Origin of the sequence: Gilliamella sp. B2889, assembly GCF_026536885.1 — a bacterium.
Classification (GTDB): Bacteria; Pseudomonadota; Gammaproteobacteria; order Enterobacterales; family Orbaceae; genus Gilliamella; species Gilliamella apicola_E.
The window spans coordinates 403,699-449,507 of the sequence record NZ_JAFNNF010000003.1 but is presented as its reverse complement, the minus strand read 5'-3'; the positions used below and the strand labels follow the sequence as shown (position 1 = coordinate 449,507).

General features: G+C 35.3%; 41 protein-coding genes, 1 tRNA gene and 1 pseudogene. 22 read left to right on the top strand and 21 right to left on the bottom strand.

Annotated elements, in window-relative coordinates:
* Positions 1-801: 801 nt before the first annotated feature.
* Together mltB and J3U09_RS07030 are read right to left on the bottom strand one after the other, a co-directional pair.
* Positions 802-1,875, bottom strand: coding sequence for a lytic murein transglycosylase B (gene mltB, locus J3U09_RS07035; protein WP_267357635.1), 1,074 nt, complete (start codon positions 1,873-1,875; stop codon positions 802-804).
* 54 nt (positions 1,876-1,929) lie between these two features.
* Positions 1,930-2,931: a 2-hydroxyacid dehydrogenase gene (locus tag J3U09_RS07030; protein ID WP_065562123.1), complete on the bottom strand. Its 1,002-nt coding sequence runs from the start codon at positions 2,929-2,931 to the stop codon at positions 1,930-1,932.
* Positions 2,932-3,167: 236 nt separating this feature from the next.
* On the opposite strand from J3U09_RS07030, the gene J3U09_RS07025 reads away from it, so the two are divergent.
* From J3U09_RS07025 to J3U09_RS06960, 14 genes are all read left to right on the top strand, one after another.
* A complete protein-coding gene (locus tag J3U09_RS07025; protein ID WP_267357633.1) occupies positions 3,168-4,433 on the top strand; it encodes an AmpG family muropeptide MFS transporter in 1,266 nt (421 codons plus the stop codon).
* Positions 4,434-4,441: 8 nt separating this feature from the next.
* The gene (locus tag J3U09_RS07020; RefSeq protein ID WP_267357630.1) at positions 4,442-5,095 is read left to right on the top strand and encodes an NAD(P)H-dependent oxidoreductase; all 654 of its coding nucleotides are present in this window, start codon (positions 4,442-4,444) and stop codon (positions 5,093-5,095) included.
* A gap of 520 nt (positions 5,096-5,615) precedes the next feature.
* Positions 5,616-6,569 carry a thioredoxin-disulfide reductase gene (gene trxB / locus J3U09_RS07015; RefSeq protein WP_267357629.1) on the top strand — a complete coding sequence of 318 codons (954 nt, stop codon included), beginning with the start codon at positions 5,616-5,618 and terminating at the stop codon, positions 6,567-6,569.
* Positions 6,566-8,299, top strand: a complete 1,734-nt coding sequence (gene cydD, locus J3U09_RS07010) for a heme ABC transporter permease/ATP-binding protein CydD (protein WP_267357628.1) — start codon at positions 6,566-6,568, stop codon at positions 8,297-8,299. The genes trxB and cydD overlap by 4 nt, the downstream gene beginning before the upstream one ends.
* Entirely contained in the window at positions 8,293-9,918 is a 1,626-nt protein-coding gene (gene cydC, locus J3U09_RS07005; RefSeq protein ID WP_267357626.1) for a heme ABC transporter ATP-binding protein/permease CydC, read from the top strand. Before cydD ends, cydC begins: the two co-directional genes overlap by 7 nt.
* Positions 9,919-10,075: 157 nt before the next feature.
* A complete protein-coding gene (rsfS, locus tag J3U09_RS07000) occupies positions 10,076-10,393 on the top strand; it encodes a ribosome silencing factor (RefSeq protein WP_065734345.1) in 318 nt (105 codons plus the stop codon).
* 4 nt (positions 10,394-10,397) lie between these two features.
* Positions 10,398-10,868: a 23S rRNA (pseudouridine(1915)-N(3))-methyltransferase RlmH gene (gene rlmH / locus J3U09_RS06995; protein WP_220225000.1), complete on the top strand. Its 471-nt coding sequence runs from the start codon at positions 10,398-10,400 to the stop codon at positions 10,866-10,868.
* Positions 10,869-10,881: 13 nt separating this feature from the next.
* Positions 10,882-11,340: an rRNA maturation RNase YbeY gene (gene ybeY, locus J3U09_RS06990; protein WP_065562131.1), complete on the top strand. Its 459-nt coding sequence runs from the start codon at positions 10,882-10,884 to the stop codon at positions 11,338-11,340.
* Positions 11,341-11,417: 77 nt separating this feature from the next.
* Positions 11,418-12,284 (top strand): CNNM family magnesium/cobalt transport protein CorC, encoded by an 867-nt coding sequence (gene corC, locus J3U09_RS06985; protein WP_065734343.1) that lies wholly within the window; start codon positions 11,418-11,420, stop codon positions 12,282-12,284.
* Between the two features lie 10 nt (positions 12,285-12,294).
* Positions 12,295-13,818, top strand: coding sequence for an apolipoprotein N-acyltransferase (gene lnt / locus J3U09_RS06980; protein ID WP_220225001.1), 1,524 nt, complete (start codon positions 12,295-12,297; stop codon positions 13,816-13,818).
* A 226-nt stretch (positions 13,819-14,044) separates the two neighbouring features.
* On the top strand, positions 14,045-14,953 hold the full coding sequence (locus tag J3U09_RS06975; protein WP_065562134.1) for a glutamate/aspartate ABC transporter substrate-binding protein: 909 nt from the start codon (positions 14,045-14,047) through the stop codon (positions 14,951-14,953).
* An 81-nt stretch (positions 14,954-15,034) separates the two neighbouring features.
* Complete coding sequence (locus J3U09_RS06970; protein WP_065734340.1) at positions 15,035-15,769, top strand: amino acid ABC transporter permease; 735 nt, start codon at positions 15,035-15,037, stop codon at positions 15,767-15,769.
* Between the two features lies 1 nt (position 15,770).
* The gene (locus J3U09_RS06965; protein ID WP_065562136.1) at positions 15,771-16,472 is read left to right on the top strand and encodes an ABC transporter permease subunit; all 702 of its coding nucleotides are present in this window, start codon (positions 15,771-15,773) and stop codon (positions 16,470-16,472) included.
* A complete protein-coding gene (locus tag J3U09_RS06960) occupies positions 16,469-17,194 on the top strand; it encodes an amino acid ABC transporter ATP-binding protein (RefSeq protein ID WP_065562137.1) in 726 nt (241 codons plus the stop codon). The genes J3U09_RS06965 and J3U09_RS06960 overlap by 4 nt, the downstream gene beginning before the upstream one ends.
* A gap of 50 nt (positions 17,195-17,244) precedes the next feature.
* Here J3U09_RS06960 and recD read toward each other — a convergent pair whose 3' ends face one another.
* Positions 17,245-19,095, bottom strand: a complete 1,851-nt coding sequence (gene recD, locus J3U09_RS06955) for an exodeoxyribonuclease V subunit alpha (protein ID WP_267357625.1) — start codon at positions 19,093-19,095, stop codon at positions 17,245-17,247.
* Positions 19,096-19,119: 24 nt separating this feature from the next.
* Positions 19,120-20,697 (bottom strand): DUF4139 domain-containing protein, encoded by a 1,578-nt coding sequence (locus J3U09_RS06950; RefSeq protein WP_065734338.1) that lies wholly within the window; start codon positions 20,695-20,697, stop codon positions 19,120-19,122.
* 228 nt (positions 20,698-20,925) lie between these two features.
* Between J3U09_RS06950 and nadR the strand changes: the two genes are divergently transcribed.
* A complete protein-coding gene (gene nadR, locus J3U09_RS06945; protein WP_065562140.1) occupies positions 20,926-22,170 on the top strand; it encodes a multifunctional transcriptional regulator/nicotinamide-nucleotide adenylyltransferase/ribosylnicotinamide kinase NadR in 1,245 nt (414 codons plus the stop codon).
* Positions 22,163-22,867, top strand: coding sequence for a nicotinamide riboside transporter PnuC (pnuC, locus tag J3U09_RS06940; RefSeq protein WP_065562141.1), 705 nt, complete (start codon positions 22,163-22,165; stop codon positions 22,865-22,867). Before nadR ends, pnuC begins: the two co-directional genes overlap by 8 nt.
* A 54-nt stretch (positions 22,868-22,921) precedes the next feature.
* Here pnuC and J3U09_RS06935 read toward each other — a convergent pair whose 3' ends face one another.
* Genes J3U09_RS06935 through J3U09_RS06910 form a run of 6 tightly spaced genes read right to left on the bottom strand, consistent with a single transcriptional unit; the run spans position 22,922 to position 26,409 of the window.
* Entirely contained in the window at positions 22,922-23,548 is a 627-nt protein-coding gene (locus tag J3U09_RS06935) for a protein-L-isoaspartate(D-aspartate) O-methyltransferase (RefSeq protein WP_065562142.1), read from the bottom strand.
* Positions 23,548-24,564, bottom strand: a complete 1,017-nt coding sequence (gene truD, locus J3U09_RS06930; protein WP_267357623.1) for a tRNA pseudouridine(13) synthase TruD — start codon at positions 24,562-24,564, stop codon at positions 23,548-23,550. Before truD ends, J3U09_RS06935 begins: the two co-directional genes overlap by 1 nt.
* A 16-nt stretch (positions 24,565-24,580) precedes the next feature.
* Complete coding sequence (ispF, locus tag J3U09_RS06925; RefSeq protein WP_324170056.1) at positions 24,581-25,066, bottom strand: 2-C-methyl-D-erythritol 2,4-cyclodiphosphate synthase; 486 nt, start codon at positions 25,064-25,066, stop codon at positions 24,581-24,583.
* Positions 25,067-25,078: 12 nt separating this feature from the next.
* Positions 25,079-25,780 carry a 2-C-methyl-D-erythritol 4-phosphate cytidylyltransferase gene (gene ispD, locus J3U09_RS06920; protein ID WP_416380050.1) on the bottom strand — a complete coding sequence of 234 codons (702 nt, stop codon included), beginning with the start codon at positions 25,778-25,780 and terminating at the stop codon, positions 25,079-25,081.
* A complete protein-coding gene (gene ftsB, locus J3U09_RS06915) occupies positions 25,777-26,070 on the bottom strand; it encodes a cell division protein FtsB (protein WP_065562145.1) in 294 nt (97 codons plus the stop codon). The genes ispD and ftsB overlap by 4 nt, the downstream gene beginning before the upstream one ends.
* 21 nt (positions 26,071-26,091) lie before the next feature.
* On the bottom strand, positions 26,092-26,409 hold the full coding sequence (locus J3U09_RS06910; protein ID WP_065562146.1) for a TusE/DsrC/DsvC family sulfur relay protein: 318 nt from the start codon (positions 26,407-26,409) through the stop codon (positions 26,092-26,094).
* Between the two features lie 193 nt (positions 26,410-26,602).
* Here J3U09_RS06910 and J3U09_RS06905 point away from each other — a divergent pair.
* Positions 26,603-26,690 (top strand) — tRNA-Ser (locus J3U09_RS06905).
* Between the two features lie 544 nt (positions 26,691-27,234).
* Entirely contained in the window at positions 27,235-27,591 is a 357-nt protein-coding gene (locus J3U09_RS06900; RefSeq protein ID WP_267357621.1) for a tetratricopeptide repeat protein, read from the top strand.
* 94 nt (positions 27,592-27,685) lie between these two features.
* On the opposite strand, the gene J3U09_RS06895 is transcribed toward J3U09_RS06900, so the two are convergent.
* The 6 genes from J3U09_RS06895 to J3U09_RS06870 all read right to left on the bottom strand — a co-directional run bounded on the left by J3U09_RS06895 (position 27,686) and on the right by J3U09_RS06870 (position 36,503).
* Positions 27,686-27,838 (bottom strand): hypothetical protein, encoded by a 153-nt coding sequence (locus J3U09_RS06895; RefSeq protein WP_267357619.1) that lies wholly within the window; start codon positions 27,836-27,838, stop codon positions 27,686-27,688.
* Positions 27,839-27,948: 110 nt separating this feature from the next.
* Positions 27,949-29,172, bottom strand: a complete 1,224-nt coding sequence (locus J3U09_RS06890; protein ID WP_267357617.1) for an MFS transporter — start codon at positions 29,170-29,172, stop codon at positions 27,949-27,951.
* 28 nt (positions 29,173-29,200) lie between these two features.
* Positions 29,201-30,418 (bottom strand): MFS transporter, encoded by a 1,218-nt coding sequence (locus tag J3U09_RS06885; RefSeq protein ID WP_267357616.1) that lies wholly within the window; start codon positions 30,416-30,418, stop codon positions 29,201-29,203.
* Between the two features lie 144 nt (positions 30,419-30,562).
* Positions 30,563-32,320, bottom strand: a complete 1,758-nt coding sequence (locus J3U09_RS06880) for an ABC transporter ATP-binding protein (RefSeq protein WP_267357615.1) — start codon at positions 32,318-32,320, stop codon at positions 30,563-30,565.
* Positions 32,320-34,071: an ABC transporter ATP-binding protein gene (locus tag J3U09_RS06875; RefSeq protein ID WP_267357613.1), complete on the bottom strand. Its 1,752-nt coding sequence runs from the start codon at positions 34,069-34,071 to the stop codon at positions 32,320-32,322. Before J3U09_RS06875 ends, J3U09_RS06880 begins: the two co-directional genes overlap by 1 nt.
* A gap of 431 nt (positions 34,072-34,502) precedes the next feature.
* On the bottom strand, positions 34,503-36,503 hold the full coding sequence (locus J3U09_RS06870) for a TonB-dependent receptor (RefSeq protein WP_267357611.1): 2,001 nt from the start codon (positions 36,501-36,503) through the stop codon (positions 34,503-34,505).
* Between the two features lie 548 nt (positions 36,504-37,051).
* On the opposite strand from J3U09_RS06870, the pseudogene J3U09_RS06865 reads away from it, so the two are divergent.
* Positions 37,052-37,255, top strand: a pseudogene (locus tag J3U09_RS06865) (transposase); the annotation flags it as partial.
* 303 nt (positions 37,256-37,558) lie between these two features.
* Here J3U09_RS06865 and J3U09_RS06860 read toward each other — a convergent pair.
* Complete coding sequence (locus J3U09_RS06860; protein ID WP_267357609.1) at positions 37,559-38,116, bottom strand: TetR/AcrR family transcriptional regulator; 558 nt, start codon at positions 38,114-38,116, stop codon at positions 37,559-37,561.
* A gap of 114 nt (positions 38,117-38,230) precedes the next feature.
* Between J3U09_RS06860 and J3U09_RS06855 the strand changes: the two genes are divergently transcribed.
* Positions 38,231-38,770, top strand: coding sequence for an HPP family protein (locus J3U09_RS06855; RefSeq protein ID WP_065562153.1), 540 nt, complete (start codon positions 38,231-38,233; stop codon positions 38,768-38,770).
* 270 nt (positions 38,771-39,040) lie between these two features.
* Here the strand turns inward: J3U09_RS06855 and J3U09_RS06850 are convergent, their stop codons facing one another.
* From J3U09_RS06850 to J3U09_RS06835, 4 genes are all read right to left on the bottom strand, one after another.
* Complete coding sequence (locus J3U09_RS06850) at positions 39,041-40,642, bottom strand: bifunctional aspartate transaminase/aspartate 4-decarboxylase (protein WP_065562154.1); 1,602 nt, start codon at positions 40,640-40,642, stop codon at positions 39,041-39,043.
* A gap of 29 nt (positions 40,643-40,671) precedes the next feature.
* Positions 40,672-42,372, bottom strand: coding sequence for an aspartate-alanine antiporter (gene aspT, locus J3U09_RS06845; RefSeq protein ID WP_065562155.1), 1,701 nt, complete (start codon positions 42,370-42,372; stop codon positions 40,672-40,674).
* 298 nt (positions 42,373-42,670) lie between these two features.
* Positions 42,671-43,069, bottom strand: a complete 399-nt coding sequence (locus J3U09_RS06840; RefSeq protein ID WP_065562156.1) for a hypothetical protein — start codon at positions 43,067-43,069, stop codon at positions 42,671-42,673.
* 26 nt (positions 43,070-43,095) lie between these two features.
* A complete protein-coding gene (locus tag J3U09_RS06835) occupies positions 43,096-44,163 on the bottom strand; it encodes a methyltransferase (protein WP_370632622.1) in 1,068 nt (355 codons plus the stop codon).
* 136 nt (positions 44,164-44,299) lie between these two features.
* On the opposite strand from J3U09_RS06835, the gene J3U09_RS06830 reads away from it, so the two are divergent.
* Entirely contained in the window at positions 44,300-45,019 is a 720-nt protein-coding gene (locus tag J3U09_RS06830; protein WP_220225017.1) for a beta-ketoacyl synthase chain length factor, read from the top strand.
* Positions 45,001-45,789, top strand: coding sequence for a lysophospholipid acyltransferase family protein (locus J3U09_RS06825; RefSeq protein ID WP_267357607.1), 789 nt, complete (start codon positions 45,001-45,003; stop codon positions 45,787-45,789). Before J3U09_RS06830 ends, J3U09_RS06825 begins: the two co-directional genes overlap by 19 nt.
* The last annotated feature ends 20 nt before the right edge of the window (positions 45,790-45,809 follow it).

Here is a 45,809-nt window from a genome sequence, read left to right as displayed (position 1 = left end):
AAGTATTCGTTGATGGTGTATATTGCGTTCCATCTGATAAGGATATCCCTAGTAAATCGTCAGTGTTAACTACGCGTGTACGACCTCCATCGAAGGTTAAATACGGCGCACTGCCATGAATAATATTAGTTGTTTTAGAGGTTAATGCATGACTTGAAAAAGGGATCAAAAAAAACACCCCTAAAAAGATCGGCTGCGATAAATTAGATCGATAAAAGGATCGATAAAAGGATCCTAAAAAGGATCGCGCGAAAATTTTGGAAATTTCGCTGACTCTGGCGAAAAAATGAACTTTTGTGAAAAAAGAAGATTGAGTGCTTAACTTTAGCGAATTTAAATTAGAGGTTGGCCAAGTTGCCTGTTGCCTGTTGCCTGTTGAAAATTATAGAACATCTGCGACAATCCTGTCAAGTATATTTATGATTTATTTACTATTTTTCTAATTATTGTTTTAGCTATCCCGCTAAAATTATGTAAAAAGTATAGTGACTGAAAAAACCAGGTGCAATACTTTTTTTACTTTAGATCGTTAACTTTCGTAAAGATGATCATAAAAAAGCATGATTAAAAAATAACTACTCATTGTTTTAATTAAAAATATAGCATTTACAAAACTTTAATAATTATAATTATTGATCCTGAAAAATTTTATCTTAGCATTTAGAATTAATGATGTTGATCATTAAATAGTTCTGAAGTGGAATTTAGAAGATCAAAAACCCCGTTCCTCAACTTTTTAGATAGTTTATTAGGATTAATAAAAAAGGTCGCAACTGCGACCTTTTGCTTTTAAGGTTAATTTTATCTAGCTTGTTTAACGGCTAATCCCAATTGCCATACTGCCATTGCATAATGTGTGCTATGGTTGTAGCGGGTGATGACGTAGAAGTTAGGTAGTCCATACCAAAATTGGTAATTATCACCCATGTCTAAACGTAATAAGCTGACTTCTTTATGACCGTCGATTGAGCTTTTTGGTTTTAATCCTGCTTTAGCTAGATGTTCAATCGTATATTTGGTGCTAAAGCCTGTATCGAGTTCGATCGCTTGACCATCAGCAACCACTGCGACTTTTTTGTTTCGTTGCCAGCCGTGAGCTTTGAAATAGTTTGCTACACTGCCGATTGCATCAACCGGATCCCATAAGTCGGTATGACCGTCATGGTTGAAGTCGATAGCATGATTTCTAAAGGCTGATGGCATAAATTGTCCGTAGCCCATTGCTCCTGCAAATGATCCATTTAAATCAAACGGATCAACACCTTCATCACGACACATAATTAAGAAGTCTTCAAGTTCCTTAGCAAAGTATTGTGATCGTCTTGGGTAATAAAATGCTAGGGTTGATAATGCGTCGATAATTTTGGTTTTGCCCATTACTCTTCCCCACCCGGTTTCAACGCCTATAATTCCGACGATAATTTCAGGTGGTACACCGTACTCTTTGTAAGCACGTTGTAGATCTTTGTCATATTTATTCCAAAATTCGACACCTTTAGGTAAGTTACCTGGGGTGATGAATTTATTTTTATAACGAATCCATGCGCCATTAGGTACGTTTGACGTTCCTGATTTTGGCGCTTGTTTGTCCATTAAACCAATAACCCAATCAAGTTTGTTGGTTTGTTCTAAAACATTGCGAAGTTGTTGGCGATTAAAGCCATGTTTATTTACCATCATTGTGATAAATTTTTCTTTATCGACCGATAAAGGGGCACTATTGGCTTTTGGTTCTTTGTGTTGTTTTTCTAGATAAACGCCACCCTTTACATTCGAATGTCCTCGATGCTGCTGCATTGGCGATTTCGATGATCCCCCACTCGAACAAGCAGTGAGCCATAAAACCATCATGACACAAATAACGATACGTTGCATAAATCATCCATATTCATTTAGTTAAAAAACGGCGACATATTAAATTATTTATTGTTATTTAACAATATTTTGACACTCTTTTCCTGCTGCTATTTGCGCTATATTATTTAAGGTTGTGTCAGAGATATTTAATAGTGCTTCTTGGGTTAAAAACGCTTGATGACCAGTAAAAATCACGTTATGGCAGGCTGATAATCGACGGAATACGTCATCTAATATGACATCATTAGATTTATCTTCGAAAAATAGGTCTCGTTCGTTTTCGTAAACATCCATACCTAGTGCACCGATTTTGGTCTGTTTTAACGCTTCGATTGCAGCGGTTGCATCCAATAAACCACCTCGGCTTGTGTTGATAATCATCACACCATTTTTCATTTTGTTGAATGACTCTTTATTTAGTAGATGATAATTTTCAGGAGACATTGGGCAATGTAAGGTGATAACATCTGATTTGGCATAGAGTTCGTCTAATTGAACATATTGTGCACCTAATTCAACAGCGATATCATTTGGATAAGGATCATAAGCAAGGATATTCATGCCGAATCCTTTTAAGATGCGGATCACTGCTTGGCCAATTTTACCCGTTCCAATCACACCTGCTGTACGATTATGCATGTTAAAACCTGTTAAGCCGTCTAACGAGAAGTTAGCGTCGCGAGTACGTTGGTAAGCTTTGTGGGTTCTGCGGTTTAGTGTCATCATCAATGCAACCGCATGTTCAGCCACCGCTTCAGGAGAATAAGCTGGCACACGAACAACGGTGATCCCTAATTTTTTTGCTTCATCAAGATCAACATTATCAAAACCCGCACAGCGTAATGCTAAGATTTTAATACCATAATGGGCTAATTTTTGTAGAACTAATTTATCAACTTCGTCGTTAACAAATACACAAACAGCATCATAACCTTGCGCGGTGACAACCGTTTTATGGCTTAATTTATGCTCATAATATTCGATATCAAAACCAAAGTGTTTGTTGGCGATTTCGAGATGTTCTTTGTCGTAATGCTTACTGCTAAAAACAGCGACTTTGACTGTTTCTTTCATACTGCAATCCCCCTTATAGGCGTTTAATTAATGCATCTTTTAAGTTTTAGTGATGATTGAAACGCATTGTTTACTTGATATTTTTTTGGCGAATGTTGATTAAATGCTTACTTTTGAATGTTGAGTTAAAAATTAACCTGTATAGTAAAACGCTTTATGTTAGCTTTAGCAATTATTTTTTTTATTAATATGCTATGATAGCACTTTGCTATATAACTGACCGATAATGTTAACTAATGAATAAAAAACAAGTTTCTCTTCTTAGGACTATCTTTTCCACTAAAATGCTTATCTGTATTTTTACTGGTTTGGCTTCCGGTCTTCCTTTTTATTTGTTAATTCAACTTTTACCTGCTTGGTTAACCAGTGAAGGGCTGAATATAAAAGCTATTGGTGCATTTTCATTAACTCAACTGCCCTATATTTTTAAATTTGTTTGGGCGCCATTTATGGACAATATTTCACTGTTTGGGATGGGGCGTCGACGGGGATGGATGTTTCTGTCGCAAATAATATTGCTCTTTTTTATTGCAATATTGGGGTGTTTTTCACCGACTCTGAATATTTGGATTATTGCTACACTCTGTTTCATTATTGCGCTGTTTTCAGCCACGCAAGATATCGCTTTAGATGCATTTCGCCAAGAAATTCTTTCTGATACTGAACTTGGATTAGGGAACAGTATTCATATTAACGTTTATCGTCTTGCCAGTTTGGTGCCCGGTTCATTATCGCTAATCTTATCTCATTTTTTACCTTGGAGTAGCGTTTTTATGGTCACGGCGCTATTTATGTTGCCCGTGATAATTATTACCTTGTTGATAAAAGAACCAATTAATAAACCAATACCAAAATCCCATAATTTTGAAGATATTATTATCAATCCTTTTTTAGAATTTATTAAAAGAAAAGGCGTTAAATCCGCGATGATCATTTTGGCCTTTATATTTTTATATAAGTTAGGCGATAGCATGGCGACATCGTTAGCGACTACTTTTTATATGAAAATGGGATTCAGCCTACCAGACATTGGTTTGATCGCTAAAAATGCGCAATTATGGCCAGGGATATTAGGCGGAATTATGGGCGGCATTTTGATGATAAAAATAGGGATTAATCGGGCTTTATGGTACTTTGGTTTTGTTCAAGTCTTTTCTATTTTAGGTTTTGCCTGGTTATCAATTGAAGGCCCTTTTAATGATATTGGTGTCAGTGAAAAAATAATGTTAGCCATAGTGATCAGTATTGAATCATTGGGGGTTGGTCTTGGTTCGGCAGCTTTTGTTGCTTTTATAGCCAAAACCACGAATCCATTATATACTGCAACACAGTTTGCGTTATTTAGCAGCATCGCTTCTATTCCTCGAACATTGATTAATTCAACAACAGGAATTATGGTTGAATATTTAGGATGGACCAACTTTTTTGGTTTATGTACGCTATTAGCAATACCCGGCATGGTGTTACTGTTGAAAGTGGCACCATGGAATAAGAAATCTTAGGAGACATTATGGACAAACTATCGTTAGCTTTGGAGTTTAGACATGCTTGTAAACGGTTTGATGAATCAAAAAAGATTAGTCATAGCGATATTGAAATTATTTTAGACGCGGGTCGTTTATCGCCTTCTTCGTTTGGTTTTGAGCCTTGGCATTTTGTCGTTGTCGATAATGCAGATATCAAAGCTGAATTGCGTGCTGCTTGTTATAACCAAGAACAAGTTACTAGCTGTTCACATTTTGTGATCTTACTTTATCGTAAAGCGAATAATTTTACTTTGCAAAGTCCTTATTTACGTCAGTCGATTGCAAGATCATTGCCCGATCAGAACGATCAAACGGCAATTGATAAAGCCAGCCAAGATTTTCTTAACTATATTGCCTATGGTTTACGAGAAGGTTTAAATGCTGATAGCTGGTCAGAAATGCAAGACTATATTGCTGCTGCAAATATGATGACCACAGCGGCTTATCATGGTATAGATTCTTGTGCCCTTGGCGGATTCCAATATGATAAGGTAATTAATATTTTAGAAAAACATATTCCAACATTTAGTCGTGATGTATTTGGTGTTGGGCTGTGTTTAGCGTTTGGTTATCGTATTGATGAGCAACCACCTCATATTCGTTGGTCACTTGAAGATATCACCACTTTCCTATCTTAATTATTATTAGTTTAATGTCGTCAACTGGCGGCATTAAATCTTTTTTTAACAATTATTCAGACGTGTTATTGAGCGTTTGCGCATTTACTGATAGTGAATCTAAAATAAATTCAACACCCAATAATATATTTGCGATTTTTGAATCGTTAATATTCTGCTGAGTTGAGTTTAAAATTTCTTTTACCCACGTAGTTTTAGCTGATAGCATTTCCATTTTTTTAATGGTGGCTTGTCGTATTTCGAGTGAAGGCGTTATCGCCTAATGATTAAAACAGTAATAATTAATTATTAAAACTTATAAAAACTTTAGATAAATAAAATCAATTTGTTAAAAACATAAGTTAATTTAACAAGTTGAAAATATAAGGAAAATTAACGTTACTCCGTGTTATTTATCACCTTCACCTATTGCTGTAATAAACATTTTTTTTACAAGAAAATAGTTGATAATGTTAGACTTATCATCTATAAATTGCGCTAATCATATTTTATTTAGCCAGAATAATAGGAAGGATACAAAATGAAAACCAAACATGCCCGTTTATTAATTTTAGGGTCAGGCCCTGCTGGCTATACCGCAGCGGTTTATGCCGCGCGAGCAAATCTCTCTCCAGTATTAATAACTGGCACTCAACAAGGTGGACAACTTACCACCACGACCGAGATCGAAAACTGGCCAGCAGCAAATCCAGAATTAACGGGTCCTGAACTTATGGTGAAAATGCAACAACATGCCGAACGATTTGATACCGAAATTATTATCGATCATATCGATAGCGTTGATTTTAGCCAAAAGCCATTCAAACTATTTGGTAGCGATACGGAGTATAGTTGTGATGCGTTAATCATTGCAACTGGTGCCTCCGCACAATATCTCGGGTTGCCTTCTGAAGAAACTTTTAAAAGTAAAGGTGTGTCAGCCTGTGCTACATGTGACGGTTTCTTTTATCGTAATCAGAAAGTGGCTGTAGTTGGTGGCGGTAATACTGCGATTGAAGAGACCCTTTACTTGGCTAATATTGCCAGTGAAGTCCATTTAATCCACCGTCGCGATAGTTTTAGGGCTGAAAAAATCTTAATGAATCGTTTAGCTGAAAAAGTACAAGAAGGTAAAGTCATTTTGCATACTCATCAAATCGTCGATGAAATTCTTGGCGATAATATGGGCGTAACGGGTGTAAGATTACGAAGTACTATCGATTCTGATCTAACCGAAGAGTTATCAGTAATGGGGGTATTTATTGCTATTGGTCATAAACCCAATACTGCAATTTTTGAAGGCCAACTTGAACTTGATAATGGTTATATCAAGGTGAAATCAGGTACTGAAGGTAATGCAACACAAACTAGCGTAGAAGGAATTTTTGCTGCGGGCGATGTTATGGATCATATTTATCGACAAGCCATTACCTCGGCAGGAACAGGCTGTATGGCTGCGTTAGATGCTGAACATTATTTAGATAAATTAAAATGACACTAGATAAAAAACGTCAAAATTATTTACTTAGCTGGTTAAAACAGCACACAAAAATGCATAAACCAGATTTGCGTGCTTCAGTTTTATTCGGTTTTTTGTTGAGTCTATTAATGATCGGCCAAGCTGCTTTATTGGCGATTATTTTGCAGAAGTTGATCATCGATCAGACTCCTTTTACCAAAGTTTTCCCTTATTTTTTATCTTTACTTGTCATCCTATTGGCGCGTGGCTTGCTTATTTACTTTCGTGAAAAGATTAACTTTGCTTTAGGCCAAAAAATCCGCCAACAAATTCGGCAAAAAATTATCGATCAGTTTGAATTGTTTGGTCCTGCATATTTAAGTCAAAGTACTACTGGAGCTTGGAGTACCTTAGTTATTGAGCAGGTCGATAATTTGCATGATTTTTTTGCTCGCTATTTACCGCAAATGCGCCTGGCAAGTATGGTGCCGATATTAATTTGTATTGCTATTTTCCCTTTTAACTGGGCCGCGGCCGTTATTTTGCTTTGTACTGCTCCGCTAATTCCTATTTTTATGATTTTAGTGGGAATGGGAGCCGCGGATATTAATCGTCGTCATTTTAAAGCACTCTCTTATTTAAGTGGGCACTTTTTAGATCGCCTTAAAGGGCTGAGTACTATTCGCTTATTTAATCAAGGCAAACAGCAAACCGAGCAAATTGCCAAGGCGTCTGAAGATTTTCGAATTAAAACGATGCAAGTATTAAAGATGGCGTTTTTGTCATCAGCGGTTTTGGAATTTTTTACGTCGATTTCGATTGCAATTGTGGCGGTCTATTTTGGTTTTTCGTATTTAGGGGAGTTTGATTTTGGTGCTTATAATGGCACGGTCACGTTATTTGCTGGTTTTTTTGCCTTGATTTTAGCACCTGAATATTTTCAACCGCTACGTGATTTGGGAGTCTATTATCATGCCAAAGCAGAAGCCATTGCCGCAGCTGATAATATTGAAACTTTTTTAAATAAAAAATTGCCACTTGATAGCGTTCAGAAAAAAAACGAGTCTAATCAATCATCATCAACCATTCCTTCTGAAATAAATGTTTTAAAAACAATTGAAGCGAAAGATCTTATCGTGTTATCTAACGAAGGGATGCCTATTGTTGGCCCGCTTAGCTTTTCATTACAAGCGCCATTTAAATTAGCGTTAATTGGTACTAGTGGTGAAGGTAAAAGTTCTATAATGCAAGTATTGCTTGGCTTTTTACCTTATCAGGGTTCGCTAAAAATTAATGGGATTGAATTTAATCAGCTTGATTTAGTAAGTTGGCAACATCAAATCAGTTGGATTGGGCAAAATCCTTATTTGATTAATGGTTCGATTCGTGAAAATATTCTACTGGGTAAACCCATGGCGAGCGCCAATGAAATTGACGAGGTTATTGCAAAAGCGCAATTATCTGATGTTATCGATCAATTACCAGAAGGCGTCGATACCCAAGTTGGTGAAGATGCGGTTAGATTATCAGTCGGACAAGCTCAGCGCATCGCCCTTGCTAGAGCAATGCTGAAACCTTGCCAATTACTGATACTTGATGAACCGACCGCAAGTTTAGATAAGCAGACAGTTCAGCAGTTGGCACCCTATGATATTGCGACAAATAGTATCACTATCACCCATCAACATGATGATATGCATGAATTTGACCAAGTATGGAAATTGTCGAAAGGACAACTTAACGCCATCAAGGAGAGCTTATGCTAGCGCTATTACGTCCCTATATTGCACTTTATAAGCACTACTTTTGGCAAATTGTTATTGGATTAGGTTTAGCTATTCTTACATTATTTGCCAGTGTTTTTTTACTTTCTTTATCTGGATGGTTTTTAGCTTCTACCGCGGTAGTCGGTGTGGCGGGTTTATATACGTTTAATTATATGTTACCTGCCGCGGGCGTAAGGGCTGCTGCCATTATGCGAACGGCATCCCGTTATGCTGAGCGTTTGGTTGATCACAATACCACCTTTAAAATATTAGCGTATTTAAGAACATTAGCATTTAAAAAAATTCTTCCTTTAAGCGCTAACCAGTTATCCCAATATCAAAAAGCCGATCTTCTTAATCGTTTTATTGTGGATATTGATGCCCTTGATCATCTCTATCTAAAACTCTTTTCACCTATTGTAACGGCACTGGTAATTATTGTGCTCTTGTTTGTCGGATTAAGTTATATCAACTTTCCTATTGCATTAATTATCAGCATGGTACTAACTACTACTCTACTTGCTATACCGGTGATCTTTTATTATGCAGGTAAACAATTAGGCGAAATACTGGCTAAACAGCAAAGTGAGTATCGCGCATTGTTGGTTAATTATCTACAAGGCCAAGCTGAACTGACTTTATTTAATGCGCAAGATCGTTATCGCTCAAAACTCGACAAACTTGAATCAGATTGGCTTTATCATCAACAAAAGCAGTCTACTTTAATGGCTCTCTCGAGTGCTCTTGTGGTATTAATTGCTGGCTTTTTGACTTTGTTAGTGCTTTGGCTTATCACTCAATATACATTATCGCCTTTAGTTGCCCTATTTGTGTTTGTCTGCCTTGCTAGTAGTGAAATTTTAGCACCAATCCCTACTGCATTTATCTTTTTAGGGCAAGTATTAGCGTCAGCCAAACGAACAACAGCTTTATTTGATCAAACACCAGATATCCAGTTTGTCGAGCAAGGCAGATCGATAGATTTGACTACCGCAAAACTGCGGTTTGAAGATGTTTGCTTTAGCTACCCAAATCAACCTTTTGCAGTTTTAAGCCATTTTTCATTAACAGTTGAAGCCGGTAAACATATTGGCTTAATTGGTAAAACCGGTTGTGGCAAATCTACATTACTTAATTTAGTCACGCGCGCGTGGGAACCCACTTCAGGTAATATCTTTATCAACGATATACCGATTAATCAACTTGACGAGCCAACTTTACGTCAGGCGATTGCTGTGGTTCCTCAAGTGATAACTATTTTTAGTGACTCGCTTAGACAAAATTTGTTAATCGGTAATCCAAACGCTTCTGATCAACAGTTAATGGATATTTTACATCAAGTTGGGCTTTCCAAATTGATCTCAACCAATCAGGGTTTAGATTTGCCATTAGGGCAAGGAGGACGATCATTATCAGGTGGTGAAACTCGACGTATCGGTATTGCTCGGGCATTACTACATAATTCACCATTAATGTTGATGGATGAGCCTACCGAAAGTCTTGACCAACAAACTGAACTGCAGATAATTGAACTTATCAAAAACTACGATAAAACTCTGCTGATGGTTACACATAGATTAACGGATAATCCATTGTTTGATCAGGTGGTTGAGTTGTAAGATTTGGGGTGTCAAAAACCCCGTTCCTCAACTTTTTTTATTTTAAAAAGTGCGCTCCTCACATTTTTTGATTTGTACTGATTGAGATGTGCTATTTTCAAGGCGATTTTGAAAAAATATGCTATACTAGCGCTTTATGTATATTAGTAGAGAGTATATTTTGCAACAATCATTACAAGACTTTATTATTGATAAAATTGATGATTTAAAAGGCAAGGATATTGTTACCCTTGATGTGCGTGGTAAGTCAAGTATCACCGACTATATGATTATTTGTACTGGAACTTCAAATCGTCATGTTTCGTCAATTGCAGGGCATCTACTTGATGAAGCTAAAAAGCAAGGACATGTGGTATTAGGCAGTGAAGGCCAAAATGATGCGGATTGGGTAGTCGTTGATATGGATTCGGTGATCGTTCATATAATGCAAGAAGAGAGCCGACAATTATACGAACTCGAGAAGCTTTGGAGTTAGTTACGTGAAACTACAGCTTATTGCTGTTGGCAACAAGATGCCAAATTGGGTAACCACCGCTTTTGATGATTACCAATCTCGATTCCCCAAAGATATGCCTTTAGAACTCATTGAAATCCCCGCAGGAAAACGGACTAAAAATGCCGATATTGCGCGTATTTTAGATAAAGAAGGTGAGCAGATGCTGGCTTCTTGTAGTAAAGGTAATCGCATTGTGACGCTAGATATTCCCGGTAAACCTTATACCACTCATGATTTAGCTAAGCAACTTGAACGTTGGAAAGCAGATGGGCGTGATGTTAGTTTGTTAATTGGTGGACCTGAGGGGCTATCTCCCGCTTGTAAAGCTGCTGCTGAGCAGAGTTGGTCGCTATCACCTTTAACGCTACCACATCCACTAGTTAGAGTGATTGTATCTGAAAGCCTTTACCGTGCTTGGAGTTTAACGGCTAATCATCCTTATCATCGTGAATAGGTTGGATATTTGAATGAATATTTTAGATTTGCAAATTGCCACCGAGCAGCAAGATAATCTGCCAAGTGAGCAACAAATTATGCAGTGGTTAGAGGTAATTTTACCGCAGTTTGTGGAGAATGCTGAAATCACTATTCGGATTGTCGATAAGGAAGAGAGTCAACACCTTAATCATACTTATCGCAATAAAGATAAGCCAACCAATGTTTTGTCGTTTCCTTTTGAATCGCCGGTTGAAATTGATGTTCCATTACTTGGCGATTTGGTGATTTGTAAGCAAGTGGTTGAAGCTGAAGCAATTGAGCAACATAAGTCGTTAACATCACATTGGGCGCATATGATTGTTCATGGCTGTTTGCATTTATTAGGATATGATCATATCCTTGACGAAGAAGCCGAAGAAATGGAAAATATCGAAATCGATATAATGGCACAGTTAGGATTTGATAATCCTTATTTATTAATTGATTAGATGACTAATTTTTAATAGTCTGTTTAATATAAAATTATAACTCAAAATACATTTGATATATGAAAGGAAGAGAGCAAATGAGTGATGATAATCACCGGAGACCCAAAAAAGGGTTTACATTATGGTTAAGTCAATTATTCAATTCAGAACCAAAAGATAAAGATGAACTTATTGAAGTGATTCGTGAAGCAGAAGAAAACGAACTTATTGATCCAGATACCCTTGATATGATCGAAGGTGTAATGGATATAGCTGATCAGCGCGTTCGCGATATCATGATCCCCCGCTCTCAAATTGTAACAATCAAAGATAATTTTTCCCTTGATGAATGTTTAGATATTATTTCTGAACACGGCCATTCACGCTACCCGGTTATTAGTGAAGATAGAGACCATATTGAGGGAGTACTTTTAGCCAAGGATTTACTTATTTATATTCGACAAGGTGTTAATGATTTTGACTTGAAGAAGATCCTTAGACCGACTGTTGTTGTTCCTGAAAGTAAACGCGTTGATCATATGTTAAAAGAGTTTCGTATGCAGCGCTATCATATGGCGATGGCCATTGATGAGTTTGGTGGCGTTTCAGGTTTAGTGACTATCGAGGATATTTTAGAACTTATTGTTGGCGATATTGAGGATGAATACGATGAGGTTGAAGATCGGGATATTCGTCGTTTATCACCAACTATGTACTCCGTTCGTGCCCTTACGCCAGTTGAAGATTTTAATGAGATCTTTGGCACCTCATTTAGTGATGAGGAGATGGATACTATCGGCGGTTTGGTGATGCAACATTTTGGGCGTTTACCAATTCGTGGCGAGACGATTACTATCGATGGCTATCAATTTAAGGTAACCATTGTTGACCGTAGACGAATTATTCAATTGCATGTCACAATTCCTGAAGATGCAGTTGTTCCTAATTTAGAGCAAAATGCTTAAGCACATTCTATTGAGCCTTTTTTTAGGCGCCATTGCCGTATTTAGTTACGCGCCCTTCCATTTTTGGCCGATTGCCTTTGTGTCTTTTGCTGGGCTTTTATGGTTAGTTGCTGATAAAACAAAAAAGCAAGCTATGCTAGTTGGCTTTAGTTGGGGTGTTGGCTACTTTTTAGCTGGTGTTCACTGGGTTTATATCAGTATTAAACAATATGGCGAAGTGCCAACGTCAGTTGCGATTATTATTTTGGGGCTGTTAGTTAGCTATTTAGCACTCTATCCAATGCTATTTGCTTGGTTATTGAGAGCCTGTGACCGTTTTGCAACTAAGTGTTCAATGAAACAATTGGTTTTACTGGCACCAATTTTGTGGCAAGTTACCGAATTTTTACGAGGCTATATTTTAACAGGATTCGCTTGGTTAGAATTAGGTTATAGTCAACTTGATAGCCCTTTACGAAATTATTTCCCAATCGTTGGAATTAATGGGGTAACGTTACTCTTTACTATATGCTGTGGATTGGGTGTTTATTATTTGTACCATTTCAAGCAATCAGCCTTTATAAAGCACACATTTGGTGCAATTGTCGCACTATTTGCGATCATTTTTGCACCAGTTTCACTCAATTCAATTAATTGGACAACCATTGATCATTCCCGGACAGCTAATTTCAGCTTAATTCAAGGAAATATTTTACAATCACTACGTTGGAGCAGAGAGCAGTTAGATAACACTTTACAAACCTACGCTTCATTAACCGAAAAGAATTTTGGTAAAGATAAAATTATTATTTGGTCAGAAGCCAGTATTACTGATTACGAGATAAATCAGCAACCTTATTTACAGTTTTTAGATAATGAAGCCAGAGCAAATGGCAGTGAAATTGCAGTTGGTATTATTGATTATCGTATTGGTAATAATGGTTATCAAGCAAATCCAGATATTTATAATACTTTACTCGTTTTAGGTGAACATACCCCATATCAATACCCTACCGCAAATCGATATCAAAAACATCATTTGGTACCTTTTGGCGAGTTTACACCACTCCAATCGTTGTTAGATCCTATTGCAGATATCCTTGATATCCCTATGTCGTCAATGCAAGCGGGAGCAGAAAAGCAACCTCAGCTTACAATGAAGGGATTTAAGTTTACTACTGCAATTTGTTATGAGGTAATTTTATCAAATTTGATGTGGAAGAATTTTGCACCTGATACAGATTTTTTATTGACCGTTTCAAATGATGCTTGGTTTGGTGATAGTATTGGGCCAAAACAACATTTGCAAATGGCACAAGCTAGAGCGTTAGAGTTTGGTCGACCAATGATTCGTAGTACCAATACCGGTATTACAGCAATTATTGACCATCATGGTTATATTATTGAGCAATTACCGCAATTTCAAACCAATGTTTTAAATTATACGTTATCTCCAACTGTTGGTTTGACTCCTTATGCTAGATTTGGCGATCTAGCTTATTATCTTATTCTTTCTTTGCTATTTATCTTGGTTTTTGTAAAAAAACGTCGATAATCAATTTTTTGGCATAAATATTGCTTGTATATTATTGAAATTCAAAAAATTGTCTGAGTTAAATTTTTGTGAAAATCTAGATAAACCTAGGTTGTAGCTTGTCCTTTTAATCGATAAATATACAGTAAAAAGTACTTTTATGATGAAAAATAAGTTATAATATACGCCCTTTGTAAAAATATTAAATTTATTTAATATGATACAAATTAAACAGTAGGAGATGAGTATGAACAAAAAGACAAAATTAACCAAATTAGTGTTATCATTAGCAATGCTTGGACTAATGAGTGGTGCCGCTGTTGCTGAAGAATTAAGTGGTACATTAGCCAAAATTAAAGATAGTGGTGTGATTGTTGTTGGTCATCGTGAATCTTCTATTCCATTTTCCTACTATGGTGAAAAACAAGAAGTTATTGGCTATTCACAAGATTATTCTAATTTAATTGTCGATGCAGTTAAAAAAGAGTTGAATATGCCGGATCTTAAAGTTAAATATTTACCGGTTACTTCTAAAACGCGTATTCAATTACTTAATAACTATACTTATGATTTTGAATGCGGTTCTACTACTAACAATCTTGAGCGCCAAAAGACAGTAAGCTTTTCTGATAGCATTTTTATTGTTGGTACTCGATTCTTAGTGAAAGCAGACAGCAATATTAATAGTATCGAAGATTTAAAAGGTAAAAATGTGGTAACTACTGCGGGTACTACCTCTGAAGTCCGATTAAATCAAATTAATAATAAAGATAATTTAGGTATTCGTATTATTACGCCTAAAGATCATGGTGATGCATTTAATGCCCTTGAAACAGGTCGTGCTGCTGCATTTTTAATGGATGATGCACTTTTAGCTGGTGAACGTTCACGCGCTATCAATCCAGCTGAATGGAAAATTGTTGGCGAGCCATTATCTTACGAATCCTATGGTTGTATGTTAAGAAAAGGCGATACCCAATTTAAACAATTGATGGATAAAGCTATTGCTGATGCACAAAAATCTGGTAAAGCATTAGAGTCTTATAACAAATGGTTTACTCAACCAGTTCCACCTAAAGGTGCGAATATGGCTCTTGAAATTTCACCTAAAATGGTTGAGCTTTTTGCAAATCCAAATGATAAAGCATTAGATTAATACTTTTCATATCTTTCTAATCCAATGTACTAAATGTTTTTGCATTTAGTACATAATCTAATTTAGTGAAATAAATATATTATGAGTTTCAATTGGACACTATTTTTTGAATCCACCCCTTATGGTGATGGAATTTACTTAAACTGGCTTTTTGACGGTATTATCGTTACCGTTTCATTAGCAGTAACAGCTTGGATTATTGCATTCATACTAGGATCACTAGTAGGGATTTGCAGAACTTTAGAAAATAAATTTCTAAATAGCTTTGCTGCCGGTTATATCCAGCTTTTCCGTAATATCCCATTACTTGTTCAGATGTTTTTATGGTATATGCTTTTTCCAGAAATTTTATCTGGTAGCTTAAAAACATGGTTTATTTCTGGCATTTCTCCTAATGTCAGCGCATTTATTACTGCGGCAATCGCTTTAGGTTTGTTTACTTCTGCACGTATTGCAGAACAAGTTAGAACAGGTATTCAAACTCTACCTAAAGGCCAACGTTATGCGGCAATTGCGCTTGGTTTAACCAATCGACAAGCTTATATGTATGTTTTATTACCTAATGCTTATCGTCGTATTATTCCACCATTAACATCTGAAATGACCAACATCATTAAAAACTCATCAGTGGCTTCGACCATTGGGCTTATTGATTTGATCGGTCAAATCGATCGTATTAATGATGCAACTAATAGTATTATTGAAATATTATGTGGCGTTACCATTGCGTTTATGTTGATAAACTATGCTGTGTTAACGATTATGCGTTTTGTTGAAAAACATACACGCTTACCTAATATGAGTCATGGAGGTTAATATGCAAATTTTAAGTTGGATTGCAGATATACCTTCATTGGTTTTAAACAATTATCATTTATTGTTATCTGGATTATGGCTAACAACTAAGATCACCTTTACCGCTGTTGTATTCGGTATTATTTGGGGAACTGTGCTAGCTTTAATGCGTTTATCAAATAATAAAATTTTAAATATTTTTGCTAAATGTTATGTCAATTTATTCCGTTCCATTCCATTACTATTAGTGTTGTTATGGTTCTATTTAGCATTACCACAAGTTATTAAGCATGTATTTAATTTGCCACCATATGCTGATGTTAGGGTTGTTTCAGCAATGATTGCGTTTGCTTTATTTGAAGCAGCCTATTATTCAGAAATCATTCGTGCTGGTATTAATGCCGTTGCTAAAGGTCAGTATCATGCCGCTTATGCGTTGGGTATGACTAAAGGCCAGGCAATGCGTTTGATAATATTACCGCAAGCATTTAGATCAATGGTACCATTGTTATTAACCCAAGGTATTATCTTGTTCCAAGATACATCTTTAGTTTATGTGATGAGTTTAATTGATTTATTTGGTGCAAGTGTGACACAAATTGGTGTCGTTCAAGGTGGCACAGTTAAGTATTCAATGATTATTTTTGCAGCAATAAGTTACTTTATAATTTGTTATACTGCTTCTCGTTTAGTTAATTATTTCAAGAAAGGGATAAGTAGATGATCTCCTTAGAAAATGTATCAAAATGGTACGGAAAATTTCAAGTATTAAAAAACTGTACTACTAAAGTAGGTAAAGGCGAAGTTGTTGTTGTCTGTGGACCATCAGGTTCTGGTAAATCAACATTAATTAAAACCGTTAATGGTTTAGAGCCTATTCAGAAAGGTAAAATTACGATTGATGGTACTGAGATTACTGATCCATCGACTAATTTAGCAAAACTACGTTCTAAAGTGGGTATGGTGTTTCAGCATTTTGAGCTTTTCCCACATCTGACAATTTTGAAGAATCTGACACTAGCTCAAGTTAAAGTGCTTGGCCGATCAAATGAAGAAGCACGTGAAAAAGCCCTTTCTCTTTTAGATCGTGTGGGTTTGTTAGCACATGCCGATAAATTCCCTGCTCAACTTTCTGGTGGACAACAACAACGTGTTGCGATTGCTCGTGCACTTTGTATGGATCCAATTGTTATGTTATTTGATGAACCAACTTCAGCACTTGATCCAGAAATGGTTAACGAAGTGTTAGACGTTATGGTTGAATTAGCCTATGAAGGGATGACAATGATGGTTGTGACCCATGAAATGGGCTTTGCTCGCAAAGTTGCGCATCGCGTTATTTTTATGGATGCCGGTGAGATCATTGAAGATACTTCTAAAGAACAGTTCTTTACTAATCCACAATCTGATCGTGCTAAAGACTTTTTAGCGAAGATCATCCATTAATATATAAAAAGCACCAGCTATTATTAGTTGGTGCTTGCTTAATCTTTTCTTTAATTCTTTTGCGAATAATTTGCTATTTGCTCAACTAATCCACTTTCCCGATGTATTTGACTTTTAACCACGCACTCTAATATTTTGGCATCAGCGTAAATGGATACTGACTTTTTCGCCCTAGTGATTGCCGTATAGAGTAGAGAGCGATTAAGTAACGGTGAGAATTCAGTGGGTAGTATTATATTTACATGATCAAATTCAGAACCTTGTGATTTGTGTATTGTCATTGCATAGGCTGTTTCATGTTCAGGTAGTCGATAAGGTGAAAAACCTTTAATGACTCCATCAGAAAATGGAAAATAGACTCGCAATTTAGAACTATCATGTTCAGCTGTTAGTGTAATTCCTATATCACCGTTGTATAAACCTAACGATGTGCTGTTACGTAAAATCATAACTGGTCGACCGATATACCATTGTTCACGTTGATTTAATTTGATCAATTTATGTTTGGCTAGTAGCAGTTCAATTTGTTTATTTAATCCTTTTACGCCAAATTTTCCTTCACGCACAGCACATAATAAACGGCATTGAGCGAATTTAGTTAAAACTGTAGCGATATCATTATTGGCGTGATGTCTAATGGCATTTAAGTAATCTTTATAGTGTTCAATACAGTCTTCCAATAGAACTTGGTAGATTTGATTTGATGAAAGTTCATAATAACTGACATCTTGTAATGTATTATCAGCAAGTAGCTTTTTAACATTATGATACTGCCCTTCTTTTACTGCATTTGCTAACAATCCAATACCGGATGACTCGTTAAATCGATAACTTTTTTTCAGTAAACAGATGCTATCAGCGATTGTTGTTACAGGTTGATCCGTAATTGGGATGGTATAGCCGGTTAACTTACTTAGCTCATCTGCCCTTGATTGACTATACCCATTTGAAATAAAGTGACATAAGTCTCCAAAGACCGCTCCGGCCTCAACCGATGAAAGTTGGTCTTTGTCACCTAATAAAATTAATCGGGCAGAAGTCGGTAAGGCTTCAATAATTCTCGCCATCATATTGAGATCAACCATTGAGGCTTCATCAATTACAAGAACATCGATATGTAATTGGTTGTTCTTGTTATAACTAAAAGAGCGATTATCAGTCTTTGCGCCCAATAGTCGATGAAGTGTTACCGCTTCGGTTTTAATATTTAATGATTCAAAAGATAGCTGTTCAATTGCTCGCCCTAATGATTCAGTTAATCGTGATGCAGCTTTGCCGGTTGGCGCAGCTGCTACGATTCGTGTTGCTGGGTTGTTTAATACGATTCCAGCTAGAATTTTAGCTACGGTAGTTGTTTTACCTGTTCCCGGTCCACCAGAGATGATGGCAACTTTTCGTGTTAATGCAACAGCAACAGCAATTTTTTGCCAGTCAATACTTGCGCTGTTGTGAGTAAAGAGTTGGTCGAGTATTTTCTTTAAGTCGATACTCGACGTAATATCCAATTGAGTTTGATTGAAATATTGCGCAACAAAACGTTCATCTAACCACATGCGTTGAAAATAGAGTTTGTTTTCAATAAAAACTAAAGGTGCGAGTTGTTCACCAAAACTGACAACATGTTTATTAGATGCTAACTTAAGTACATTAACCCAATCGTCATTCGTCGGTGAATAAAGTTCTGACCAGATTTGTGGCTCAATATTTTCTAATCGAGTAAGATCAAGGCACACGTGCCCTGCTCTTACTTCCATACTTAAGGATAAAACTAAAAAAGCAAAACGTTTAGCAATGACTTCATCTTCACAATCAATTTTATTAACCAAAAATTGAGCCAAATGAAGATCTAATAAACTGATCTGACTATTTTGCTTAAATTGTTCTAACCACGTAATTAACATACTTTATTCTTTGTTTTATTAGGTTTATAAACCATATATATCTCGTTCTTTACCATCTGGATAAGTGATTTTAAAACTTAGATTAAGGTTTTTAGTTTCACTTGGGTTTAAGTTGAATTGCCACGTTAATAATCCGGTTTGTTTGTCATATACTGCGCCATCATATTTGGCATCATCAAGTGTTACCGCTTTATTTAAGATAACAGGTAGTTGATCCTTCACAACAATATTTATTGGCAACGCTTTGGTATTTTTGACATCAATAGTATAAGCATATTTTTCTGAAACATCATTACCAAATAGTGTAGGAGTCGAGGTCTCTTTTATATTACGATTTCGAGAAACTAAGATATTTTTATCACGCCCTAATGAAAAATCCAATGAGCCTTTAGTATTTTTGGTTGAAATGATAGTTTCCCCCATAAAATCACCACTGAAAAAGATATTGGCTTTTCCTGATAATAAATTCAGCTTATCCCAATCATTTATTTGCGCTAGTAAGTATACGCTACTATCAAATTTTGGTATGGAAACATATTGGTAATTTGCTTTAACATCTTTAGTTTGTAATGTGATTATGTTACTTTTACTATCATTTTTGATTGTATAAGGTAATTTGATATCAAAATGGGTATTGATACCTAATGTATTAACATTGCCAATTTGACTAGGATTAACCAATTGCGATTTGGCATCGCGTTCATAATAATCTTCTTTATCAGATTTGGAAAAAAATAAACCGCTTTTTTCATTATAAACGTCAATATACCAGGGATTAAAATCTGGTGGAGTAATATCTATGCTCGGATTAGATGTCGATAAACTGAAATCAACATTTTGCCAATCTAAACCCGTGTTTTGGTGGATTTCTGCTTTATATGTTAATTGGAGTGGCGAATTGATATCCGCTACTCGCACATCATAAGCTGGTTCCCAACCTGCTTTAGTTGTGATATATGAAAGCGTGATAGGTAGCGTTATATCTTTGTCAGAAGCAACTTTGACTATAACAGCATTGTGTAATTTTCCATTGTTATTCTGATTTTCATCTAGTTTTTTCTCATATTCGCTTATCTGCCTGTCTAACTCATCGATTTCTTTTTGTAATCGATTTTGTTCATTTAACGCAGTGGTCAAATTGGTTTTCACAAAATCTAATACATTTTTCATTGCTGTTAAGTCATCAGGTCCTTTTTTAGCTAAAGTATCTAAACGGTTACCTTGTAAAAGCATAATTTGTTCATTAACAGCTTTGAGTTCGATTTCTAATGTATCGCGATCTTCTTGTAACTTATTCATTTTTTTAACAGTTAATAGAGTATCTTCGCCGTTACGAATATTAGCCAGATAGTTATCACTAAATGATGTAGATAATACTCGGACGTCACTATTATTACCAAAACCTACATTGATTGTATTTGGTTTAACATCATTAGCAATACCAGTTAATACTATTTCACTTTCACCTTTAGTTAATGAAACAGTTGACTGACCTTGTAATTCTGCTCCCTGAATAAATAATGTCACTTTATTTAATTTAACGTTATTATCTGCCAAAGCACTACCTGAAATTAATGCAATTGCTAATGCAATTTTTTTCATTGAATTATTTCCTTATATCATTCTGATTTTAATTATTAAACTATAGATGTTACTTAAAATGAAGATTGCCTATTTTTAAGATTATAAAAGTATCTCCTATTTTATATTTAATTACTATTAGATTTAAATTGATTAGGCAAAATTATTTTCCTTGTTTAATATATTGAACATTTATTAAAAATGATGTAAATTTAGTTCCAAATAAAAAACAAAAGGTAAGGAGGCGATATGAATGGTTTTAGTTATTTAAAAACTGCCATAAAACGCAAAAATTTATCGTTACAGACAGTTGCTGATGCCTGCCAAATGACCAAAGGTTATTTGAGCCAATTAATTAATGATAAAATCAAAAATCCTAGTGCTCAAAAATTACAATCACTACACCGTTATTTGCAAATTGATCCCAACAGTAAACATAAAAAGGTAGGTGTCATTTTTGGTAAGTTTTATCCATTACATACCGGACATATTTATCTTATTCAAAGAGCGATTAGCCAAGTTGACGAACTTTATGTGATTCTTTGTTCCGATACGATGCGAGATATGGCACTATTTAAAGAAAGCGCAATGTCACGCCAACCAACAATTAACGATAGGATTCGTTGGTTATTACAAACGTTTAAATATCAAAAAAATATTCATATTGAACTTTTAGAAGAAGACGGAATTCCTTCATATCCTAATGGTTGGAATGAGTGGAGTGATCGCGTTAAAAAGTTATTCAAGGAAAAAGGCATCAATCCTAGTTGCGTTTATTCGAGTGAACCACAAGATGTAGCGATGTATAAAGATTTATTCGATTTAGATACTGTGCTTATTGATCCTACCCGCCGATTTATGCAAGTTAGTGGTACACAAATTCGTCAAGCGCCTTTAAAAAATTGGCAATATATTCCAACTGAAGTTAGACCGTTTTTTGTACGAACTGTTGCTATTCTTGGTGGTGAATCGAGTGGTAAATCAACATTAGTTAATAAGTTAGCCAATATGTTTAATACCACTAGCGCTTGGGAATATGGTCGTGATTATGTGTTTTCTCAACTCGGTGGCGATGAACGAGCATTGCAATATGCTGATTACGATAAAATTGCATTAGGACATGCACAATATATCGATTTTGCTATCAAACATGCGAATAAAGTGTCGTTCATTGATACTGATTTTATTACCACGCAAGCATTTTGCAAAAAGTATGAAGGTAAAGAGCATCCATTTTTACAAGCCATGATCAACAACTATCGCTTTGATTTGGTTATTTTATTAGGTAATAACACGCCTTGGGTTGCTGATGGCTTACGTAGTTTAGGAAGTCCAAAACAACGGAAAGATTTTCAGCAACTACTAATCTCATTATTGAAAAAGAATCATATCAGCTATGTTCAAATCGACTCATCTGACTATGATGAACGTTATTTACGCTGTATTGAATTAGTCAATCAACTTATTAATGATAAGAGTATTAATTATGAATAATTTAAGAGATGTTATCATCGCTATTGGACGAAACAAGTTTTATCCACTATTTTGTATTATCTGCGTCACCCTTGCATTTTTGTATACTGATCCATTTAATAATTTCAATTTACGCTATGCCGTATCGTATGCTGGTGCATTTTTGGGATTATTGTGTGTCATTTTATTAGCTAAACGAAAAAACTTAGGAAATGTGCTGGGAATGCTTGCTGTAGTAGCTGAGTGTTGTGCCAATTTTCTTGGTGGCAATATTGGGGCTGGCTTACCTACTTTTTACTATTTTGGTTCACATATTTATGGATTATTTACTTGGCAAAAAAATCTCGATCAGAATAAAAATGTTAAAGTTCGTTCCTTAAATGAAAGTGCATTTTTATATGCGTTGATATTTTTAATTGTTGCAGCATTTTTTAATATCTATTTAACTAACGAAATCGGTGCGAGCAATACTTCATATCAACTCATTACAAATTGCTTTATATTCGGCTTAGGTGTAGTTGCGCAACTATTATTAATGATGAGGTACGCCTTCAATTGGTATTTGTGGGTATTGTTAAATGTATTAGTGATCGGTTTGAATATTTATACTGACAATATTGTTATTGCAACTCAATATTTAATTTACCTATTTAATGCATTATACGGTATTAGTGAATGGAAGCTTTCAGAAGAAAAAGCAAAAGAAAATAAATTATAGAGAACATTCAATCAAAAAATAGAAAATAATTGATTATTTTCTATTTTTTGCGATTTATTCAACATCCCCATCAACAAGCGGTACAAATTTTACTTCCCCAATATTTGTAGTTATAAAATTGTCTCCATCACGCTCAATTAATTGTAACGTTTGTTTGTTTTTACCAACAGGTAAAACTAAGCGCCCTTTGTCAGCAAGCTGTTCTAGAAGGCTTTGAGGAACTTCTGATGCTGCGGCAGTAACGATTATGCCGTCAAATGGACCTCGTTCAGGCCAACCTTGCCAACCATTACCATGACGAGTTGAGATGTTATGAATATCAAGTTGCTTTAATCGCCGTTTTGTATTCCATTGTAAACTTTTTATTCTTTCTACTGAGCAGACATGATCAACCAGCTTGGCTAGTACTGCGGTTTGATATCCTGAACCTGTACCAATTTCAAGCACTTTGGCTGTCGGCGTTAACCTTAGTAATTCAGTCATTTTGGCAACGATATATGGCTGAGAAATGGTTTGACCGCTACCTATTGGTAATGATCGGTCATCATAAGCTTGATGAGAAAGCGCTTCATCAACAAAATTTTCACGCGGTATTGAAGCTATAGCATCTAAAACACGATCATCTTTTATTCCCTGCTGGCGCAATAAATTAATCATAGCCTGCATTTTTGAATTTTGCATTACTCATTTCCAATTATCAATTCGCGTAAAACACTTGTAGCATAGCAACCAGAAGGTAAGTAGAAATTGATTTCAATATCATTTTCGCCTATCCATTGCCATTCAAGTTGCTCGGGGCGCAATAATATTGAGCGCCTGATTGTTTCCATTCGTTCTTTCTTGAATAATTCCTCAAAGCAAGACCAATGTTTTAAACAATTTGTTTCAAATTCTAATGCAACTGATGTTGTGCCCAATGGCGAATCACCAACCATTGGTGCAGTAATATTAATTTCGCCATTTTGCAAACGTTGTTGTAAAAGTGATAATTCATCAGTTTTAGACAAAAACCAACTATTACTTTTAGATAGTTGTAATATATCACCATCGAGCACCGTTTGCTGAATATTTTGTTTAATTCTTTGACTGACAATATCATTGAAAATAGCACTACGAGCAGCAGAAAGATAAAAACCTCTTTTTTTACGATCTTTAACTGAAATTTCGCCAGTTGCCCATTTTATTGCTTGGGTTATGTTATTTTGATCTCGTCCAAATCTTTGCTCACCAAAATAATTAGGGACACCATATTGTTTAATTGTGTTTAATTTAGGCTCAATATTATCGGTTAAGTTTCTTAAAATAATTTTAAAGCGATTACCTTTTAAAGCCCCTATTTTTAATTTTTTATTATGACGAGTAATCTGCAATATTCGACAGCCCGTTAAATCAAATTTTGAAAAATCAGGTGTTTCTTTACCTGGCATATGTAAGCTAAACCATTGCTGGGTAACTGCTTGACGGTCTTTAAGACCAGCATAACTGACATTTTTAGCTGAAATACCGACATATTTAGCTAATTGTTCGGCGACAAAGACCGTATTGCAATCTTTCTTTTCAAGATAAACTAAAACATGTTCACCTTCACCAGTAAGCTCAAAACCAAGCTCTTCAATAACGATGAAATCTTCAAATTGCTGTTTATATAAACCATGAGTTGTCGGTTTACCATAAAAATAATTAAGTTCTGCTAACACTTATTTTGCCTATCGTTTATTTTGTATTTGTTTTTTTTGCTAATAGTACTACTGCCTCACAAGCTATCCCTTCTTTACGGCCTGTAAAACCTAGTTGCTCGGTGGTGGTTGCTTTAACACTAATTTGGTCAAAATGCACATTCAAATCTTCAGCAATATTAACGCGTATTTGATCTACATGAGGTCTCATTTTAGGTTCTTGGGCAATAATAGTTGTATCTAAATTAACTAATTCATAACCTTTAGATTGAACAATTTGGTAAACTTCTTGTAATAACAATCGGCTATTTATATTTTTGTATTTGGGATCATTATCAGGAAATAGTTTACCAATATCGCCCAAAGCTAATGCGCCAATTAAAGCGTCAGTGATAGCATGTAAAACGACATCGCCATCAGAATGAGCAATAAGTCCATATTGATAAGGAATTGTTACTCCACCTAGGATAATTGGTCCTTCCCCACCAAACTTGTGTACATCAAATCCATGACCTATTCGCATAATCTACCTATATTAAATTTGATTAGTTAAATAAAACGTAGCCAAGCTTAAATCTTCTGGGCGAGTGATTTTTATATTATCTCGACGACACTCAATTAATAATGGATGACCACCACAATACTCTATCGCTGATGCTTCATCAGTGATGGCGACATGATTATTTAAAGCCTTACTCAAACATGCTTTAAGTTCACCAGCATTAAACAACTGAGGTGTAGCAGCACCCCATAAATATGTACGATCCACAGAGTGGCTAATGATATTGGCATCATCTGTATAAGCTTGCTTGATCGTATCACTGAGTGGGGTTGCCAATATTCCACCTTTGTTTTCATGTAAAACTCGATTTATTAATTTAGTGATATCTTCATGAGTAACACAAGGCCTTGCGGCATCATGGACTAATGCCCATTGATTTTCAGCAACTAAGTTTAAGCCTGCTAAAACAGAGTCAGCACGAGTTTCACCACCATAAGTCACTTTAACTTTTGATGCGACATCAAGTGTTTTAAAAAGCTTATCTTCTTGGTTTATCACCACTACTACTTGACTGATTTTAGGGTGGGTTAATAATTTTTGTAGGGTGTGTTCTAAAATGGTCATTTGACCAATTTTTAAATATTGTTTAGGTAATTGACTATCCATGCGACAACCAATTCCTGCGGCAGGAACGATTGCGATAATATCACTATTATTTGCCACGTAATACCTTATTGTTGTGAGTTGGAATCAATAATTATTCGATAAAAATACTCATTAGGTTTAACCATACCCAAATGACTTCGAGCTCGTTCTTCTATTGCTTCATAACCTTTTTGTAAATCTTCAACTTCAGCAAACATCTGTTCGTTGCGAGCTTTTAACTTATCATTCTCTTGATGTAGGTTTTCAAGCATTTGCACATTTTCTTGGTAATCATAAAAATTATTTTTACCATACCATAATGAGTACTGCAAATACCCTAATACAAGAAGTAATATAAATGGGAGTTTCCATCTAATCATGAGTATAATTGTTCTCTTAACTTAAATACATTTCACAGGTTTAGGTAAGCCTGCAAGTTTAGTTGCTTGTTTAGCTGGTCCGTCAGGAAATAATTTATATAAATAGCGACTATTACCTTTTTCTGGACCAAATTTTTTCTCCATTGCTTTAACTAACGCACGGATTGCTGGTGATGTTTTATATTCTAAATAAAAATCACGAACGAATAAAATGACTTCCCAGTGAGCATCAGTTAATTCAATAGACTCTTTAATAGCTAATTCAGGCACCAAATCAACAGACCAATCCTGCCAATTCTTTAAATAGCCTTTTTCATCGGTTTCTATTTGATTTAACATTTTTCAAAACATAGTTTGATATTTGCGGTGTATTATACTCAAATAATAAGATTCCAGCACTAATTTTGGTAAGTAAACCATATCAATTTACCTAAATTGACCCGAATTTGGCGAAAATTAGAGCAGTTGATGAAAAATATTAAATTAGCTATTTACAAATAAGTCCGTCTCCTTTAATATTCACAGCCATTGCGGAAGTGTGGCTGAGCGGTTGAAAGCACCGGTCTTGAAAACCGGCGAGGGGCGACCCTCCCAGAGTTCGAATCTCTGCGCTTCCGCCATCTTTTCTAGAGATTAATCAAATAGTTACAATTCAAAACTCAATAAATAATTATCTTCCAAAATATATCACTTAGAATATACTTGTCACATATCTATTTTCCCTAAAATACCTGTTTTATGTACAGTGAAAATCATCATCAATTTTTTGCTGGGGTAAAACTCATACCATTTTTAGCAAATTTCTGCGATCCGCTTTCCAACTTTTCACTTCAATTCACACTCCAGAAAAATATTAGTTATGATGAATAAAACTAACTAATCTTTCATAACATGATCACAATAAACTATACAAAAACAATTTACATACTAACCGGCCCAGACACCGATTCAATTTACGATTACGAAAATGATTCGTATTTGATTTTTCCTCTCTCTCGATATACACAATGACTGGTAGTGCTTTTATCGGAATAACGGATTAAACAAAATCGGAATTTTTGAATCGTATCAAGATGAGGTAGAGTATGTTAAGTTGAAGATTGAAGATGAATCTTTTAACTGGATATGATTTAATAATCATCTTATTAATTATTGAGATCAACCATGAAAAAAATAATAGCGATATTTTTTATCTTATTTTCGTTTAGTGTTTATTCTTATGATATTGATGAGTTAATTAAGAAAGCAAACAACGGAGACGCAGAAGCTCAAAATAAGTTAGGTAAGATATATTCTGATGGCAACAGTACAATTACAGATTATGAGAAGGCTATAAATTATTATAAATTATCCGCAGAGCAAGGTAATTTATATGCTCAACACAACTTAGGCGTAATGTATTATTTTGGCCAAGGAGTACCTAAAAATTTATCTATTGCAAAAGAATGGTTTAAAAAATCTTGTGACCAAAAATTTGTAATTGCATGTGGTTATTATAAAAAATTAAATAAGTTTAATTAATAACTTGACCTGCACCGTCGGTTAAAACTCCCGAAATTTTTGCCATAATTTTAATTTCTCCAGATAATAAAAAACCGCTACTAAAGCGGTTTTTTTATTTTTTTAATGTCATAAGCGTAATGATGTCGGGAATGCCCGTTTTATGATGTTTATCGCTCTCGTGCATACTAACACTAAATGTTGCGTGCGCTGGAATGACAACATAATATGTGTTGCTAGCAATATGATTATAATTTATTGTTTCCATTGTTTTTACCAAAACAAATCTACCATTAGTATTATCGAATGTAACAACCAGCATGGTTGTTGATATATTGTCATCAGGTTACTTTACGCTCCATAGCCAAAGAGTTAATGTTAATCGGACTGATTTTGGACGACTCTGGTTGCCAGAAATGCGGCAAAAAAAGCGATCGCAATAGAACCAGTGGTTATGACAAAATATCCCCACGTTTGAGCAAGATAAAAGCTTAAGGATACAACGATAAAACCAAAGACAAAGCCAATTGCCGTCTGAGCATTGTAGGCGGTAGCGGGTGCTACGCTATTGGCAACGTTATCCATAGTAATGGTAGATAGAGATATAAAAACAAACGGCAAACTAACGAAATATAGGAAAAATGAAGAATAGACTAGCAAGGCACTATTATAGCCAAGCGAGATAGGAATAAATGATAATAAACAGCAAGCATGGAATATAATAGAAAACGATAAGCTTTGTTTCCGGGTCAATCTTTTGAGCAGCCGAGCACCAAGAAAAATAGCTACCAGACTAATCACCGAACCAAATAATTTCAGCAAAATGGCAATATTAGGTAACGACCAGCCGCTATCAAGTAGTGCTGGAGACATCAAATTATAAGAGGGTAAAATGCCAAATGGGATAATAATCAGCAAAGCACACCAAAGTTTTTTTCCTTTCCAGATTGAAACCATATTCTTCCAATAATTTTTGTCAGTAGTCTCAGAAATACCACTGTTATTGCTAAACTTATACTCATAAAAAAACCATAATTGCCCCCATGTAAATGCTAAAATCGCAGAGAGCAAAAGCATACAGCCCTTCCAGTTTATGTAAGGATATAGCAACAAAACAGCGCCACCGCCGACAATATTGCCGAACATGGAACCGCCACTTTTTACACTAGAAATAAGATATCGCTCATGCTCTTCAAAAATGTTGCAGATTAACCCTGACAATGCCAAATCTTGCGTGGCGGTCATAAATGAAAAAAATAAAATAACCAATAAAACGAGTGAAAAATCATTAACAGGATCAATAAAAGCAATCGCAAATAAACACAATATCATCAAGAACTGTGCAATCAACAGCCAGTTCCGATAATGACCTGACGATGTTTTTAAATATTTATCAATAAACGGCGCCCATAACACCTTAAAGGCAATTGGCAAAGACATGAGTGGAATAAGGCTTAATTTATCTAGCGCAGTACCGTTATTGCGTAAAATTAAAATCAAGGCAATAGACAAAAAGCTTATGCCAATATACTGCGTAGAATATAAACTAAAAAATAAAAACCAAATCTGTTTGGGAAGATTTTTGATATTTTTATGGATCATTTTAATACAAACCTTATCGTGACAACAGTTAATTATGTTTAGAGTTTGCTATTTTTAATCCCCTAGACAGCGGGATTAAGCATATCAATACCAAGATAGCTGAAAAAATAAAGGGGTATCCATCGCTATTAGGTAAGGACAGACTCACCGTGAAGTAATACATACTGGTCGCACAAACTGGTCCTAATACAGCCCAGAAATTGGTAATAGACGATAATGCCCCCATTAACTGCCCTTGCTCAGAATCAGCAACCTGCGATGAAAAGATACTTACAATGGAGGAGTTACTGATGCTTGAAAAACTATAAATCATCATCGACAGGTATATCGCTAAAGTACTGTTGGAAAGAGCAATACATGTCAACCCCAGCGCAAATAAAATGAAACCTAACAGAGGAACTTGACGATCGCTTAGCACATAGCGGACCAACTTGAGCAAAACTGTTTGGGCAAATAAGGCTCCGAGCCCAAGGATGACAAAAGAGGTTGCGATTTGACTATCATTCCATGTAAAACGATATTTTGTAAAAAATGGCCACAGGGTAATAGAGAACTGCGTCGCAAACATAAATAGAATTTGCACAATAAACAGGTGATATAAACCTTTATACTTAAGAAAATAGGCTACCGAAGAGAACGGATTGTCAAGTTTGAATGCCCTTCTCTTCTCTTTAGGTAACGTCTCTTTAAAAAAGAAAATAACGCACAGCAACCCTAGCAAGCTAAAGATGGCGGCAACATAAAAAGGAACTCTTATTCCTGACTGAACAGCAGCTGCTGAGATAGCCGGTCCAATAACTAAGCCCAAACTCATCACACCAAAAATAAACCCATAATTCTGCATTTTACTTTTTTCATCGCTCATATCCGCAACGCTTGCCAGAGAAACAATGACTGAAGAGCCAGCAATGCCTGCGATAATTCGGGCTAAAAACAAAAGGTATAGATTTTGGCTAATGGCATATAAAAAATAATCAAGGGTAAATGCCGCAAAGCAAACAATTAAAACTGGTTTGCGACCAAATTTATCGGAAATAGCCCCCATCACTGGCGCAAAGATAAACTGCATAATACCAAAGGTCGCTAACAGCCACCCACCGATAAGTGCATTATCAACGACACTCTCGTGAGTTACCGATTCCAACAAAGAGGGAATAATCGGGTAGATAAGAAATAAACCGATTTGGTCTAAAAAAACGGTTATCAACAAACAAATAAACGATAAAGACAATGTCTTCTTTTGCATATCAACCTCACAATAAGGAATTTGCTAAAAACTTACTACCCAATTTCAAAGACGCAAAGCAAACGACTAAGAATGTTGCAATACATTAAGCTGCCTACCCTTTGTAACTCGCAGTGGGCAACAACATTAATGCGGCTGATGGGTTTAATTTTGCTGGAGATGCCAAAACTCTTTATAAATTCCATCTCGCTGCAATAACTGCTGATGAGTACCACTTTCCTCAATTTCGCCTTTATCAATAACCACAATTTGCTCAGCGCCGATGATAGTTGAAAGTCGATGGGCGATGACTAATACCGTTTTCCCTTGCACGAGCTTATTAATCACCTTTTGCACTGCCAGTTCATTCTGAGTATCGAGTGCGGCAGTTGGCTCATCGAGGATAAGAATAGGCGCGTTTTTCAAAATGGCTCTGGCAATAGAGATACGCTGCCTTTGCCCACCAGAGAGACTTTTGCCAATGTCATTCAGTTGTGTTTGATAACCATCGCGTAAATTCTGGATAAATTCGTGGCAATTCGCCTGTTTACAAACTTCGATGACTTCCTCGTCGCTAGCAGATAATTTTGCCATTCTGATGTTATTAATAATGGTGTCCTGAAACAAATAAACATCCTGAAATACGACAGAGACTAGACTCATTAACTGCCTCTGAGACATTTCTCGAATATCGATACCACCGATTTTAATACTGCCTGATATTACATCAGCAAACCGAAGAATAAGCTTGGTTAACGTAGTCTTACCGCAGCCGCTGACACCGACCAAAGCGGTTAATGCTTTTTCTGGGATTTGAAGGGATATATCCTTAAGCACGTACTTGTCCTGCCCCTGGTACGAAAAGTTAACTCGTTCAAATTCAATATCATAGTGCTCAGGCATAATCTCTGCCTTTTTTTCAGGTAATGACGGTGCATTCAACAGCTCCTGCAATTTTTCATACCCGATAACCAATGATTCAAGCATCGATGACAATTGTACAAAAGAGTTTAATACATCCGTGGAACGAGCAACAATTAATAACACGCTGGCTAACAAGAGGTAGGAAATGGTCGCAGCATTCACTAAATACGCACCTAACGAGATGATAAGGATCAAACCAACTTGAATCACGATGGTAATTATTAAGTTAGGTTTTTCACCTTTTTTTGTGCCAATGTGCAGTATATTCGCCACATCTGTTGCCACCTTAATAAAATCTGTCATCTTCTCTTCGGTTTGACCTGTCGATTTCAATACATCAAACCCTTGTACAAACTCGACAGCTTCACCTTTTAATTTTGCATTGGCTTCTGCCAGAATGCTAAAACCTCTGCGATAGGCCCTTCTACGCCACAGGTAGAGTGGAATTGCCATTGGAAAGACAAAGAGCATCATCAAAGAAAGTTGCCAACTGTAAAATAACAAGGCGATTGCAGCTGACAGTGGTATAACCACGCCGGTAATGATGATATTGAGTAGCATAAACGTAAATACTGCCGCTTCATTTACGCTTTGCATCATAAGGTAATTTATTTCGCCTGATCTAAACTGACTTAAATAATCTAAGGAAATATGCCGTAGCTTGTTGCCTAATTTTTCCCTTAGCTCGGTAACTGCCAAAGTCGAATAACCATCCGCATCATAGCGTTCACAAAGCACCTTAAAAATAAAGCTACCAACCAGCAGAACAACAACTATAATTAAATGAGTGGCTGTTGCAGTAACACTTTTGGCTTCTAGCGCAGCAAATAAAGGATAGAGAAAAACCAGCGAAACGCCAAATAGACAAGAGGAAATCACAGTATAAATCAGACTACGGATCAATATTTTCTTTTGCTTACCTGCCGCATTAATTAAACCTATATACGTTGTCAGCAATGATTTTGTTGTGCGTGTATATGTATTAATATACTCTTTCATCACTTTTCTCCATGAGCCAAATTATTGACTGGAATCGACCAACTTTTTGCTTTGTCATACTCTTGCCATAACAATTTATAGTCACTTGAATTTTCGATTAAATCATTATGTGTCCCTTGAGTTTTAATCATCCCTTTATCCAATAATATTATTTGGTCGGCATTGACAATCGTAGATAAGCGGTGAGTTACCATGATGACAGTTTTATTTTTATCAATTAAACGATTAAAGGCTTTTAACAACAAAGCTTCATTTCGAGCATCAGAAAAAGCCGTCGGTTCATCTAAAATAACGATTGGTCGATTTTGTAGAAAAACCCGGGCAATGGTAATCCTCTGTTTCTGACCACCTGATAATAGCTGCCCTCTTTCTCCTACTAGCGTGTTATACTGTTCAGGCAGTGTCAGAATAAAGTCGTGTATTTCAGCTTTTTTTGCGGCTTCAATGATGTCCTCATCCGAGATAGCGTTTAACCCATAGCGTATGTTATCTGCGATTGAACATGAGAATAAAAAGTTATCCTGAAAAACAAATGAAATTCTCGACATAAGTTCAGCGTATTCAATATCTTTTATATTCGCTCCACCTAAAGTTATCGTTCCAGAGGTTGTATCAAGAAAGCGTGGAATGAGATTTGTCAGCGTTGTCTTGCCAGAACCTGATGTACCAATAAGAGCAGTAAATGAATTCTCAGGAATTTTGATATTGATATTGGATAAAACAGTGCCAGAATTCTGGTAAGAAAAACTAACGTTTTTGAAAATGATCTCATTACTGTCAGGTAATAGCGGGTTGGAGGGAGCCTTTAAAATTGGCAGGTTTTCAACTTCAAATATCCTTTCTATTGCTACCTTAGACTTTTGCAATATCTGGAACAGGCTCATCACTGGATGAACACTTTCTGCAATACCGATCGCCAGTAATAAAAAACAGAATGTCGTGATAAAAGAGATTTGGTCATTTAGCTGGGCTACGCTCAACCCAACGACTAATATGATACTCATCGGCATAGCAGAAAAAAGGCTGCGGGCAATTTTTGAAGACAATCGCATAGATTGCAACCAATGAAAGACCACCTGACAATAGTTTTCCAGCGCTTTTTGATATTGACCGAATGCCCCCTCCCCAGCATCAAATGTTCTTACCGCACTCATTCCTTGAATATATTCAATGATTTTACTGTTGATTTGAATAGTTGCATTGTTATAGCTTTCCTTTAAAAGCTTGCCTTTTTTCATGATAAAACTCAGCAGTAGAAAAGTAACTAAAGTGAAGGCAAACACAATACTTGCAAAGACCCAATTAAAGATAAATAAAACGAGTAAGGTAAAAATTGGAGTAATGAATGCCTCAGCTTTTAAGGGCGGGGCATCAGCCACAAAAGCATGTAATTCTTTAATATCATCAATTAATGTTTTAACAAGATTCCCGCTGCCCATGTTTCTAACTGTTTCAATTGGCAATTGATTGATCTTTTTGATAAGCCTAGTTCGTAATATTTTTTCTAGTTCAAATGCCGCATAGTGAGACTTATCGTGAGCATAAGTTCTCAGCATATAAAAAAGAATGCTTAGAACAAGCAGAGAGACAATCGGCAGTCCCGGGAAAACACGAGCATCCAACATCAATTGGTGTAGAACCCAAATCAACATTAGCCAGATACTCAGTTTAAGCACCTGAGCAATTGATGCCCAAAATATAGAATAAGATACTTTATTCTTTACTGGCAGAAATATATCCGTGTGATTCATAATTAAAGTGTCTCCTTAGCCTATATCCATCATGCAATAAAAAGGTCCAATCGCTATTACAGTTGACCATCTATCAATAACCTACATGTATCAACTATCTTTTCCAGCAAAGCCTGACGCGCACTTTTATCATTTTAGTAAAAATGTCCGCCTGGAAATATATGACTACCCAGCCATTGCATAGTATAGATCGACCATTTCTCTACTGCGGCCTGTGACACAATCTTTACGTCATTGTGGCCAAACATAACCATTAATTGCTAAATAATTTTCGCTCAGATATCTTTCCTTTTGCTTTCCTGCGGTAAGATTAATAACCTCTTGTGTAGTATAGTGCCAAGAGTATCCGGCATAGGGAATCGAGTATTATTTGAGTGGCTCATATACTTTAACCTTAAATCACATTGATAATAATACAGTAACTATCATTTTTAGAATCTCAGCTCTGTAGAAAGCCCAACCAAACGAGGCTGTTGATAAGTTGTATATCCACCGTCGATAATTTTAGTTTTTTCATTAGAGTTGAATGCATTTTCGGTATAGAGCGTTATACCGCCATGTTTGAAGTTATAGGTTATATGCGCGTTTGCCTGTGAGTATCCGTTGGTTTTCGAATTTTTACTATTGGATACCGATGAGTAATAAGAGTCGGTGTAATTTACATTTGCGCCGATTTCAAAGCCCGCTGGCAATGTATAATTCCCCCCTATATTGAATGTATAACCGGGAGAACGACTGAGTTTATTATTTTCATAACTCGGATTCCCCGTATATTCTTTAATTTTAGTTTTCAGCAACCCAACGCCTGCAAAAAGATTTAAATCATCCGTTGCTTGCCAATTAAGATTAAACTCTACACCATAAGTCACTGCTTTATCGGCATTATCAATTACCGGACTACCAAAAATATTATAATAAGGAAGCTGTAAATTTTTATAGTCATTATAAAAGAGATTGGTTCTCAGTTTCAGGCGATTATTTGGTGAAATCCAACGATGATACAACTCATAACTCCACACATATTCAGTATCATATTCATACGTTGCAAAGGGTGGAATAAATGAGATTCCAGCACCTCCTGGGTTATAACCGCGCGCTACCTTAACACCAATGCGATGAGCGTCGCTAAAGAGATAGGCTACGTCAAGTTTAGGCAGGAATTCCTTTTCTTTACTTTTGTAGTTCACAACAAAGAGATTACCGCCATTGCGTTTATGATCCTCCTGCTCATATCGAGCAGACATATTTACTTCAATATATTCTAAGGGGTTAAATGTCACTTCGCCATATATCGCCTTAGTTTCAGTTTTATCGTGATAATTGTTTTTATTAATTAAAAACACCGATTCATCTTGCGGTGAGGTGTAGTAAAACAAACCAAATAAACCGCGATAGTCGCCAGTATTAAATCTCAATATTGGTTCAACCTGAACTTCATGGCCTTCTACACGAGCGGGTCCACCGGATCGAAGCGCATAGCGATCCTGAATATAGTTTGAATAAATAACTTTATTTTCAAATTCTAAAACATCATTTATTTGATAACCAATATCCCAAATATTGCTCGCTGAACGTACTTGGAATACTGAACGGTAAGTTTCAGACTTATTACGTGGCTTAAACTCGCCCTGAGGGGCCTGCGAGTCAATATGAGAAAACGTATAGCGACTATAGAAATCAGGGAGTGTTGATGGTAACCAATAAAGCTTGCCTCTCACTGTAGTCGCTTCAAATTTACGCGAGTTACCGGCCGGAGAATAATTAGCAAGATGTTCATATGACTGTCTCTCTTGTCGATCCATGCTCAGCCGAAATAATAATTCATCTTTGAGCACTGGCCCCGAAAGCATCGCTGCGTACTGGCGACGATTTTGATTACCGTAATCAAACTTTACTGCACTTTCGTATTCATTGACTGGGTCGTTACTTTGCATAACCACAGATCCGGCAATAGAATTACGGCCCTGCGCATAGCTTTGCGGACCGCGATACACTTCGATCTGCTTGATATCCCATAGTGATTTAATACCAAACGCCACTTCGTTATAGTTTGAGGTACGGCCATCGATTGAAATGTTAAAGCGAGGACGCGCGCCGGTAAAGAACGCCGTAGAACCGTGCGCGTTCGATCCCTCAATACCACGGATTGTCGGTAATTCATTTCCCAACCCTGTATCTATGATATTGGGTGTTTCCTTTAATACCTGAGTTAAAGAGTGGAGATCTGGACGGCGCTCCAGCTCTTTATTGGTAATAATGTTAACACTTGAGCCGGTTTCAACCTCGCTGCGGTCAACTCTTTCGCCGGAGACAATAATCGTATCGTCAGGTTGTTCTGTTTTATTACTGACCTCATTTGCCATACTAACCGCGCTGTAGCCACTAATCATGCACAAGCTAAATAAACTTAATTTAGACTTTAAACTTTTCATGTACAAATCCTATTATTATTATGTTATTCACATATTGCGGCATATTAATGACCAGCTAGTATTAAATCCAAAATTCCGATTTGTGGTTTGTTAGTGTGTTCGTTTTATTGAATAAAACAGGATAACCGTAGACTCCAATCAGTCGAAAATAAGTGTGAAACTCTCGCTGAAATATTTTAGTCAATTCTGAATTATTACCAACTTCCCAAAAACATCATCCTCAGAGGTTTGATTTGTCGTTTTTATGCAATAACATTCTGTTAAACAGCCATTTTTACTTTTTAAACAAAATTTTATTTACCCATACATAGATAAAATTGACTATCGATGATATTGATAATCATTATCAGTTAAGATCTTATATCATATTGCAAACTTATTGTCAAAACTATCAATTGTTTACTTTTTAATCACGTTAAATTTATTTAATACATTGATATTAAATAAATTAATTCAAAAAACATTTATGTTGGCCGATTTTCTAAAAGATATGCATTCCCTTTATTACCCAAGGTTAAGATTGTTTTTTGCGCAAAATTGAATTATTAATGGGAATACTAAATATTTTGATCACTTATTTGCATATTTCCGTCCATAAATCTGTTGATGCAGGACGTACTGTCAAAAACGTTTGTCGTGAGGCAGGTATATTAGAGGCCTGTTATTACAACTGGAAAGCCAAGTACGGCTGGATGGAAACCTTTGATATCAAAAGGCTTAAAGAATTTGAAGATGAAAATCGCCGCCTGAAGCCATGCAAAACCATCATCAGACACCTGAATATGTGTCATATTCATATTTGGAAATACCTTGCATGTTTTTGATAAGTTAGCGCTTCCACCATGGATTATAAATATTAATCAATTAGTTACAATTCAAAAATTAATAAATTATTCTTCTTAAACTATATTACTTAAAATTAGCTTAGAACATACAGTTAGAATAAATTGTAACTTTTAAACTTATTACCTCACCCAACATATTAGATTATTATAGATAAAAACGAATAACCTTAAAGTGATTATAATAAACTCTACCAATACCTACTTGTATACTTAGTGCCTATTCAACAAGTCTGACACTAAATTAATGGTATCTTGTTCAATCTGATCATTAAGATCCCTATCATTTTTATACACTACACTAATATTAATTAATCCTTCAAGAATCACCATCAGTTTATTTGTCAAAGACTCTTTATCTGAATAATCTTCAAGTTTTGAATAAATTAGATGTCTAACAAATTCTTTATGCTCCATAAGTATATCTGATACGCAAGGCAAGGTTTCACGCATTTCCTCAACTGCTCGCATGAATAAACAGCCATTATAATCCAATTCAGAAAACCAATTTTTATGCCATTTAAATATTTCCAAAATAGCATTTTTTCCATTGAGTCCTTTAATAGAATCCTCAAGCTTTGAACGAAATATTGAGTCTCTATGTTTCAACACTTCTACGATAAGTTTATCTTTGCTTCCAAAGTGATTGTATAAAGTTGTTTTAGAACATCCTGATATATCCCTAATATCATCTACTCCTACACTAGAAAAACCAGTTCGATAAAACAGTTTTTCTGCTGTCTTAATAATTAATTCATCTGTTTTTTTCAAAATAAATCACCTAAATAAATTGCAAAGTGAACAGATCTGTACTAATATCAATTTTATGTACAGATCTGTTCATATTTTCTATTCATATATTATAACTTATAAGGAAAACAATTAATGAAATTCTTTCTTTGGGGTAGTGAAAAACTACCTAATAGACCTAAATTACTTGATTTATTTCAAGGACTGTTAGGCGGAACTTTGGCAATTTTAACTCTGGAATATCTGACTATCTATTCTGGTAGCTATTTTATTATGGCTCCGTTTGGAGCTTCATGTGTTATCTTATTTGCTGTTTCTCAGTCTCCTCTTGCACAACCAAGGAATGTAATTTTTGGGCATCTTATATCAGCATTTATTGGTCTTATATTTTTGAAATTATTTGGTGATTCAATTTTTATTACTGCTTTAGCGGTGGGTTGTGCTATTGCAGCAATGCAATTCTTAAGATGTGTACATCCACCTGCAGGTGCTAATCCGTTGGTTATATTATTAACAGCAAGTCAGGTTAATTACGATTTCAGCTTTTTATTGTTTCCCGTGCTTTCTGGCTCCATCTCTCTGGTAATAATAGCCTATGCTGTTAACAATCTACTATCTAAAAACCAGTGGCCAATTTATTGGTTAGCATTTTTTAATGATAAAAAGGAGAAGTGATTAAATTAGATGCAAAGTAATAATTTTATGAGAACATTCAAAATGTGTTGCTATATGAAATAGTGTTGAACATTGCGTCATGATTTACAGTCACATCCATAAAAAAAGCCACTAAACAACGATATAAAAAATCAATATTATTGAATTAACTTGTTTCTTATTAGAATTGAATAACTAATATTTGTAATGAAATTTGAGAGATATAAGAGAAAAAACCCTAGATAAACTAGGGTTTGATAGTAGAGTTGATAAGTTAATCAGTATGATTATCTATTTTTTATTAGCTTTACCTTGATACTCTGCATAATACTCTTGTGCAAGTTTACGCATAGATAAACCAATTGCCGCATATTGATATTCATTTAAGTTAGCTAATGAAGCCCGAGCAGATGGATGTTGCACTGCAAACCCTTTACCTGGTAATAAAACTACACCAGCTTCATCAGCAATTCTAAATAACATTTCAGACGGATTTTTATTTTTTAAGATCCATTTAGCAAACTTATCATCATAAAGTTCACGACAAATATGTTCTAGATCAATTAAGGTATAATAATCGACACTATTTTCATCAGTATGATGCTCAAGTCCTAAATGTTGATACAATGATGCTGCTCGACGACGAATTAATGATTTTAATGCGGCTTTATAACTTTGATCGGTATCCATCATTTCACATAATGCAAATAACACCATTTGAACTTGTTGTGGTGTAGAAAGACCAGCAGTGTGATTTAACGCAACTGCACGGCTATCTGCTACTAAACGATCGATGAATTTAAGATTTTCAGGATCGGTCACAATTGAGCTGTAACGTTTATCTAAAATCTGTCTAGCCTTGCTTGGTAATGCTTTAATTTTGTTATCTAAAATATTATCGTGTGCAATTGCAATCACACCTAAACGCCAACCTGTTGCACCAAAATACTTAGAGAATGAATAAACTAAAATCGTATTTTTAGGACAAATAGCAAATAAGGATTGGAAATCATCAGCAAATGTACCGTAAACATCATCAGTTAAAATAATTAAATCTGGACGTTTTTTCACAATATCAGCAATGATTTTCAAACTTTTATCATCAATTTTTACTGATGGTGGATTAGATGGGTTAACTAAATAAAATGCTTTGATGGAAGGATCTTCTAATTTGCGCAATTCAGCTTCTGGATATTGCCAATTTTTATCAGGATCAGAATTAACTAACACTTCAACCAATTGATAATCATTAAGCTCTGGAATTTCCAAATACGGCGTAAAAATAGGTGCACCAATTGCAATTTTATCACCTTTTTGGATTAAGTTATTTTCTTTCATTGAATTGAAAATATAAGCCATTGCAGCAGTACCACCTTCAACAGCAAATAGATCAAGATCATCTCGTCTTAAATATTGCGCACCCATTTGAGAAAGAACATAGGCTTTAACCACCTCTTCACTAAAATGCAGCATTCTATCAGGTACTGGATAGTTACAGCCCAAAATACCTTCCACCATCTCTTGTAAGAAGGCATTTTCATCTAGACCAAGTTGATCGCGAATATATGAAAACGCTTTACCTAAAAATGACACGCCAGGAGTTTGATAATTTTGACGGACAAAATGTTCAAAACGACCTGTTAAACCAGCCTTAATTGGCATTCCTCCTATGCCTTCATTCATATATGAAAAAGACATTTCAGACTCTTGCAAAGCAAAAACACCAAGTTGGAAAAAAGCTTGTCGTGGCCATGTTGCCAAGAAATTAGGATTACCACGCCCCGCATTTAACATTACACGGTCAGTATGGCTTTGTGCTAGTTTAATTAAATTATCTTTCAATTCAAAAGGACTTAAATTCGCATATTTTGCATATTCATTATTACTTTTCATAACCATGTATCCTTAATTTGAGATGTCAATTAAACAAAAGCAACAACTAATGGCCCTAATAAAGTTAGGAAAACATTAGCTAAAGCATAGGTAATAGCAAAAGAGTTAGTAGGTGTTGAGTTACCCGCTTTATTTAGTACTTCACCAAAAGCTGGATTTGCACTACGAGAACCCGCCAATGCACCAGCGAATACTGCAGAATTTTTATAACCCAGCACATACTTACCAAAGTAAATGCCAAGCAACATAGGCAATAAAGTAACTACAACGCCAATTAGAAATAAAGAAATACCTTGATCTTTAATGGTATCAATAGCTTGCAATCCAGAGCTTAAACCAACTACGGCTACGAAGCCAGCTAGACCAAAATCTTTAAGTAATTGCACCGCACCCGTTGGGATGTTTCCAACAGTTTGATGTAAAGATCGATACCATCCAAATAATAAGCCTGATAACAAAGCACCACCACCAGCACCTAAGGTAATTGGAATACCACTAACACGAATTACAATAAGACCAATAATAAGGCCAACGACAAGACCTAAACCATGGAATATCCAGTCAGTTTTTTCGCTCTTTGTTATCGGAGCACCAATTTTATCAACTACTCGCCTTAAGTCACCATCAGTACCATAAACCGTAATAATGTCACCTAATTTGAACACCATATCATTATTTAATGGCAATGGTTGCCCATCGCGATGGACAGCAATTAAATAAATACCATGTTTTAGTTTCATTACTTCATCAGATGAAAGTACTTGCGTTAAGTTTTGACCAACATAACGTGTATTACGCATTTCGACATCTTGAGTATTCATAACCACATCCATACCCTGTGCCGAATTCACCTCTTCACCTAATAAATCAGTGGCTTTAATCATGGCATCACGATGGCCGACAACTAAAATAATATCTTTGGCCTTTAATAAAGTTTCTGGTCCAGCTTCAATAATACGATTACCACGTTTGATTCGTTCAATGCTTATACCGTTAATCACCTTTTCTAAACTTTCAACGGTCTGATTAACTTTATTGGTAATACGATATAAACGACCCGTTACATCAGATAAGGCAAAGTTCTGACCACTACCTAATAAAAGTGAACCATGTAATTGTTCTGCTTCTGCCTGAATTGCATCATCGTTAATTTCACGACCCATAATTTTAGGTAAAATATTAACACAGACAATTATGGCTCCGAGTGAACCAAAAATATAAGTTACGGCATATCCAATAGTCACATTACCTTGTAATCGGCTTAACTCTTCAGGGCTTAAACCTAACTGAGTAAGCGCATCTGATGCTGTCCCCATTATTGCTGATTGGGTTAATCCTCCTGCAGCTAAACCAGCAGCAAGACCTTTATCTAAATGGAATAATTTGGCTAAAACGAGCACCGTAACAAAGCCAGCAACGGCAATAAATAGTGCTAAAAAGATTTCACGAAGGGTTTTAACCCCCAATGAACGAAAGAATTGAGGTCCACTTTCGAACCCTACTGCATAAATAAATAAAGCAAAAAGTACAGCTTTGACACCAGCATCAACCGTAACACCAAACACGCTTAATGCGACAGCAACTAGTAGGGAACCAGCCACTCCACCTAATTGAAATTTACCAATTCGAATACCACCAATCAAATACCCTAAGCTCAGTGAGAGAAATAAAAGTATTTCTGGTGAATGTTTAAGTCCATCTAAAATCCAATTTGAAAGCCATTGAAACATAATAATTGTCCTCAAGTGCTAAAATTTATGAAATAGAAAAAGATAGAAAAGAAAAGATTGGAACTTGAACTTTAATATTCATCACATTTTATGAATACTGTTATATATTAAACTTCAATGCAAAGAATAGATAGTTAATTTTAACGATTAATACTATTGTTAGGAGATAACAGATTATTAAAAAAGTAACATATTGTCATATTACAATATCTATAAATTGTTCTTAAAAAGAAGCCCAAACAATTTTTGGGCTTAAAGGTGGTTTAATTAAAAAATAAATTTCATTAAATTCAAAGCGTTATTTTGCTCTGAAAATATTTTCTCTAATTTTAGCATCAAGATTGTTTATCCAACGATTGTAGTTGCGATGAACTTTTCCATTACTACCTTGTAAGTTTGAACTAACTGAAACATACTTAATTGAATACCCTGTTGCAGAGTAAGGAATATCAACAACAACTTCAAATTTACGATTGAATAATTGACCTCGGATAGTATCATTATTTAATGCTTGCATTTTCCAAGTACCAAATGCTGCTCTACCTTTAGTACCACTATCTAAAATAGCTTGTTTAACTTGTGCTTTAGTCAAACCATTAACTGGGGTACTAATACTATTTGGCGCTTGATATTTACTTGCACAACCAAATAATATTGAAACTAAAAAGAATGCTGCAATATATTTAAAAAATCTCATTGTTTACTCCTTAAGGATAATTTTAATTAACGTTTTTTACATATTAATAAAGTGTGTCCAAATCCAATCCCATCAATATCTTCCTCAACGTGAAACCCTGCTTCATTTAGACATTGATAAAATACTTTTGAATGGTAAAAACGGCTATTACCATTTGCTAAACAAGTAAAATAGAGAGAAGAAGCATTTAAACTTAATGCTCCTGCCTCAAAGTTTTGGCGATCCCAAAAAAGATCCATAATACAAACAGAAGCATCATCATTCATACTACGGTGTATTGTTTTCAAAATATGGACAATTTGATCTGAACTAAAACAATCTAAAAACTGGCTCATCCACCAGATATCAGCTTGGTTAGGGAAAATATCAGTTTCCAGTACATTTACACCAATACCATCAATACGATCTTCAAAGCCCGATTTTTTAATATTTTCTTTTGCAACTGAGATTTGTTCAGGTAAATCTAAGATTGTCACTTGAGTTTCAGGCAAATGTTTAGCTGAAAAAATTGCCCATTTACCTGTATTACCACCTATATCATAAACATGTTTAGGGTTCAATTTCATGATGTGAGGTAAAACAGCAGGAAAAGCGTGATCTGAATAAAAATGGTCGAAATCAAACCAACTTTTTTTTGCTTGTTCAGGCAGAGACTGCAACATGGGGTAAATCGTTTTACCATCACCAAAAACTTTGAGGCCACTCGGTTCGCCTTTTTCAAGTGCTTCTTGAAGAAAAAACATACTTTGGTAGCAGATATCTTGGGAAAAATTAAGGTTAACTTCTGTCATTTTATCATGCAATAAAAAATGACCAATTTTACCTAAAATATAGTTGGAGTCTTGCTGATAAATGACACGCATACTAAGTGCAACATCCAGCAGAAGTTCAATTGCATAAGGTGATAAAGAAACTTTTTTAGTTAAATCCTCTAAATTAATACCAATCTTACCAGACTGATCAATAGAAGATAAAATTCCTTTGTTTTTCATGCACATTATGGCTTGGAATAATATAGGAGCAAAGGCAATTTTTTGAGCTTCAGTAATTGCTTCTAATGCTGTATAAATTTCCTTATTGAATCCATACTTGATGTTTTCTTGTCCAGTCAATGTATTGCCTTTTTATTGTTTTACTGTATTGTATAAATAAATCAGATTTTTTCAGTATTATCGAATTAATAATATTACAAAAAGTTGCTAAGTAAAGAATTAATTAAAAAATATTAATATGAGACTTTCTTTTTCAATCGAAAATTGGTTTGCTTTATCTGCTGGTTTATCCTCCAAATCTGACTGGCAATTATGGTCAAAACAGATTAATCACAATTGGGATTTACACATACCCAAACTCAATAAACTGCCTATGATGCAAGCAAGAAGAATGAGCATTTCTTCACGCCTTGCTGTTGAAGTTGCTTTAGAGCTCATAGAAAATAATAATGTGGATTTAGCGATTTTTTCAAGCCAACATGGTGAACTTGAAAAAACATATAAAATACTAGTTTCACTTAATCAAGCTAATGACATTTCACCAACCGATTTTGCATTATCGGTCCATAATACTGCTTCAGGTTTATTCACAATTATTGCCAAGCAAGCTATCCCTATCACATCGCTTAGTGCAAATAATGATGGTTTTCAACAAAGTTTGATTGAGGCTCTACCAACACTACAACAAAAAGATAAAAAAGTACTATTGATTGATTTTGATGGGATGGTTCCTGAATCTTACCAAACAGAAATTCATCAAATAATTCCATATTATGCGGTAGGTTATATCTTAACAAATGGCAATCAGTTAACATGCCAAAGTATTAATAAAACATCACAGAAAAATCCAATCAATTATCCTCAATCATTGGCTTTTTTACATGCTTATCTAAATAAAAAACAAAATTTCATCATACAAGGATTATCTCAAGACTGGCAATGGACGATAAATACATAAATAAACAAAAATTCTATACTATAAACCAGTGGTGGCGATTATTTGCGACCGCACTGGGTTTTATTATATTTGGTTTTTTTGGATTATTCGTTTTATCGTTGATATGGTTTAGTTTATTGAGATTATTTGTTTGGAAGAAACAAAAAAGAATTATTATTGCTCAATACAGCATAAGTATTAGCTTTAAAGTGTTTTTATGGATAGTAAAATCATTATGTATTTTCAACTATCAATTTAATGAAGTTGAAAAATTGAAGCAAGATGACGGATGTTTAATTGTTGCTAACCACCCATCTTTGCTAGATGTTGTTCTTCTCGTTTCAGTTATGCGTCGATGTGATTGCTTAGTTAAGGGTGCGTTACTCAATAACCTTTTTATTAGCCGCATTATAAAAACAGCAGGTTATATACTAAACGGTGAATCAGGCCAAATACTACCACAATGTAATGAAATCTTATCAAACAAAGGAAGAATTTTGATATTTCCCGAAGGAACTAGAAGCATACCTAATCATCCTATAACGTTACAAAGAGGAGCTGCTAACATAGCATTAAGGTGTCATGCTGATATCCGAATAATACATATTCAATGTAATCCACCATGGTTGATAAAAAAACAAAAATGGTATGACATCCCTGAAAAAAAGGCATTGTTTAATATTACAGTAGGTGAAAAAATCAAAATAGATGACTTTCTAGAAGAAAATACAACTGTTGCAGCGAGAAAACTTACCAGACATCTCACAACATTATTAACGCTGGAACCATAAAAAAGAATAATAGATAAAAG

Bases quoted from the DNA above. Each gene is read 5' to 3' on its own strand.
- J3U09_RS07020 (WP_267357630.1), top strand. From the start codon at position 4,442: ATGGACAAACTATCGTTAGCTTTGGAGTTTAGACATGCTTGTAAACGG.
- ybeY (WP_065562131.1), top strand. From the start codon at position 10,882: ATGAATATTTTAGATTTGCAAATTGCCACCGAGCAGCAAGATAATCTG.
- recD (WP_267357625.1), bottom strand. From the start codon at position 19,095: ATGTTAATTACGTGGTTAGAACAATTTAAGCAAAATAGTCAGATCAGT.
- J3U09_RS06870 (WP_267357611.1), bottom strand. From the start codon at position 36,503: ATGAAAAGTTTAAAGTCTAAATTAAGTTTATTTAGCTTGTGCATGATT.
- J3U09_RS06970 (WP_065734340.1), top strand. From the start codon at position 15,035: ATGAGTTTCAATTGGACACTATTTTTTGAATCCACCCCTTATGGTGAT.
- J3U09_RS06855 (WP_065562153.1), top strand. From the start codon at position 38,231: ATGAAATTCTTTCTTTGGGGTAGTGAAAAACTACCTAATAGACCTAAA.
- J3U09_RS06895 (WP_267357619.1), bottom strand. From the start codon at position 27,838: ATGGAAACAATAAATTATAATCATATTGCTAGCAACACATATTATGTT.
- J3U09_RS06935 (WP_065562142.1), bottom strand. From the start codon at position 23,548: ATGCAAAATTCAAAAATGCAGGCTATGATTAATTTATTGCGCCAGCAG.
- J3U09_RS06950 (WP_065734338.1), bottom strand. From the start codon at position 20,697: ATGAAAAAAATTGCATTAGCAATTGCATTAATTTCAGGTAGTGCTTTG.
- corC (WP_065734343.1), top strand. From the start codon at position 11,418: ATGAGTGATGATAATCACCGGAGACCCAAAAAAGGGTTTACATTATGG.
- J3U09_RS06840 (WP_065562156.1), bottom strand. From the start codon at position 43,069: ATGAGATTTTTTAAATATATTGCAGCATTCTTTTTAGTTTCAATATTA.
- J3U09_RS06900 (WP_267357621.1), top strand. From the start codon at position 27,235: ATGAAAAAAATAATAGCGATATTTTTTATCTTATTTTCGTTTAGTGTT.
- J3U09_RS06910 (WP_065562146.1), bottom strand. From the start codon at position 26,409: ATGTTAAATCAAATAGAAACCGATGAAAAAGGCTATTTAAAGAATTGG.
- trxB (WP_267357629.1), top strand. From the start codon at position 5,616: ATGAAAACCAAACATGCCCGTTTATTAATTTTAGGGTCAGGCCCTGCT.
- pnuC (WP_065562141.1), top strand. From the start codon at position 22,163: ATGAATAATTTAAGAGATGTTATCATCGCTATTGGACGAAACAAGTTT.
- J3U09_RS06885 (WP_267357616.1), bottom strand. From the start codon at position 30,418: ATGCAAAAGAAGACATTGTCTTTATCGTTTATTTGTTTGTTGATAACC.
- J3U09_RS06975 (WP_065562134.1), top strand. From the start codon at position 14,045: ATGAACAAAAAGACAAAATTAACCAAATTAGTGTTATCATTAGCAATG.
- cydD (WP_267357628.1), top strand. From the start codon at position 6,566: ATGACACTAGATAAAAAACGTCAAAATTATTTACTTAGCTGGTTAAAA.
- nadR (WP_065562140.1), top strand. From the start codon at position 20,926: ATGAATGGTTTTAGTTATTTAAAAACTGCCATAAAACGCAAAAATTTA.
- J3U09_RS07030 (WP_065562123.1), bottom strand. From the start codon at position 2,931: ATGAAAGAAACAGTCAAAGTCGCTGTTTTTAGCAGTAAGCATTACGAC.
- J3U09_RS06875 (WP_267357613.1), bottom strand. From the start codon at position 34,071: ATGAATCACACGGATATATTTCTGCCAGTAAAGAATAAAGTATCTTAT.
- cydC (WP_267357626.1), top strand. From the start codon at position 8,293: ATGCTAGCGCTATTACGTCCCTATATTGCACTTTATAAGCACTACTTT.
- ftsB (WP_065562145.1), bottom strand. From the start codon at position 26,070: ATGATTAGATGGAAACTCCCATTTATATTACTTCTTGTATTAGGGTAT.
- J3U09_RS06880 (WP_267357615.1), bottom strand. From the start codon at position 32,320: ATGAAAGAGTATATTAATACATATACACGCACAACAAAATCATTGCTG.
- J3U09_RS06890 (WP_267357617.1), bottom strand. From the start codon at position 29,172: ATGATCCATAAAAATATCAAAAATCTTCCCAAACAGATTTGGTTTTTA.
- J3U09_RS06850 (WP_065562154.1), bottom strand. From the start codon at position 40,642: ATGAAAAGTAATAATGAATATGCAAAATATGCGAATTTAAGTCCTTTT.
- J3U09_RS06825 (WP_267357607.1), top strand. From the start codon at position 45,001: ATGGACGATAAATACATAAATAAACAAAAATTCTATACTATAAACCAG.
- J3U09_RS06965 (WP_065562136.1), top strand. From the start codon at position 15,771: ATGCAAATTTTAAGTTGGATTGCAGATATACCTTCATTGGTTTTAAAC.
- J3U09_RS06830 (WP_220225017.1), top strand. From the start codon at position 44,300: ATGAGACTTTCTTTTTCAATCGAAAATTGGTTTGCTTTATCTGCTGGT.
- J3U09_RS06960 (WP_065562137.1), top strand. From the start codon at position 16,469: ATGATCTCCTTAGAAAATGTATCAAAATGGTACGGAAAATTTCAAGTA.
- ispF (WP_324170056.1), bottom strand. From the start codon at position 25,066: ATGCGAATAGGTCATGGATTTGATGTACACAAGTTTGGTGGGGAAGGA.
- mltB (WP_267357635.1), bottom strand. From the start codon at position 1,875: ATGCAACGTATCGTTATTTGTGTCATGATGGTTTTATGGCTCACTGCT.
- aspT (WP_065562155.1), bottom strand. From the start codon at position 42,372: ATGTTTCAATGGCTTTCAAATTGGATTTTAGATGGACTTAAACATTCA.
- J3U09_RS07025 (WP_267357633.1), top strand. From the start codon at position 3,168: ATGAATAAAAAACAAGTTTCTCTTCTTAGGACTATCTTTTCCACTAAA.